The organism is Ruegeria sp. YTSA072 (assembly GCF_059610285.1).
The window spans coordinates 1-57,671 of record NZ_JBXWNI010000011.1 but is presented as its reverse complement, the minus strand read 5'-3'; the positions used below and the strand labels follow the sequence as shown (position 1 = coordinate 57,671).

52 protein-coding genes, 1 tRNA gene, 1 pseudogene and 1 riboswitch (1 of these 55 running past the window's edge) are annotated in these 57,671 nt (G+C 56.2%); of the genes and pseudogenes, 33 read left to right on the top strand and 21 right to left on the bottom strand.

Annotation, left to right across the window (positions count from 1 at the left end):
* From dnaK to radC, 13 genes are all read left to right on the top strand, one after another.
* A protein-coding gene (gene dnaK, locus AC2FIB_RS17040) for a molecular chaperone DnaK (protein WP_058275103.1) crosses the window boundary here: on the top strand, window positions 1-688 show its end. It extends 1,223 nt beyond the left edge of the window; 688 of the gene's 1,911 nt are visible here — the last part of the coding sequence; its start codon lies beyond the left edge, outside the window; the stop codon is at window positions 686-688.
* A 74-nt stretch (window positions 689-762) separates the two neighbouring features.
* On the top strand, window positions 763-1,917 hold the full coding sequence (gene dnaJ / locus AC2FIB_RS17035; protein ID WP_282119766.1) for a molecular chaperone DnaJ: 1,155 nt from the start codon (window positions 763-765) through the stop codon (window positions 1,915-1,917).
* Between the two features lie 129 nt (window positions 1,918-2,046).
* Window positions 2,047-2,152: riboswitch (TPP riboswitch) on the top strand.
* Window positions 2,153-2,197: 45 nt separating this feature from the next.
* A complete protein-coding gene (gene thiD, locus AC2FIB_RS17030) occupies window positions 2,198-3,001 on the top strand; it encodes a bifunctional hydroxymethylpyrimidine kinase/phosphomethylpyrimidine kinase (protein WP_496842468.1) in 804 nt (267 codons plus the stop codon).
* Window positions 2,998-3,975, top strand: coding sequence for an FAD-dependent oxidoreductase (locus AC2FIB_RS17025; RefSeq protein ID WP_496736651.1), 978 nt, complete (start codon window positions 2,998-3,000; stop codon window positions 3,973-3,975). Before thiD ends, AC2FIB_RS17025 begins: the two co-directional genes overlap by 4 nt.
* Window positions 3,959-4,153 (top strand): sulfur carrier protein ThiS, encoded by a 195-nt coding sequence (gene thiS, locus AC2FIB_RS17020; protein WP_496721321.1) that lies wholly within the window; start codon window positions 3,959-3,961, stop codon window positions 4,151-4,153. Before AC2FIB_RS17025 ends, thiS begins: the two co-directional genes overlap by 17 nt.
* 3 nt (window positions 4,154-4,156) lie before the next feature.
* Window positions 4,157-4,921, top strand: a complete 765-nt coding sequence (locus AC2FIB_RS17015; protein WP_496721320.1) for a thiazole synthase — start codon at window positions 4,157-4,159, stop codon at window positions 4,919-4,921.
* Window positions 4,918-5,514, top strand: a complete 597-nt coding sequence (locus AC2FIB_RS17010; protein ID WP_496736652.1) for a thiamine phosphate synthase — start codon at window positions 4,918-4,920, stop codon at window positions 5,512-5,514. Before AC2FIB_RS17015 ends, AC2FIB_RS17010 begins: the two co-directional genes overlap by 4 nt.
* Complete coding sequence (locus AC2FIB_RS17005) at window positions 5,511-6,473, top strand: ThiF family adenylyltransferase (protein WP_496842464.1); 963 nt, start codon at window positions 5,511-5,513, stop codon at window positions 6,471-6,473. Before AC2FIB_RS17010 ends, AC2FIB_RS17005 begins: the two co-directional genes overlap by 4 nt.
* 20 nt (window positions 6,474-6,493) lie before the next feature.
* A complete protein-coding gene (locus AC2FIB_RS17000; protein WP_496736654.1) occupies window positions 6,494-7,429 on the top strand; it encodes an ABC transporter substrate-binding protein in 936 nt (311 codons plus the stop codon).
* Window positions 7,426-8,100 (top strand): TenA family protein, encoded by a 675-nt coding sequence (locus AC2FIB_RS16995; protein WP_496842462.1) that lies wholly within the window; start codon window positions 7,426-7,428, stop codon window positions 8,098-8,100. The genes AC2FIB_RS17000 and AC2FIB_RS16995 overlap by 4 nt, the downstream gene beginning before the upstream one ends.
* Window positions 8,097-8,825 carry an ABC transporter ATP-binding protein gene (locus AC2FIB_RS16990; protein WP_496736657.1) on the top strand — a complete coding sequence of 243 codons (729 nt, stop codon included), beginning with the start codon at window positions 8,097-8,099 and terminating at the stop codon, window positions 8,823-8,825. Before AC2FIB_RS16995 ends, AC2FIB_RS16990 begins: the two co-directional genes overlap by 4 nt.
* Window positions 8,822-9,556 (top strand): ABC transporter permease, encoded by a 735-nt coding sequence (locus AC2FIB_RS16985; protein WP_496736659.1) that lies wholly within the window; start codon window positions 8,822-8,824, stop codon window positions 9,554-9,556. Before AC2FIB_RS16990 ends, AC2FIB_RS16985 begins: the two co-directional genes overlap by 4 nt.
* Before the next feature lie 35 nt (window positions 9,557-9,591).
* Entirely contained in the window at window positions 9,592-10,347 is a 756-nt protein-coding gene (gene radC / locus AC2FIB_RS16980) for a RadC family protein (RefSeq protein WP_496736660.1), read from the top strand.
* Between the two features lie 3 nt (window positions 10,348-10,350).
* On the opposite strand, the gene AC2FIB_RS16975 is transcribed toward radC, so the two are convergent.
* The 3 genes from AC2FIB_RS16975 to secA form a co-directional block, all read right to left on the bottom strand.
* Entirely contained in the window at window positions 10,351-11,907 is a 1,557-nt protein-coding gene (locus tag AC2FIB_RS16975) for a phosphate ABC transporter substrate-binding/OmpA family protein (RefSeq protein ID WP_496842459.1), read from the bottom strand.
* A gap of 24 nt (window positions 11,908-11,931) precedes the next feature.
* Window positions 11,932-12,858, bottom strand: a complete 927-nt coding sequence (locus AC2FIB_RS16970) for a hypothetical protein (protein ID WP_496842458.1) — start codon at window positions 12,856-12,858, stop codon at window positions 11,932-11,934.
* A gap of 100 nt (window positions 12,859-12,958) precedes the next feature.
* Window positions 12,959-15,676 (bottom strand): preprotein translocase subunit SecA, encoded by a 2,718-nt coding sequence (secA, locus tag AC2FIB_RS16965; protein ID WP_496842456.1) that lies wholly within the window; start codon window positions 15,674-15,676, stop codon window positions 12,959-12,961.
* A gap of 176 nt (window positions 15,677-15,852) precedes the next feature.
* On the opposite strand from secA, the gene AC2FIB_RS16960 reads away from it, so the two are divergent.
* The 13 genes from AC2FIB_RS16960 to AC2FIB_RS16900 all read left to right on the top strand — a co-directional run bounded on the left by AC2FIB_RS16960 (window position 15,853) and on the right by AC2FIB_RS16900 (window position 29,903).
* Window positions 15,853-16,701 (top strand): peptidylprolyl isomerase, encoded by an 849-nt coding sequence (locus AC2FIB_RS16960; RefSeq protein ID WP_496842455.1) that lies wholly within the window; start codon window positions 15,853-15,855, stop codon window positions 16,699-16,701.
* A gap of 5 nt (window positions 16,702-16,706) precedes the next feature.
* Window positions 16,707-17,933: a bifunctional glutamate N-acetyltransferase/amino-acid acetyltransferase ArgJ gene (gene argJ, locus AC2FIB_RS16955; protein WP_496842454.1), complete on the top strand. Its 1,227-nt coding sequence runs from the start codon at window positions 16,707-16,709 to the stop codon at window positions 17,931-17,933.
* Window positions 17,930-18,328, top strand: coding sequence for an 8-oxo-dGTP diphosphatase MutT (gene mutT / locus AC2FIB_RS16950; protein ID WP_058279219.1), 399 nt, complete (start codon window positions 17,930-17,932; stop codon window positions 18,326-18,328). Before argJ ends, mutT begins: the two co-directional genes overlap by 4 nt.
* 664 nt (window positions 18,329-18,992) lie before the next feature.
* Window positions 18,993-20,936: an AMP-binding protein gene (locus AC2FIB_RS16945; RefSeq protein ID WP_496842518.1), complete on the top strand. Its 1,944-nt coding sequence runs from the start codon at window positions 18,993-18,995 to the stop codon at window positions 20,934-20,936.
* 78 nt (window positions 20,937-21,014) lie between these two features.
* Window positions 21,015-21,833 (top strand): ABC transporter ATP-binding protein, encoded by an 819-nt coding sequence (locus AC2FIB_RS16940; protein ID WP_058275088.1) that lies wholly within the window; start codon window positions 21,015-21,017, stop codon window positions 21,831-21,833.
* A 29-nt stretch (window positions 21,834-21,862) separates the two neighbouring features.
* Entirely contained in the window at window positions 21,863-22,849 is a 987-nt protein-coding gene (locus tag AC2FIB_RS16935; RefSeq protein ID WP_058279216.1) for a branched-chain amino acid ABC transporter permease, read from the top strand.
* A gap of 3 nt (window positions 22,850-22,852) precedes the next feature.
* Window positions 22,853-23,110, top strand: a complete 258-nt coding sequence (locus AC2FIB_RS16930; protein ID WP_058279215.1) for a hypothetical protein — start codon at window positions 22,853-22,855, stop codon at window positions 23,108-23,110.
* 3 nt (window positions 23,111-23,113) lie between these two features.
* Complete coding sequence (locus AC2FIB_RS16925) at window positions 23,114-24,190, top strand: branched-chain amino acid ABC transporter permease (protein WP_496736667.1); 1,077 nt, start codon at window positions 23,114-23,116, stop codon at window positions 24,188-24,190.
* Between the two features lie 75 nt (window positions 24,191-24,265).
* Window positions 24,266-25,546 carry an ABC transporter substrate-binding protein gene (locus tag AC2FIB_RS16920; RefSeq protein ID WP_058275084.1) on the top strand — a complete coding sequence of 427 codons (1,281 nt, stop codon included), beginning with the start codon at window positions 24,266-24,268 and terminating at the stop codon, window positions 25,544-25,546.
* A 75-nt stretch (window positions 25,547-25,621) separates the two neighbouring features.
* Complete coding sequence (locus tag AC2FIB_RS16915) at window positions 25,622-26,455, top strand: ABC transporter ATP-binding protein (RefSeq protein WP_496726228.1); 834 nt, start codon at window positions 25,622-25,624, stop codon at window positions 26,453-26,455.
* Between the two features lie 19 nt (window positions 26,456-26,474).
* Complete coding sequence (locus tag AC2FIB_RS16910) at window positions 26,475-27,692, top strand: phenylacetate--CoA ligase family protein (RefSeq protein WP_496736669.1); 1,218 nt, start codon at window positions 26,475-26,477, stop codon at window positions 27,690-27,692.
* Window positions 27,693-27,811: 119 nt separating this feature from the next.
* Window positions 27,812-29,476, top strand: a complete 1,665-nt coding sequence (locus AC2FIB_RS16905) for an ABC transporter permease (protein WP_496842453.1) — start codon at window positions 27,812-27,814, stop codon at window positions 29,474-29,476.
* Between the two features lie 76 nt (window positions 29,477-29,552).
* A complete protein-coding gene (locus tag AC2FIB_RS16900; RefSeq protein WP_496765885.1) occupies window positions 29,553-29,903 on the top strand; it encodes a DUF2794 domain-containing protein in 351 nt (116 codons plus the stop codon).
* Here AC2FIB_RS16900 and AC2FIB_RS16895 read toward each other — a convergent pair.
* The 3 genes and pseudogenes from AC2FIB_RS16895 to AC2FIB_RS16885 form a co-directional block, all read right to left on the bottom strand.
* Window positions 29,900-30,637, bottom strand: a complete 738-nt coding sequence (locus tag AC2FIB_RS16895; protein ID WP_496842452.1) for a C40 family peptidase — start codon at window positions 30,635-30,637, stop codon at window positions 29,900-29,902. The genes AC2FIB_RS16900 and AC2FIB_RS16895 overlap by 4 nt on opposite strands.
* Window positions 30,634-32,016 carry a leucyl aminopeptidase family protein gene (locus tag AC2FIB_RS16890; protein ID WP_496842450.1) on the bottom strand — a complete coding sequence of 461 codons (1,383 nt, stop codon included), beginning with the start codon at window positions 32,014-32,016 and terminating at the stop codon, window positions 30,634-30,636. Before AC2FIB_RS16890 ends, AC2FIB_RS16895 begins: the two co-directional genes overlap by 4 nt.
* Window positions 32,017-32,079: 63 nt before the next feature.
* A pseudogene (locus AC2FIB_RS16885) lies at window positions 32,080-32,474 on the bottom strand (hypothetical protein).
* Between the two features lie 138 nt (window positions 32,475-32,612).
* Between AC2FIB_RS16885 and AC2FIB_RS16880 the strand changes: the two are divergent.
* Complete coding sequence (locus tag AC2FIB_RS16880; RefSeq protein WP_109313867.1) at window positions 32,613-33,263, top strand: carbonic anhydrase; 651 nt, start codon at window positions 32,613-32,615, stop codon at window positions 33,261-33,263.
* A gap of 104 nt (window positions 33,264-33,367) precedes the next feature.
* Window positions 33,368-33,904 carry an SRPBCC family protein gene (locus AC2FIB_RS16875; RefSeq protein ID WP_496736681.1) on the top strand — a complete coding sequence of 179 codons (537 nt, stop codon included), beginning with the start codon at window positions 33,368-33,370 and terminating at the stop codon, window positions 33,902-33,904.
* A 36-nt stretch (window positions 33,905-33,940) separates the two neighbouring features.
* Here the strand turns inward: AC2FIB_RS16875 and AC2FIB_RS16870 are convergent, their stop codons facing one another.
* From AC2FIB_RS16870 to AC2FIB_RS16855, 4 genes are all read right to left on the bottom strand, one after another.
* A complete protein-coding gene (locus tag AC2FIB_RS16870) occupies window positions 33,941-36,088 on the bottom strand; it encodes a sterol desaturase family protein (RefSeq protein ID WP_496842448.1) in 2,148 nt (715 codons plus the stop codon).
* A 186-nt stretch (window positions 36,089-36,274) separates the two neighbouring features.
* Window positions 36,275-37,297, bottom strand: coding sequence for an aspartate-semialdehyde dehydrogenase (locus AC2FIB_RS16865; RefSeq protein ID WP_496736685.1), 1,023 nt, complete (start codon window positions 37,295-37,297; stop codon window positions 36,275-36,277).
* A gap of 111 nt (window positions 37,298-37,408) precedes the next feature.
* A complete protein-coding gene (locus AC2FIB_RS16860) occupies window positions 37,409-38,443 on the bottom strand; it encodes a glycosyltransferase family 4 protein (protein ID WP_496842447.1) in 1,035 nt (344 codons plus the stop codon).
* A gap of 23 nt (window positions 38,444-38,466) precedes the next feature.
* A complete protein-coding gene (locus AC2FIB_RS16855) occupies window positions 38,467-39,639 on the bottom strand; it encodes an MFS transporter (RefSeq protein ID WP_496736687.1) in 1,173 nt (390 codons plus the stop codon).
* 139 nt (window positions 39,640-39,778) lie between these two features.
* On the opposite strand from AC2FIB_RS16855, the gene AC2FIB_RS16850 reads away from it, so the two are divergent.
* Window positions 39,779-40,921: a DUF3095 domain-containing protein gene (locus tag AC2FIB_RS16850; RefSeq protein ID WP_496842445.1), complete on the top strand. Its 1,143-nt coding sequence runs from the start codon at window positions 39,779-39,781 to the stop codon at window positions 40,919-40,921.
* Window positions 40,922-40,925: 4 nt separating this feature from the next.
* Here the strand turns inward: AC2FIB_RS16850 and AC2FIB_RS16845 are convergent, their stop codons facing one another.
* Window positions 40,926-41,696 (bottom strand): HpcH/HpaI aldolase family protein, encoded by a 771-nt coding sequence (locus AC2FIB_RS16845; protein ID WP_496842444.1) that lies wholly within the window; start codon window positions 41,694-41,696, stop codon window positions 40,926-40,928.
* 15 nt (window positions 41,697-41,711) lie between these two features.
* Window positions 41,712-43,124, bottom strand: a complete 1,413-nt coding sequence (locus AC2FIB_RS16840; RefSeq protein WP_496842443.1) for a pyridoxal phosphate-dependent decarboxylase family protein — start codon at window positions 43,122-43,124, stop codon at window positions 41,712-41,714.
* 240 nt (window positions 43,125-43,364) lie between these two features.
* On the opposite strand from AC2FIB_RS16840, the gene hpaR reads away from it, so the two are divergent.
* Both hpaR and AC2FIB_RS16830 read left to right on the top strand, forming a co-directional pair.
* Window positions 43,365-43,799 (top strand): homoprotocatechuate degradation operon regulator HpaR, encoded by a 435-nt coding sequence (gene hpaR / locus AC2FIB_RS16835; protein ID WP_058275072.1) that lies wholly within the window; start codon window positions 43,365-43,367, stop codon window positions 43,797-43,799.
* Window positions 43,800-44,287: 488 nt separating this feature from the next.
* On the top strand, window positions 44,288-44,977 hold the full coding sequence (locus tag AC2FIB_RS16830) for a fumarylacetoacetate hydrolase family protein (RefSeq protein ID WP_496736694.1): 690 nt from the start codon (window positions 44,288-44,290) through the stop codon (window positions 44,975-44,977).
* Window positions 44,978-44,985: 8 nt separating this feature from the next.
* Here the strand turns inward: AC2FIB_RS16830 and AC2FIB_RS16825 are convergent, their stop codons facing one another.
* Window positions 44,986-46,200, bottom strand: a complete 1,215-nt coding sequence (locus tag AC2FIB_RS16825; RefSeq protein ID WP_496736695.1) for a winged helix-turn-helix domain-containing protein — start codon at window positions 46,198-46,200, stop codon at window positions 44,986-44,988.
* 4 nt (window positions 46,201-46,204) lie between these two features.
* Complete coding sequence (locus AC2FIB_RS16820; RefSeq protein WP_496842442.1) at window positions 46,205-47,230, bottom strand: LacI family DNA-binding transcriptional regulator; 1,026 nt, start codon at window positions 47,228-47,230, stop codon at window positions 46,205-46,207.
* Between the two features lie 114 nt (window positions 47,231-47,344).
* On the opposite strand from AC2FIB_RS16820, the gene AC2FIB_RS16815 reads away from it, so the two are divergent.
* A tRNA-Arg gene (locus tag AC2FIB_RS16815) sits at window positions 47,345-47,421 on the top strand.
* A gap of 506 nt (window positions 47,422-47,927) precedes the next feature.
* On the opposite strand, the gene AC2FIB_RS16810 is transcribed toward AC2FIB_RS16815, so the two are convergent.
* The 6 genes from AC2FIB_RS16810 to AC2FIB_RS16785 form a co-directional block, all read right to left on the bottom strand.
* Window positions 47,928-48,956 carry a class I SAM-dependent methyltransferase gene (locus AC2FIB_RS16810; RefSeq protein ID WP_496842441.1) on the bottom strand — a complete coding sequence of 343 codons (1,029 nt, stop codon included), beginning with the start codon at window positions 48,954-48,956 and terminating at the stop codon, window positions 47,928-47,930.
* Window positions 48,957-49,170: 214 nt separating this feature from the next.
* Entirely contained in the window at window positions 49,171-49,986 is an 816-nt protein-coding gene (locus AC2FIB_RS16805) for a DUF4422 domain-containing protein (RefSeq protein WP_496842440.1), read from the bottom strand.
* Window positions 49,986-50,708: a hypothetical protein gene (locus AC2FIB_RS16800; protein ID WP_496842439.1), complete on the bottom strand. Its 723-nt coding sequence runs from the start codon at window positions 50,706-50,708 to the stop codon at window positions 49,986-49,988. Before AC2FIB_RS16800 ends, AC2FIB_RS16805 begins: the two co-directional genes overlap by 1 nt.
* Window positions 50,709-50,728: 20 nt before the next feature.
* The gene (locus AC2FIB_RS16795; RefSeq protein WP_496842438.1) at window positions 50,729-53,608 is read right to left on the bottom strand and encodes a glycosyltransferase; all 2,880 of its coding nucleotides are present in this window, start codon (window positions 53,606-53,608) and stop codon (window positions 50,729-50,731) included.
* Complete coding sequence (locus AC2FIB_RS16790) at window positions 53,605-53,787, bottom strand: hypothetical protein (RefSeq protein ID WP_496842436.1); 183 nt, start codon at window positions 53,785-53,787, stop codon at window positions 53,605-53,607. The genes AC2FIB_RS16795 and AC2FIB_RS16790 overlap by 4 nt, the downstream gene beginning before the upstream one ends.
* 322 nt (window positions 53,788-54,109) lie before the next feature.
* Window positions 54,110-55,243, bottom strand: a complete 1,134-nt coding sequence (locus tag AC2FIB_RS16785) for a hypothetical protein (RefSeq protein WP_496842435.1) — start codon at window positions 55,241-55,243, stop codon at window positions 54,110-54,112.
* A 703-nt stretch (window positions 55,244-55,946) separates the two neighbouring features.
* Here AC2FIB_RS16785 and AC2FIB_RS16780 point away from each other — a divergent pair.
* On the top strand, window positions 55,947-56,849 hold the full coding sequence (locus AC2FIB_RS16780; protein WP_496842434.1) for an NAD-dependent epimerase/dehydratase family protein: 903 nt from the start codon (window positions 55,947-55,949) through the stop codon (window positions 56,847-56,849).
* 591 nt (window positions 56,850-57,440) lie between these two features.
* Here AC2FIB_RS16780 and AC2FIB_RS16775 read toward each other — a convergent pair.
* Window positions 57,441-57,671: integrase core domain-containing protein (locus AC2FIB_RS16775; protein ID WP_496842433.1), on the bottom strand; the 231-nt coding region annotated here is incomplete at its 5' end.

Below are 57,671 nucleotides of genomic sequence, written 5' to 3'. Positions count from 1 at the left end.
CCGTAACACCACGATCCCGACGAAAAAATCTCAGGTCTTCTCGACCGCCGAGGACAACCAGAACGCTGTGACCATCCGCTGTTTCCAGGGTGAGCGCGAAATGGCTGCGGATAACAAGATCCTGGGTCAGTTCAACCTTGAAGATATCCCGCCCGCACCGCGCGGCATGCCTCAGATCGAGGTGACTTTTGACATCGACGCCAACGGCATTGTCTCGGTTTCGGCCAAGGACAAAGGCACCGGCAAAGAGCAGAAGATCACCATCCAGGCATCGGGTGGTCTGTCGGACGAAGATATCGACAAGATGGTCAAGGACGCCGAAGAGAACGCCGAGGCGGACAAGGAACGCCGCGAGTTGATTGAGGCGAAGAACCAGGCAGAAAGCCTCATCCACTCGACCGAGAAGTCGATGGAAGAGCATGCCGACAAGGTCGACCCGACCACCATCGAAGCCATCGAGTTGGCGATTGTCGCGCTGAAGGACGAGCTGGAAACCGAGAATGCCGACAAGATCAAGTCAGGCATTCAGAACGTGACCGAAGCCGCCATGAAGCTGGGCGAAGCCATCTACAAGGCGCAGTCTGAAGAGACCGAGGATGAGCCTGCGGCGGCGGATGCTGCTCCGGCTGGTGAAGACGATATCGTCGATGCCGAATTCGAAGATCTTGACGACGAAAAGCGTAAGTAACGGGAAACCGGGCCAATTCGGGCCGGTCCGGTCACCGGGCCGGCCCGATTACGTTGCGGCAGAAGGAAATACTGATGTCAAAACGCGACTACTATGATGTGCTCGGCGTGTCCAAGGGCGCATCAGCGGACGAGATTAAGAAGGGCTTTCGCACGAAAGCCAAGGAATTGCATCCCGACCGCAACAAGGACAACCCGGATTCCGAGGCTCAGTTCAAAGAAGCGAACGAAGCTTACGACGTCTTGCGCGATGCCGAAAAAAAGGCCGCGTATGACCGTTTTGGTCATGCCGCGTTTGAAAACGGTATGGGCGGCGGTGGCCGTCCCGGCGGCGGATTTGGCGGACAGGGCGATTTCTCCAGTGCCTTCTCGGACGTGTTCGATGACCTGTTCGGCGATTTTATGGGTGGTCAGCGCGGTGCTACCGGGGGTGGTCGACGGGCCGCGCGCGGGTCAGACCTGCGTTACAACCTGCGTGTAAGCCTGGAAGAAGCATTCTCTGGCCTGCAAAAGACGATCAACGTGCCTGCTGCCGTGGCCTGCTCGGCCTGTGACGGCTCGGGTGCGGAAGGCGGGGTTGAGCCCACAACCTGCCCGACCTGTTCGGGCATGGGAAAAGTGCGGGCGCAACAGGGCTTTTTCACAGTTGAACGGTCGTGCCCGACATGTTCGGGTCTGGGTCAAATTATCAAGAATCCCTGTAAATCATGCGGCGGCGCCGGGCGCGTCGAAAAAGAACGCGCGCTGTCGGTCAACATTCCGGCTGGTGTCGAAACCGGCACACGCATCCGGCTTGCGGGCGAAGGTGAGGCCGGGATGCGCGGCGGCCCCCCGGGCGACCTGTATATTTTTGTCGAAGTTTCGGACCACAAGCTGTTCGAGCGCGACAGCGTAAACCTGTATTGCCGCGTTCCGGTCAGCATGGCCAAGGCAGCGCTGGGCGGTTCGATCGAAGTGCCCACCATCGACGGTGGCCGTGGTCGCGTGCAAATTCCGGCTGGCAGTCAGTCAGGACGTCAGATGCGCTTACGCAGCAAAGGCATGCCAGCCCTTCGCGGCGGTGGCGTCGGCGATATGTTCATCGAACTGGCCGTGGAAACCCCGGTCAATCTGACAAGCCGTCAAAAAGAGCTTTTGCGTGAGTTTGACGATCTGGGCGAAGATAACCACCCGGAATCAAAAAGCTTTTTCTCGTCCGTCAAGTCGTTTTGGGACGGTATGAAGGGCTGAACCTGAACACCTGAACATCAAACAAAAGCCGGTCCGTTGAGGCCGGCTTTTGCATTTTATAAGTCCAGTTTGACCGTGATCTGCCCCAAAATTGGCCCTTGATTCCCCCGCCATCCCCTGAGAGTGTCGCCCCAACCGTTGGGGTGCCCTGCTTGGGGGCTGAGAGGCGTGAACGCGCTAACCCATCGAACCTGATCCGGGCAATACCGGCGTAGGGAACGGTCTTATAGTGCTTAGACGTTTTCCATGCCCGTTGCCCATTTTGAACCGGAGCAACGACATGGCACCAATTGCCTTAACAATCGCAGGATCTGACAGCGGCGGCGGGGCCGGAATTCAGGCAGACCTCAAGGCCATGTCCGCGCTTGGCGTCTACGGTGCCAGCGTAATTACCGCAGTGACGGCGCAGAATACTCGTGCAGTTACGGCCGTGCATGGCATCCCTCTGGACGTCATTGCAGCCCAGATCGAGGCTGTTCTAACCGACCTGGATGTTGGTGCGATCAAGATCGGAATGCTGGCGACCCCTCAGATCATCCAATGTGTCGCAGACAGTATCGCGGATTTTGACGGGCCGGTGGTTCTGGATCCGGTCATGATCGCGAAATCCGGCGATGCATTGCAGGCAGAAGAGGCGATCCAAACGCTACGCGACGTATTGTTGCCGCGCGCGACCGTGTTGACGCCAAACCTGCCAGAAGCGGCCCGTTTGCTGGGCGCTGAACCAGCGGACAGCTTCGAGCAGATGATTACACAAGGGCGCGAGTTATGCGCATTGGGTGCGGGTGCGGTCCTGATGAAGGGCGGTCATGGGAAAGGCGACATCTGCCACGACGTACTGGTCTCAGATTTTGGCGTGATGGACCAATTTCAAGCGCCGCGCCGACAGACAAGCAACACCCACGGAACGGGATGCACGCTGTCCTCATCCATAGCGGCCGGATTGGCCAAGGATCTTTCGCTGCCCCAGGCCGTGGCGCAAGCACATGACTATCTGCAGGGCGCCATCGCTCAGGCTGATGCTCTAAAAATCGGACAAGGTCACGGGCCTGTTCATCACTTCCATCAGGTTTGGTCCGCGTGACCGTCTGTTCGATCATAGGGGCAGGCGTGGTCGGGTTGGCCGTTGCTTCCGAACTTGTCGCGCGCGGGGCCAAGGTTCAGGTGTTTGATCCCGGTGGTGCACCGGGGCCGCATGGCTGTTCCTGGTGGGCGGGCGGAATGTTGGCACCTTGGTGCGAGTATGAAAACGCCGAGGAACCTGTCCTGCGTCTGGGGCAATTGGCAATCGACTGGTGGGCCAAGCGCACTCAGGTCCACAGGCGCGGCACATTGGTTGTTGCTAACCCACGAGACCTGCCGGATCTGCGTCGTTTCGCCCGCAGAACGGAGGGGTTTTCTGAAGTTGATGACAGAGAAATAATTTTATTAGAGCCTGATCTGCATGGTTTCAAAAAGGGTCTCTACTTTGCTGCGGAAGCCCATTTGGATCCGCGTCAGGCCTTACTGGATCTGTCGCACCAGCTTCAGGATCACGGTGTTGAATTCCATCATGCGCGCGCTCCGACGGGATTGGACAACGCCATTGATTGCAGAGGTCTGCACGCGCGCGAATATCTGCAGGACTTGCGCGGCGTGAAGGGTGAGATGCTGGTGATACGGTGCCCAGACGTGACACTGACCCGGCCTATACGCCTGCTTCATCCACGCGTGCCGCTGTATATCGTTCCACGCGGCGACGGCGTCTACATGCTGGGCGCGACAATGATCGAATCCGAGGATAGCAGCCGAATTACCGCACGCTCGATGCTTGAGTTGCTGAGCGCAGCCTACGCCCTGAACCCCGCCTTTGGTGAGGCTGAAGTGTTGGAAATCGGCGTCGATCTGCGCCCCGCTTTCCCCGACAACCTTCCACGTATTCGACGGCTGGGACCGACAATCTATGCCAACGGCCTCTACCGCCACGGCTACTTGCTGGCCCCTGCACTGGCCAAGGGCGTGGCTGACCTAGCGTTGGACAACAAACATTCGGAGATGGTCGATGAAGATCGTACTTAACGGCGAGATGCGCGACGTGCAGGCCGAAACTCTTTCCGGCCTTTTGCAGGAATGCGGGTTTTCGGGCCGGGTGGCGACGGCTGTGAACGAGGGTTTTGTGCCTTCGAGCCTGCGCAAGGCCCGTAAAATCAAGGATGGCGATCGGATCGAAGTCGTCGCCCCGATGCAGGGGGGGTGAGCGATGAAGACCGTCTACGGCACATCACTGCCGAACCCGCTGATGCTGGGCACCGCGCAATATCCAAGCCCTGCAATCTTGGAACAGGCATTTCGGGACAGCGGGGCCGGGGTGGCCACCGTATCTTTGCGACGCGAAGCAGGCGCAGGACAAACCTTTTGGCAGATGATCCGCGATCTGAGCGTTCTTATCCTGCCCAACACAGCAGGTTGCCATACGGTGAAAGAGGCTGTGACCACCGCCCATATGGCGCGTGAGGTGTTTGACACCAAATGGATCAAGCTGGAACTGATCGGGCATACCGACAGCCTGCAGCCCGACGTGTTCCAATTGGTCGAGGCCGCGCGCATTCTGAGCGAAGACGGGTTCGAGGTTTTTCCGTACACCACGGACGACCTGATCGTGGGTGAGCGCCTTTTGGCGGCAGGGTGTGAAGTTCTGATGCCTTGGGGGGCCCCGATTGGTTCGGGCCGCGGTCTGAACAACGAATACGCCCTGCGCGCAATGCGCGCTGAGTTTCCCGAAATACCACTGGTGATTGACGCTGGTATCGGCCTGCCCAGCCACGCCGCACATGCGATGGAGCTTGGGTATGATGCCGTTCTGCTGAACACCGCGGTGGCACGGGCCGGCGATCCCGCCGCAATGGCCAAAGCGATGAAGCTGGCCATCGAGGCCGGGCGACTGGCCTATCAGGCCGACCCGATCGAAGCGCGCGATATGGCCGAACCCTCGACCCCTGTTATTGGAAAGGCGTTTTTGTCATGAACCTCGACCGGTTTTATCCAATCTTCGACCATTCCGACTGGCTGCACCGGACGCTGCCTCTGGGCGTGAAACTGGTGCAGTTGCGGATCAAGGACCAAGCGGATGCGGTCGTGCGTGAACAGATCGCGGTTTCGCGGGATCTGTGCCGTGCGCATGGGGCTGTTCTGGTGGTGAATGACCATTGGCAGGTTGCCATCGACGCAGGCTGCGACTGGATTCATTTGGGACAAGAGGATCTGGATGACGCAGATCTAAAGGCAATCCGACGCGCAGGGTTGAAACTGGGTGTCTCGACCCATGACGATGACGAGCTTGAGCGTGTTTTGGCCATGAACCCCGACTATGTCGCGCTTGGTCCCGTCTACCCGACGATCCTGAAAAAGATGAAATGGGAACAACAAGGCCTGCCGCGTGTCACTGAATGGAAAGCGCGCGTGGGGGAAGTCCCTTTGGTCGGTATTGGCGGGATGAGTGTCGAGCGCGCGCCGGGGGTGCTGCAGGCAGGGGCGGACATTGTCTCAGTCGTGACAGACATCACCTTGAATGCAGACCCAGAAGCCCGCTTACGTGCGTGGATCGAGGTCACCAGATGAGCCGCTACGCCCGTCAGATGATCCTGCCGGAGGTCGGCGCGCGTGGACAGGCCCGCCTATCCGGCGCGCGGGTTCTTGTGGTGGGGGCCGGGGGGCTGGCAGCGCCGGTTTTGCCTTTGCTGGCTGGTGCTGGGGTCGGATATTTGACCATCGTAGACCCCGATGAAGTCGCCCTGTCGAACCTCCATCGCCAGACCTTGTTTGCCGAAGGGGACTGTGGCCGCCCCAAAGCCGAAGTCGCGGCTGAGCGTTGTCAGGCCTTAAACTCTGAAATTACGATCTCGACGAAAAATCAGGCTCTAACTAAATTAAATTCGCAACGTTTCGTCTCACAAGCCGACGTCATTCTCGATTGCGCAGACAGTTATGCTGCAAGCTATTCATTGTCGGACACGTGTCGCGCGCTTGGCAAACCGCTGATAAGCGCCTCGGTCCTAGGGTTGTCGGGTTATGTCGGCGGTTTCTGCGGCAGCGCTCCATCTTTGCGGGCGGTTTTTCCCGACGCGCCGGGCAGTGGTGCAAGCTGTGCCACGGCTGGTGTGTTGGGTCCGGTCGTCGGAATGATTGGCGCGATGCAAGCGCAAATGGCGCTGAGGGTTATTCTCGGGCTGGACCCTTCGCCACTCGGGCAGATGATTCAGTTCGATGCCCGCACGATGCGAAGCAGCACGTTTCGCTTTGACGATGCGCCCGAGCCCAGCCATCACTTCCCGTTTGTGTCGGCCTGCCAACTGACCACGGATGATCTGATCATCGAGTTGCGCAGCCCGGATGAGGCCCCTGAACTCATTCATCCCAACGCGCTCCGCGGGTCTCCTGAATTGATAAAATCAGAGACTAACAAAGGAAAAACGTTGGCACTTTGCTGCGCCACTGGTCTGCGTGCGTGGCGTGCTGCCGAAAAATTGCAACCGGATTGGCCAGGCGAGATCGTTCTCGTCGCGGCCTCAACCTCGTGAATGAAAAGGACACGCGAGATATGAAAAAGCTGATGACAGCAATTGCCCTGCTGGCCGCCGCGCCAGCCTGGGCCGAAGACAAGATGACCGTTCTGCTGGACTGGTTCGTCAACCCCGACCACGGGCCCATCATTGTGGCGCAAGAGAACGGATACTTTGCCGACGAGGGGCTGGAGATTGAGATTGTACCACCCGCCGACCCATCGGCCCCTCCGCGTCTGGTTGCCGCCGGTCAGGCTGATCTGGCGGTGTCCTACCAGCCGCAACTTCACCTGCAAATCCATGAGGGCTTGCCGTTGAAGCGCGTCGGCACTTTGGTCGCGACGCCGTTGAACTGCCTGCTGGTGCTACAGGACGGTCCGATCAAAACGCTCGCCGATCTGAAGGGCAAAAAGATTGGTTTCTCGGTCGCGGGCGTGGAAGAGGCGGTGCTGGGCGCTATGCTGAACGCCCATGATGTCGCGCTGGACGATATTGAAATGGTCAACGTCAACTTCTCGCTGTCGCCTTCGTTGATGACCGGTCAGGTGGATGCGGTGATCGGAGCCTTCCGGAACTTTGAGTTGAACCAGATGGACATCGAAGGCGTCGCGGGCCGGTGTTTCTACATCGAGGAAGAAGGGGTACCGTCTTATGATGAGCTGATCTATGTCGCCAATCCCGACACGATGGATGCGGACAAGGTCGCCCGTTTCCTTTCGGCGACCGAAAAGGCGACCCAGTTCATCGTCAACAACCCCGGAAAAAGCTGGGAAATCTTCGCCGCCACCTCACCCGAACTGCAGGATGAGCTGAACGCGCGCGCATGGGTGGATACACTGCCCCGTTTCGCGCTGCGCCCGGCGGGGTTTGATGCAGGTCGCTATGCCCGTTTCGAAGCGTTCCTGAAAGACAGCGGCATGATCGACAGCATCAATCCGGTCAGCGACATTTCAGTAGATGTGACCGTGCAATGAGCGACTATGGCAGAGCATTCGCGTTGATGCGCGGGGCCGCAAAGGGGCCGTGGCGGGATTACACCTGCCACGCTTTTGTCGAAGGGATGAAGGACGGCTCGCTGCCGCGCGCGGCGTTTCTGCACTATCTGCGGCAAGACTATGTGTTCCTGATTCATTTCTCTCGCGCCTGGGCGCTGGCGGTTGTGAAGTCGGAAACGCATGAGGAAATGCTGGCAGCCTCGCGCACCGTGAACGGGTTGATCAGCGAAGAGATGAAGCTGCATATCGGGATCTGCGAGGCCGAAGGCATCCCGCAGGACCAACTCTTTGCTACTCCGGAACGTGCCGAGAACCTAGCATATACGCGTTTCGTGCTTGAGGCTGGGTATAGCGGCGATCTGCTGGACCTGCTGGCGGCTTTGGTACCTTGTGTGATGGGCTATGGTGAGATTGGCATAAGACTAGCGGCTGAGGCGACGTCTGACACCTATCGCGATTGGATCGCCACCTATGCCAGCGATGACTACCAAGATGCCTGCGTGGCGGTCGGGGAATTGCTAGATTCGGCTCTAACAAGGCGTATTGGCGAGGATTTCGAAGCATCCCCGCGTTGGACTCGTCTGTGCCACACCTTCCGTACCGCGACCGAGTTAGAGGTCAATTTCTGGCAAATGGGCCTGACCCCATGACCCCAGCCCCCGATCTGACCGTCCGTGGTTCGGCTGCGATTGGCGACGCGTTATTGTTCGCGCCGTTGACCCTGACGCTGGCGGCTGGGCGGTGGACGTGTTTGCTGGGTGGATCGGGGGTCGGCAAAACCACCATTCTGCGCCTGATTGCTGGCTTGGACACCGGCGCAGAGTTCACCGGTCAGATTACTGCAAGTGACGGGCAACCTGTGCCTGAACGGGTTGCATATATGGCGCAAGACGATTTGTTGCTGCCTTGGGCGACTGTGGCGCAGAACGTCCTGTTGGGTGCGCGGTTGCGCGGAGAAAAGCCAGATTTGCGCCGCCGTGATCAGCTGATCGAACGGATGCACCTGCAGGATCATATGACCAAGAAGCCCGGCGAACTCTCTGGTGGCCAACGTCAACGCGTGGCTCTGGCCCGCACGTTGATGGAAGATCGGCCCATCGTTCTTTTGGATGAGCCGTTCTCGGCGCTGGACGCCCGCACCCGCGCGGATATGCAGGACCTTGCGGCCGAAGCGTTACAGGACCGAACCGTTCTGCTGGTCACCCATGATCCGGGCGAGGCTGCCCGGTTAGGTCAATCCATCGTGGTCATGACGCAGAATGGCATAACGCCTTGCCAGCCCCCACATGCACCGGCCCCGCGCAGCGTCGATGATCTGGAGACGCTTGAGGCGCAGGGCGCCTTACTGCGTATGCTTCGTGAGGAAGCGGCATGAAATTGTTGTCAGCTCTTGCTGCGACTGTATTTGCAATGGCGATCTGGCAGGGGATCGTTTCCCTGACCGAACTGCCTAAATTCATTCTTCCCGGCCCGGCTTTGGTGGCCGAGACCTGGTGGCAGAACCGCTGGGTTATGGCGGAACACACTTGGGTTACCGCGGTCGAGGTCGTTATCGGCTTGGCTTGTGGAACGATTCTTGGCGTTTTGACAGCATTGCAATTGGCTAATTCCCGCGCCGCGCGGGTGCTGATGCAGCCGATGCTGGTGTTTACGCAGGCGCTGCCGGTCTTTGCTCTGGCTCCTTTGTTGACCCTTTGGTTGGGTTATGGGCTGTGGTCCAAAGTCGCGATGGCGGTTTTGATCATCTATTTCCCGATCACCTCATCCTTCTTCGACGGGTTGATGCGGACCCCACCGGGATATCTTGATCTGGCACGCACCATGCAGGCCAGCCGGCGCGCCGTGTTGTGGCACATTCGTATCCCCGCAGCTTTGCCCTCATTGGCTTCGGGCATGCGGCTGGCGGCCGTCTATGCCCCGATCGGAGCGGTGATCGGCGAATGGGTCGGGTCGTCGCAAGGATTGGGGTACCTAATGCTGCTAGCCAATGGGCGGGCCAAAACCGATTTGATGTTTGCGGCGATGCTGACTCTGGGGGTGTTTTCGATCCTGCTGCACATGGTTGTCCGACGGGCAACTGCAGGCATTGCAGGTGAGATGCGTTAACCATTCAGAAACCGATTCTGCGGCACGGTGGTCCCATGACTCAGGACGCCTTTGCCGAAGCCCCGATGCTGTTTGAAACCGACGAAGCCCCGGTGCAGCCGCTGCCGACGGGTCGCTTGCCGTCGTATATCAAAGATCACCGCAAACGTTTGCGCGAACGGTTCATGTCGGGCGGATCTGCTGCAATGCCGGATTACGAATTGTTGGAACTGGCCCTGTTCCGCTCGATCCCTCGGCAGGATGTCAAACCCCTGGCCCGTGCGCTGATGGATACGTTCGGCGACTTTAACCGCGTGCTGACCGCACCCGAAGAACGGCTGCGACAAATCAAAGGCGTCGGCGATACGGTGATCACCGACCTGAAAATCCTTGAGGCGTGTGCGCATCGGATGACTCGCGCGCGGGTCATGCAACGGCACGTCGTATCAGGCTGGGACGCATTGCTGGATTATTGCCATACGACGATGGCGCATCGTGAGACTGAGCAGTTCCGCGTGTTCTACCTAGACCGAAAGAACGTTCTGATTGCGGATGAAGAACAGGCCAAAGGCACTGTCGACCACGTTCCCGTCTATCCGCGCGAGGTCGCCAAACGCGCGCTGGAGCTGAATGCCTCGGCGCTAATCTTGGTACACAATCACCCATCGGGCGATCCGACACCGTCGCAATCGGATATCGATATGACCAACCGAATTCAGGATGCCTGCGTCGCGCTGGGCCTGACGCTGCATGACCATCTGATTATTGGCAAATCGAATGAGTTGAGCTTTCGGTCCGAGGGCTATTTGTAAGGGTTACTGAACCCAGACCTCGACCCTGCGATTGACTTTGCGGCCCCAGTCCGTGTCATCACAGGCCATGGGCATTGCCTCGCCAAATGCGTCCACGGCGATCTCGACACTATCCGGAATGGCTGTTTCTACCGCCGATAGCACCGCGTTGCGCACGGTTTTTGCCCGCAGCAAAGCGATCCTGGCATTGGATGAGGCCGCGCCGTCACCATCACTGAAACCGACAAAGGTCAGTTTGCGCGCGTCGATGGCTCCGGTTTCAAGGGCATGGGCCAATTGCCGGATGTTTGAGCGTGACTGCGCATCGGGTCTTGAGGAACCTGCCTCGAACCGGAACGACAGCGACAGGCGCGATTGTGGGCGCAGCGTGTCGATCATGCGCTGTAACTCTTCCAACCCGACCTCGGCACCACCTGAAACCACTGCGTTGGCCAGACGATCCCCTTGCAGCCCGATCCGCATGGTTTCGGGTTCTTGATCCACAAATCCGGCATCGCGGATCGCCATCTGTGCCTCGGCGCTTTGCGAATAAGCCAGGAATTGCCGCGCGATGCGGGGCAGGCGGATTTCCGGCAGATACAGGAACATCGGCGATGTCAGCGGATAGTCTTCGGTCTTGATGGATTGCCGCGTGGCGGTCAGCGCGTGACCGCAACCGCCGGTCAAAGGCAGGCCCCGGGCAGGCCCGACCTCGGCATGGCTGGCGATACCGATGGCAAAGGGGTCGTCAGCAACAGCGCGAACCAGATCGCTGCTACGGGTGTGACGGACGATTCCCTCGGCCAGCGTGGATTGAGCGGGGGCCAGCAACCGATCCTCAACCCCTTGCGCCAAACCGGAACCCGCGTCTGGTAAGTGCAGGGAAACGGGTGCATCAGGTCCTCCTAATTCAGACCAGTTTTGGATCTCGCCGGAAAACACGCGCACCAGTTCTGCTGGCGAAATCTGCCGCGCCGGGTTTTCCCGGGCCACAATTGGGACCAGCGCGTCCAGCGCGATGACCCGGGATCGCCTGGCATCTGCCAGATCACCCAGACCAGCGGTCTGCGCGGCCTCCTGTTCCGATGGGCGAATTTCACGTAGTGCCATGACGATATCGGTCTCATCGGCGATCAGATCCGCAAAGCCGCCACCTGTGTTGTTGGGGGCGAAATAGAACCGTCCCAAAGGGGCATCGCGCCCGGTCTGGTGAAGCTCATAGGTGAATGCACCGGAATCCAAACGCTGCGGCGTCGCCGACATCCCCTCTTGCTGGGCGAATCCGACGATCAGGGCTGGTAGTACCTTTTCGGCCATGACGGATGAGCCTGAGAACCGAACCTCGGCCACGAAATCCGTAAGGCTGGGGCAGGCGGGTCCTTCGCAGGTCACACCCGACCCATCCACGGTCAGCTCACCGAACTGCGTATCCACGCGATAAAACTCGCCATCAAAGCTCAGCAGGTTGCCTGTGACCTCGACCTTGCCGTCTTGCGAGGTCAGCGTGATATCCTGTGCGTGCACATATGACGCCAGAGTCACCGAAATCAGTGTGGCCACTGCCACACGAAAAAATGTCATAAGAAAGTCGAGCCTGCCTGCGGTTTAATTTGCCGCGATTGTCAGGTCTTGGAGCAGATTATTCAACACCAGAAAATCACCGGCCTGCGTGCAATCCGGCATGGGCAGCGTCAAATCGCGAGACCGCAGGCGGCGATCGCCACGCAGCTCGAGTGATTGAACGGCCAAATCCCGGCCGCAATTTACCTCGGTCACTTCGGCCTCGACCGTCAGTTCGATCGAACCGGTCTGGCTGGTTTCGCCTGCAGGGAAGGAATAAATTTCGATATTCTGCGCATCGCCGAACGCCTGTTGGCCCAGATGCACGACCTTACCCGCACCTTTCGCGTCAGGGTTCGACGATACATGTCCGGCGGTTCCATAGCTGGCCCCAAATTCCAGCGCATGGATCTGCAGGTCTGTCTCACCCTGCCATTGCAGGGCGATGCGGTTGTAGTTGGCCAGGTCGGGGATGTGAGTGGTGGCTACGGTTCCGGTCTGATCATCTACCGAGATCAGAAAGATCGCATATTCCGACAGGGCCGGGATCGTCAGATCCAAAGCGCCGTTTTTGTCCGTTCGTTGAGTAACTGTTAGTCCGCTGTGATGGACTTCGATCCGTTCATTGCCGTGGCAGGGTGCTTTGACGGTCAGGCGCGCCGCAGCGCCAGGGACGGACTTTGCGCGGGCACTGAGAGTGCAGCTTTCCTGATCAGAGGGGGTCGATCGGGTGGGCTCCAGGGCGCGCCGCGATGCCTTGATGTCGGTGGTTGCATCAGCGGCCGGAAGCGAGGAGGTCAGAACAATTCCTTCCAGCCCGGCAATCACCGAGGACTGATTGGCGGCAGCCACAGTTACAGGAGCCTGCGCGCCATCCGATTGCGCTGGCGATCCATTTTGCATCAGGTAACCAATGGCTAAGGCACAAGCGACGGTGCCGCCAGTGGTCACGTAATTCTTTATTACAAACAAAACACCCTCCCCAGTTGAAGGAGCGAGTCGCATCCTGAAGTTGAATCACGGCCAATATGTGGCCGTGAAACGGACTCAATGTGTTTTGATCAAGGTGACGTCAGGTCAGTCGGCCGTGGCAATGTTTGAATTTCTTGCCCGATCCACACGGGCAGAGATCGTTGCGCGACGGGTTCCCCCAAGTCGAGGGATCGTCTTCGACAAAGCCCGGGCGTGCATCGCCTGAAGCCTGAGCTTCGGCCAGTGCTTCGGCCTTGTCGGTGGCTTGATCCACTGCCTGTTTTGCCTGTGCTTGCTGTGCCTGCATCTGGGCCAGCATTTCGCGCTGTTCCTCTTCGGTCAGCGGACGGACGCGCGACAATTGCTGAGTCACGGTTTCGCGCAAACTGTCGAGCATGGATTCAAACAACTGGAAGCTCTCATTCTTGTATTCGTTCAGCGGGTCGCGCTGGGCGTAACCGCGGAATCCAACGACCGAGCGCAGATGTTCCAGCGTCAGCAAGTGCTCACGCCATTTACTGTCGATCGTCTGCAGCAGAACCTGCTTTTCGATGTTGCGCATATTTTCGGGACCAAAGGCCGCCGCCTTTTGCGCCATCATCTCATCGGCAGCATTGACCAGACGCTCGCGGACCTGTTCATCATCGACGCCTTCCTCGGCGGCCCAGTCCTGTACGGGCGCATCGATGGTCAGCTTTTCCTTGATCGCCTCGTGCAGGCCGTCGGTGTCCCACTGATCGGCATAGGTTTTTGGCGGCATGTGTTCGTCGATCAGATCGTCGATCACCTGTTCGCGCATGTCCGAGACGATCTCGGACAAGTCATCGGTCGACATGATCTCGCGCCGCTGGCTGAACACCACTTTACGCTGGTCGTTCATCACGTCGTCGAATTTCAGAACGTTTTTGCGCATGTCAAAGTTGCGACCTTCGACCTTGGACTGTGCGCGTTCCAGCGACTTGTTCACCCAAGGATGAACAATTGCCTCGCCTTCTTTCATGCCCAGCGTGGTCAGAACCTTGTCCAGCCGCTCTGATCCGAAGATGCGCATCAGGTCGTCTTCGAGGCTCAGGTAGAACACTGTGCGGCCCGGGTCACCCTGACGGCCCGAACGACCGCGCAGCTGGTTGTCGATCCGACGGCTTTCGTGACGTTCGGATGCCATGACATATAGACCACCGGCCGCCAGAACCTTTTCCTTTTCTTCGGCGTGGCGGGCCTCTTCCTTGGCTCGCAGCTCGGCAGGATCGGCCTCGGGGTTTTCGGCCAGCGCCTGCAGCACATTCATCTCGACATTGCCGCCCAGCTGAATGTCGGTGCCGCGGCCAGCCATGTTGGTGGCAATGGTCACCGCACCATACCGGCCGGCATCGGCTACGATCTGTGCCTCTTGCTCGTGCTGGCGGGCGTTCAGAACGTTATGTTCGATGCCTTCCTTTTGCAGCAGCTGGCTTAGCAGTTCGGATTTCTCGATCGAGGTTGTGCCCAAAAGAACCGGCTGGCCCTTTTCCTGCGCTTCTTTGGTCTCATTGATCATCGCGCCGTATTTCTCATCGGCAGTGCGATAGACCTGATCGTCTTCGTCAAGACGGGCAATCGGCCTGTTGGTCGGAACCTCGACCACACCGAGACCGTAGATTTCGGCGAATTCTTCAGCCTCGGTCAGCGCGGTGCCGGTCATGCCGCCCAGCTTGTCGTACAGGCGGAAGTAGTTCTGGAAGGTCACACTGGCCAGTGTCACGTTTTCAGGTTGAATCTGCACGCCTTCCTTGGCTTCGATGGCTTGATGCAGGCCTTCGGACAGGCGGCGACCTGGCATCATCCGGCCAGTGAATTCGTCGATCAGAATAACGTTGCCGTCACGGACGATATAGTCTTTGTCACGTGTAAACAGCTTGTGTGCGCGCAGACCCTGGTTGACGTGGTGCACGACCGTGGTGCTTTCCGGGTCATACAAAGTATGGCCTTCCGGGATCAGACCGTTGGCGTTCAGCTGTTGTTCCAGGAATTCGTTTCCCTCATCCGTAAAGGTCACGTTCCGGGACTTTTCGTCAACCGAGAAATGGTCGTCCTGTAGCGACGGGATCAGGGCGTCGATGGCGGTGTACAGGTCCGAGCGGTCCTCGGAAGGGCCCGAGATGATCAACGGTGTCCGCGCCTCGTCGATCAGGATCGAGTCGACCTCATCCACAATCGCGAAATTGTGGTATTTTTGGTAAATCTGATCCAGTTCCGCTTTCATATTATCGCGCAGATAATCAAAGCCCAACTCGTTGTTGGTGGCATAGGTGACGTCACAGGCGTAGGCAGCTTTTTTCTCGGCGTCCGGCTGACCCGACCAGATTACACCGGTGGTCATTCCAAGGGCGCCAAACACCTTGCCCATCCATTCGGCGTCACGCTTTGCCAGATATTCGTTTACCGTGACCACGTGCACGCCTTTGCCGGTCAGAGCGTTCAGATAGGCAGGGAAAGTGGCAACCAGCGTCTTGCCCTCACCCGTTTTCATCTCCGAGATATTGCCCTGATGCAGGAACGCGCCGCCCATCAGCTGTACGTCAAAGGCGCGCAGACCCAGCGCGCGTCTGGCACCTTCGCGAACGTTGGCAAAAGCTTCTGGCAGCAAGTCGTCCAGCGCCGCACCATCAAGTGCGCGTTTGCGCAATTCGGCGGTCTTTTCGATCAGGCCCTCATCGGACAGCTTTTCGAACTCAGGTTCCAGCGCATTGATCTTTTCGACCAGCGGGCGGGTCGCCTTGATCTTGCGGTCGTTCGGTGTTCCGAACACCTTTTTGGCGAGCGTTCCGAGTCCCAGCATGTTCACTCCAGCGGATCTGTTCTTGTCTTGGTTGCGACAGGCTTGCCCACCTTGCTTGCAACCCATAGATACGGGGGATGAAAGGCGGCCCTGTCCAAGGCTTCAAAGCGATGTAAGCGGCAGGTCCCAGAGTGTCAACGCCACGCCCCGTCGCGGCAAAGAAATAGGATGATTCCATGCCCAAAGGCCTCACTTTTCTGCCATCGCTGGCTCTGGCTGCCGTGATGGCGATGCCGCTTACCGCCGAAACCAAGCCGGACGCGGATACGGTTGTCGCCAATGTGAACGGGGATGAAATCACACTGGGTCACGTTATCGCATCTGTCGCGGCGCTGCCGCCGAATTACTCCGAGGTCGAAGATGATGTTCTGTACGAATTCGTCATCGAGCAATTGATCCAGCAGCAATTGCTGGCGCAGCAGCAGGACGATCTGAACCGGCTGAACCAGTTGGGACTGGAAAACGAAGGCCGGTCCATGCGGGCGGTGCAGACAGTAAATGCGTTGCTGGGCGATGTCGTGACCGAAGAGTCAATTCAGGCAGCCTATGATGCGGAATTTGGCAACTTCGAAGGCGAAGATGAGTTCGACGCCAGCCATATTCTTGTTGCCACCGAAGAAGAAGCCAAGGAAATCAAAACTCTGCTGGATGACGGCGGCGATTTTGCCGAGACGGCCAAGGAAAAGTCGACCGGCCCATCGGGCCCGAATGGCGGATCATTGGGATGGTTTGGCAAGGGCCAGATGGTTCCGGAATTCGAAAACGCCGTTGTTGCGCTGGAAAAGGGCCAGATCTCGGATCCGGTGCAAACACAGTTCGGCTGGCACCTAATCATTCTCAACGACACACGCAAATCCGAAGCGCCGGGGCTTGATGCCGTACGTGAACAGCTGGCCCAGTCCCTTCAGCAGGACGCGATTCAAGCCAAGATCGACGAGTTGACGCAGCAGTCGCAGATCGAACGCCCTGCTTTGGACGGTGTTGGCCCCGAAGTCATCCGTCAGATCGACCTGATTCAGGAGTAACCCCAGTGGCCGCGATCACCAAGGTTTCGCCGCTCGCGCCAGCGGGTTTTCCCGATTTGCCTGCCATTGACGGTGTGCGTTTCGCCACCGTCGAGGCTGGCGTGCGTTATCAGGGCCGGACCGACGTAATGTTGGCGGTTCTGGATCCGGGCACATCTGTGGCCGGGGTGTTCACCCGATCGGCCACACGCGCAGCCCCCGTGCTGGACTGTCAGGACAAGATCGGCGGGTCCAGCGATGGGCCTGCGGCGATTTTGGTGAACTCGGGCAATGCCAATGCCTTTACCGGTCACTATGGCCAGACCTCGGTGGCTGAGGTCACGCAAGCAGTGTCCAAAGCGACCGGCGTTGCAGTCGAACGTGTCTTCACCTCTTCCACCGGCGTGATTGGTGAGCCGCTGCCCCATGACCGCATCGTGACACAACTTGAGGCGTTGAAGATGGGCCTCAGCCGTCATGCCATCGAGGATGCGGCGCGGGCGATCATGACCACGGATACCTTTCCAAAAGGGTCCAGCGCACAGGTCGAGATTGATGGAAAAACAGTCTCTATTGCAGGGATTGCCAAGGGCTCCGGTATGATCGCGCCAGATATGGCGACCATGCTGGTCTACATCTTTACCGACGCACAGGTCGAACAGACCGCCTTGCAGGCTATGCTGGGCGCGCAGACCGACCGGACGTTCAACTGCATCACCGTCGACAGCGACACCTCGACCTCGGACAGCCTGTTGCTCTGTGCAACCGGGGCCTCAGGCGTGGACGCAACCGACAATGCGGCGTTTGCCGAGGCACTGGAAGGCGTGATGCTTGACTTGGCGCAACAGGTGGTGCGCGATGGTGAGGGCGCCACGAAATTTGTGGAAATTCGTGTAACCGGTGCCGCCTCGGACGCGGACGCAAAGGTGCATGGTCTGGCCATCGCCAACTCACCGCTGGTGAAAACGGCCATTGCTGGCGAAGACCCGAATTGGGGTCGCATCGTCATGGCTATCGGTAAATCCGGTGCCGCCGCCGACCGCGACCTGCTGAGTATTTCCTTCGGGGATATTCTGGTTGCCGAAAAGGGCTGGGTCAGCCCGGATTACCGTGAGGATGACGCCGCCGCCTATATGAAAGGTCAGGACCTTGTGATTGCGGTCGATCTTGGGCTGGGCGAAGGCAATTCCACCGTTTGGACCTGCGATCTGACCCACGGCTATATCGAGATCAACGCGGATTATCGCTCGTGAAGACCTTACTGGTGTCCGCTGTCGCCCTGATCGATATCGAGGGCCGGGTGCTACTGGCCCAACGCCCCGAGGGTAAATCTATGGCCGGTCTCTGGGAATTCCCCGGTGGCAAGATCGAACCCGGCGAAACCCCCGAGGCCGCCCTGATCCGCGAATTGCACGAGGAACTGGGCATCGACACCTGGGCCTCATGCCTCGCCCCGCTGACCTTTGCCAGCCACAGCTATGACGATTTCCATCTGTTGATGCCGCTGTTTGCCTGCCGCAAGTGGGAGGGTATCCCGCAGTCTAAGGAAGGGCAGGCGCTTAAATGGGCGCGCGCGAATGAGTTGCGGAACTATCCGATGCCTGCGGCGGATGTGCCGTTGATCCCGATTTTGCGAGATTGGTTGTAGGCAAAGGCCTTTTGAATCGGTTTTTGGAATTGGAAGGTTAGTTGAAGTGACTACAATAATTTACGCTCTTCTGGCTGCGGTATTGGTCGGGATGTTCGTGACATTTTATTGTTTCATCAAGTTTCTCGCTTCATTCGCTAGCTTGATTTCTGCAACGAACCAAACCGTCACTGAGCAACCTTTGGACCAAGTATTTACGGGTGGATTTCTGTCGATGTTTCGGGTTTTGCGCCACCGAGGTAACAACCATGCGCGAAGCACTCTTTTAAAAAACACTGTGTTTTTCTTTGGGTCGTTCGCGCTGACATTGGGAGCAGCGCTGCTTTTGATCCAGCTGAACTCCAAGCATTGTGCTATTCCTATGACAACAAAATCTTCGAGCGGCGAAGTCACGACAATTTGTGACCCATCGGAATAGAACTTCATGGGGCTGACAGAGATTGCAAACTAACCGAATTCCGCGCATCCAAATCTCTGCTGACCCTGTTACAATTCGTAAGAATTGAGAAAACATCAGGAAAAAGTTGACGCTGATCGTGCAAGCGTCCCTTAATCGGGGCGTTGGCGTCCGGGGTTGATCCTCGGTCCGCCGTTTCCGGTCCACGGGAGGGGTCGGATGGGGAGGAGAAAGAGATTGGCTCAGACGCAGTCGGGCGCTGAAGGGATGCACTCTCTTCCGGCGCTGCTACACCGCAATGCGACCCGGTTCGGGGACGCCCCGGCCTACCGGGAAAAGGAATTCGGAATCTGGCAATGCTGGACTTGGGCCGAAACGGCTAGGGAAATCCGTGCGATTGCCCTGGGCTTTCTGGAACTTGGCGTTGAAAAAGGCGACCACATCGCAGTGATCGGGCGCAATCGTCCGGCGCATTACTGGTCGATGGTTGCGGCTCAGATGGTGGGTGCCGTGCCGGTGCCGCTTTATCAGGACGCAGTCGCCGAAGAGATGGCTTATGTGCTGGATCATTGCGGCGCAAAATACGTTGTGTGCGGTGATCAGGAGCAGGTCGACAAGGTCATCGAGATTCAGGAGAACCTGCATCAGGTCAAACACATCCTCTACACCGATAAGCGGGGGATGCGGAAATACGATCACAGCCAGATGAACGCATTGGACGATCTGATGGCCGAGGGCAGTGCCGGTCACGCGCGTTTTGATGCGGAACTGGACCGCCGGATTGCCGAGATCGAATACGACGGCACCTGCGTCATGTTGTATACGTCGGGCACCACGGGCAAACCCAAAGGCGTGGTGCTGTCGAACCGGAATGTGATCGAAAGCGCCAAGAACTCCGCCGAGTTCGATCATTTGAACCGGAACGAAGACATCCTGTCTTACCTGCCGATGGCTTGGGTAGGCGATTTCATCTTTTCCATCGGTCAGGCCTATTGGTGTGGCTTTTGCGTAAACTGCCCCGAAAGCGCCGACACGATGATGACCGATCTGCGCGAAATCGGGCCGACTTATTTCTTCGCTCCGCCGCGGGTTTTTGAGACTCAGCTGACTAACGTGATGATCCGGATGGAGGACGCGGGTAAACTGAAGCAGCGGATGTTCCATCACTTCATGGCGCACGCCAAGAAAGTGGGTGGCCTGTTGCTGGACGGTAAACCTGTGGGCTTTGGCGACCGCATGAAGTATGCGCTGGGCAATAAGTTGGTCTACGGGCCGCTCAAAGATACGTTGGGTTATGGCCGCTTTCGCGTTGGCTATACGGCGGGTGAGGCGATCGGGCCGGAGATTTTTGATTTCTACCGCTCGCTCGGCATCAACCTGAAACAGCTTTACGGTCAGACCGAAGCGACAGTTTTCATCACGGTTCAGCCGGATGGTGAAGTGCGCGCCGACACCGTTGGTGTGCCTGCCCCGGATGTCGAACTGAAGATCGACGACAAGGGTGAGATCCACTATCGCTCACCCGGTGTGTTCGTTGAGTATTACAACAACCCGGACTCAACCGCCTCGACCAAAGATGCCGAAGGCTGGGTGGCCACTGGGGATGCGGGGTTCATCGAGGAAAGTTCGGGGCATCTGCGGATCATCGACCGCGCAAAGGATGTGGGCAAGATGGCCGACGGGTCGATGTTTGCGCCGAAATACGTCGAGAACAAGCTGAAATTCTATCCCGACATCCTCGAGGTTGTCCTGTTCGGAAACGGCAAAGACCGCTGCGTCGCGTTTATCAATATCGACCTGACGGCTGTTGGGAACTGGGCAGAACGCAACAACGTGGCCTATGCATCCTATCAGGACCTAACAGCGAATCCCCGTGTATTAGAGACGATTCGTAGCCATGTCGAAGAGGTGAACAAATCTGTAGCCGCTGATGAGATGTTGTCGGGCTGTCAGGTGCATCGCTTTGTGGTTCTGCACAAAGAATTGGACGCGGATGACGGTGAGATGACCCGTACGCGGAAGGTGCGACGCGGATTTGTCGAGGACAAGTTCAGTGACATCATCGATGCGCTTTATGACGGGTCCAAGCAGGTCTCGACCACGACCGAAGTGACTTATGAGGACGGGCGAAAGGGTTCGATCAGCGCAACGCTTGAAATTATCGATGCACCGGTCGTGCCGGTTGCTCAGCACAAGGTGGCGGCGGAATGAGGGCCGGTCGTGCGCCGCTCGACCTGCGGTCATCGCCCCGCCCACCGTCCCGTTTTTCCGCAAGTCAGGGAGTGACTGATGCTGGATAACTCCGAAGGATATGTCACCGAAGATGGCCGCAAGATCGGCGGCGTGGTGATGGAGATGAAGAACATCACCCTGCGTTTTGGCGGTGTGGTGGCGATCAAGGATATCTCGTTCGACATTCGTGAAGGCGAGATCCGCGCCATCATCGGCCCGAACGGGGCCGGTAAATCCTCAATGCTGAACGTGATTTCGGGGTTCTACATCCCGCAGGAGGGCGAGGTCTGGTTCCATGGTGCCAAGCGTCCGCAGATGCGCCCTTATGAAGTTGCGCGGCAAGGTATTGCTAGGACGTTCCAGAACATTGCCCTTTTCGAAGGCATGAGCGTGCTGGACAACGTCATGACCGGGCGGCTGAACTATATGAAAACCAACCTCTTTCAGCAGGCCATGTGGAAGGGCAAGGCTGAGGCGGAAGAGGTTGAAAACCGCGAGGCGGTCGAGAAGATCATCGACTTTCTTGAGATTCAGCACATCCGCAAGACGCCGGTTTCCCGTCTGCCTTACGGGTTGAAAAAGCGGGTCGAGTTAGCCCGCGCTTTGGCGGCCGAGCCTAAGCTGTTGCTGCTGGACGAACCTATGGCCGGCATGAACGTTGAAGAGAAAGAGGACATGAGCCGCTTTATCCTCGACGTGAATGACGAGTTTGGCACCACCATTGCGCTGATCGAGCATGACATGGGCGTGGTGATGGACCTGAGCGACCGCGTGGTCGTGATGGATTACGGCAAGAAGATCGGCGACGGCACCCCGGATGAGGTGCGCAGCAATCAGGAAGTCATCGACGCCTATCTGGGGGTGAGCCATGACTGAGCAACTGACAGACATGAGAGGGGGCACACATGCCTGATCAGCTGATTTTCGCGATGGAGGTATTCCTCAACGGTCTTATGGCCGGTGTGCTGTACGCTCTGGTCGCGCTGGGCTTTGTTTTGATCTACAAAGCGTCTGGGATTTTCAACTATGCTCAAGGGGTTATGGCCCTGTTTGCCGCCATGACGCTGGTGGGGATCATGAACGGGCAGGTCCCGTTTGCCCACCTGATCAACGCGACTTTCGGGACGCATATCCACAAGTTCGGATGGAATGTACCTGCGTTTGTGGCGATTATCCTGACGATGGGTGTCATGGTTCTGCTGGCCTGGGCGGTGCAGCGCTTTGTGATGCGGCATCTGGTCGGGCAAGAGCCAATCATCTTGTTCATGGCGACCATCGGTCTGGCTTATTTCCTTGAAGGTGTCGCCGACCTGATGTGGGGATCCGAGATCAAGACGCTGGATGTCGGTTTGCCGCAGGGTATCAACCTGTGGATCGATGAGACCACGTTCAACATTTTTGGCTACGGCTTCTTTATCGACAATCTGGACCTTGTGGCGACGGTGATAGCCGCGCTGCTGGTGACCGCACTGGTCGCGTTCAGCCAATACACCAAGCAGGGCCGGGCGATGCGCGCCGTGGCGGATGACCACCAAGCGGCTCTGTCGGTCGGCATCTCGCTGAACTTCATCTGGATCATGGTGTGGTCGGTTGCGGGTTTTGTCGCGCTGGTTGCGGGCATCATGTGGGGTACCAAGTCGGGCGTGCAGTTCTCATTGTCGCTGATCGCGCTCAAGGCGCTGCCGGTGCTTATGCTGGGTGGGTTCACCTCAATCCCCGGCGCTATTGTCGGTGGTTTGATCATCGGTGTCGGTGAGAAACTGTTCGAGTTCGCCATAGGCCCATTGGTAGGGGGCGCGACCGAAAACTGGTTTGCGTACGTACTGGCGCTGATCTTCCTCGTGTTCCGGCCACAAGGCCTATTCGGCGAGAAGATCATCGAGAGGGTGTAGGGCGTGACCAAGCTGATCGCCATCATCAACGTGATCGCATGGGCCGGGTTCTGGGCTTTTGGCTACATCGCGCTCACTTCGGATGATTTAACCGAAGGTCAGTTGGTGATTGCAGCAATTCTGGCTTTTGCCGGGCTCGCCATGGGCATCCTGGCTTACATGAAACTTGTGCGCGCCTCGGAGGCGAGCGGATATGCAAAAGGCTCCAAGCAGCTGAACGCCGAGGCCCGCAACCGGGCGCAGGAAGAATGGGGAAAGTAAGACATGTTTTATCGTGAGGCCGGGGATTTCAAAACCTCCTACACAGATGACAGCCAGACCTTTCCGATCAAGTTTGACCGGTACCGGTATTATGCAGTGCTGGCGGTGGCCTTCGGGATAATTCCCTTCGTCATCAATGACTACTGGGCCAATGCGCTGTTACTGCCCTTTTTGATTTATGCCATTGCGGCGATCGGGTTGAACATCCTTGTGGGGTACTGCGGGCAGGTATCCTTGGGTACCGGTGGCTTCATGGCTGTGGGTGCCTATGCCTGCTACAAGCTGATGACCTCATTCCCGGATGTCAGCATGTTCATCCATGTCATTCTGGCTGGCGGCATAACGGCCATTGTCGGTGTGCTGTTCGGCCTGCCAAGCCTGCGGATCAAGGGGTTTTATCTGGCGGTGGCCACGCTAGCGGCGCAGTTCTTCCTTGTGTGGCTCTTTAACCGGGTGCCGTGGTTTTACAACTATTCGGCCTCGGGTCAGATCAATGCGCCGGAACGGGATGTGTTTGGCATCATCATCACCGGTCCGAATGCCCCTGCCTGGGCCACCTATCTGTTCTGCCTGATCTTCCTGGCCGTCAGCGCCCTGATCGCACGCAATCTGACGCGCGGCACCACGGGCCGGACATGGATGGCGATCCGCGATATGGACATCGCAGCCGAGATCATCGGGGTGAACCCGCTAAAGGCCAAGATGAGCGCCTTTGCCGTCAGCTCGTTCTTCATCGGCATCGCAGGAGCACTGTTCTTTGCAGTCTATCTAGGCGCGGTCGAGGTCGGCGAAGTATTCGGTATCCAGAAATCGTTCCTGGTCCTGTTCATGATTATTATCGGAGGGTTAGGGTCTATTTTCGGATCGTTCGCCGGTGCAGCTTTCCTTGTTTTGCTGCCGGTGGTCCTGAAGGTTGTCGGCGTTGACGTGTTGGGCTGGCCCACGGATATCGTGGCACATCTGCAGCTGGTGATCGTCGGCGCGCTGATCATCATGTTCCTGATCCTGGAACCGCACGGGCTGGCACAACTGTGGCGCGTGGCGAAAGAGAAACTCAGACTATGGCCGTTCCCGCACTAAGGGGTCGGCCCAATGAAAAAACGGGCGGCACAAGCCTGAATGCAACATCGGACTAACCAAGGGAGGAGACACCCGATGAAATTGAAACTGGCAACCGCGGCGCTAAGCGCCCTGATGGCTGCAGGACCCGCTCTGGCGGATCTTGTGATCCCCGATCTGAGCTATCGTACCGGGCCTTACGCCGCTGGCGGCATTCCGTTCTCGGATGGCTATAACGACTATTTCACCCTGCTGAACGAGCGCGATGGCGGCATCGGCGGTGTTCCGATCCGAATGGTCGAATGCGAAACCGGCTACAACACCGAAAAAGGCGTTGAATGCTATGAAGCCACCAAGGGCGAAGGCGCTTTGGTGTATCAGCCGCTGTCGACAGGCATCACCTATCAGCTGATTCCGAAAGTCACCGCAGACGACATTCCGCTGCACACGATGGGTTATGGCCGGACCTCGGCCAAGAACGGAGACGTGTTCAGCCATACCTTCAACTATCCGGCCAACTATTGGGACGGGGCCTCGGGTGCGGTCAACTATTTGCTCGAGGAGAACGGTGGTGATCTGAGCGGCAAGAAAATCGCGCTGGTCTACCACAACTCGGCCTATGGCAAGGAACCGATCCGCACCCTCGAGGAGCTGTCCAAAAAGCATGGCTTTGAACTGGTTGCCCTGCCGGTCGATCACCCGGGTCAGGAACAGAAGTCGCAGTGGCTGCAAATCCGCCGTGATCGTCCCGACTATGTCCTGATGTGGGGCTGGGGGGTTATGAACCAGGTTGCTGTGCAAGAGGCCGCAAACATCCGGTTCCCGATGGAAAACTTCATCGGCATCTGGTGGTCCGGTTCTGAGAACGATGTGCTGCCAGCGGGCGAAGCCGCCAATGGCTATAAGGCACTGACCTTCCACAACGTTGGCACGGATTTCCCGGTCTTTGACGATCTACAGAAACACGTTGTCGATGCAGGTAAGGCTGCTGGCGCTGGTGATCAGGTCGGCACGGTTCTGTACAACCGTGGTCTCTATGCGGCTGTTCTGGCTGCCGAAGCCATCAAGAAAGCCCAGGAAATCTCCGGCAACGCGGAAATCACCCCGTCAGAGATGCGTGCCGGTATGGAAGCACTGGAGATGACCGAAGAGAAGATGGCCGAATTGGGCCTGGCAAACTTCGGTCCGACCTTCTCGGTCTCCTGCGAAAACCACGGCGGCGACGCCCTTGTGGGTGTGACGCAATGGGATGCAGCAAACAAGACCTGGACGCTGATCTCGGACTTCAAGCAGACCGATGGTGAAGTGATCGGCGCGCTGATCGATGAAGATTCTGCGGCCTATGCAGCAGAAAACAACATTGAAGGGCGTTGCTGATACAGCGCTTTGAACAACCCGGGGCGGCGGCAGACCGCCGTCCCGAACCCCACACTCGCTTAAGGACACGCGCAGATGCTGGATGCGGCACAAACCACTGACACCAAGTCGGAAACCCTGCTTGAGGTCAACAATATCGAGGTTATCTACAATCACGTGATCCTCGTTCTGAAAGGCGTCAGCCTGACTGTGCCCAAGGGCGGTATCACGGCCCTGCTGGGCGGCAACGGCGCGGGCAAGACAACGACACTCAAGGCGGTGTCGAACCTTTTGCATTCCGAGCGCGGTGAGGTCACCAAGGGTACGATCGAATATCGCGGCTCCAGCGTGCATGAAAGCGATCCTGCCGATCTGGTGGAAAAGGGCGTCATCCAGGTGATGGAAGGCCGCCATTGTTTTGAACACCTGACGGTTGAAGAAAACCTGCTGACCGGGGCCTATACCCGCAAGGATGGCAAGGCCGCTATCCAGCAGGACCTTGAACTGGTCTACACATATTTTCCCCGTCTGAAGGAACGCCGCCGGTCGCAGGCAGGCTACACCTCGGGTGGTGAGCAACAGATGGTTGCAATGGGTCGGGCTTTGATGTCGCGGCCCGAGACGATCCTGCTGGACGAACCCTCGATGGGTCTGGCGCCGCAGCTGGTCGAAGAGATTTTCGGTATCGTGAAGGACCTGAACGAGAAAGAAGGTGTTTCTTTCCTGTTGGCCGAACAGAACACCAATGTGGCTCTAAGGTTTGCGCATTACGGCTATATTCTGGAATCCGGACGTGTGGTGATGGACGGCCCCGCCGCCGATCTGCGTGAAAATCCGGACGTTAAAGAATTTTATCTGGGCATGTCCGACGAAGGCCGCAAAAGCTTCCGTGACGTGCGGTCTTACCGCCGCCGCAAGAGGTGGTTGTAAGCGAATGGAGGATCTGGCGATGACCTATTTCGACGCTCTCGAAACCCGATCAGCCGATGAACGCTCCGCTGATCAGGCGCAGGCGCTGCGTACTCAGATTGACCGCGCCTTGTCCGCACCGGGCTTTGCTGCGCATCTGGCGGATGCGGATACCAGCGCGGTGATTTCAGCCGACGATCTGGTGAAACTGCCGGTATTGCGAAAATCCGATCTGGCGCAAGCACAGGCGTCGCGTCCGCCATTCGGCGGATTTACCGTCAAACCGGCCCGGCATTTCCATCATGTGTTCCAGTCTCCTGGTCCAATCTATGAACCTGGCAGCACGGATCATGATTGGTGGCGCATGGGGCGTTTCCTTAACGCCGCCGGAGTTGGGCCCGGCGATATCGTTCAGAACTGTTTCGGCTATCACCTGACGCCAGCGGGTATGATTTTTGAAAGCGGCGCACGCGCAGTAGGGGCAGCTGTGCTGCCAGCCGGTACTGGCCAGACCGAATTGCAGGTGACAGCAGCGCGCGATGTAGGCTGCACGTCCTATGCGGGCACACCGGACTATCTGAAGGTCATTCTGGACAAGGCGGATGAGATGGGCGTGGCCCTGAACTTCTCGAAGGCTGTCGTGGGCGGCGGCGCGCTGTTCCCATCGTTGCGTCAGGACTATGCTGATCGGGGTATTTCCTGCCTGCAATGCTATGCCACGGCCGATCTTGGCAACATCGCCTACGAGAGCGCCGCCATGGAAGGGATGATCATCGACGAACATGTCATTATCGAGGTCGTCACCCCTGGCACCGGAACACCGGTAGAGCCGGGTGAGGTGGGTGAGGTTGTGGTGACCTCTCTGAACCCTGATTACCCGCTGATCCGCTTTGCCACGGGTGATCTGTCTGCGATCATGCCGGGCGTGTCGCCCTGTGGGCGGACCAACCTTCGGATCAAGGGTTGGATGGGTCGCGCGGACCAGACCACCAAGATCAAGGGCATGTTTGTGCGTCCTGAACAGGTGGCCGCGTTGGTCGACAAACACGAAGAAATCGTCAAAGCCCGTGTCATCGCTGCCCGACAGGGTGAGATGGACACGATGACCGTTCAGATCGAAAGCGCAGGCGGAGACGACATGGCCTATGCCAAATCCGTGGTCGAGGTGTTGAAACTGAAAGGCGCAATCGAGGTTGTAACCCCCGGGTCGCTGCCAAAGGACGGGTTGGTGATCGAGGATCAGCGCGTTTACGAATAACCCCGAGCCATGTCTGCGGCAGTATGTGCCGCAGATTTGTTTTTCCTGCACTGGTGTTTCTTAGCTTTTTGGTCGATTAAAGGCTGATCAATAGCCAACGCCAGTCACAATCCGGGTCCATGGCCGAAATCGACTATTCAGAACACGGGAAACGCAATCGCGGCGCGCTGGGCACCCGGTTGGTGGCGACTGTGGCCTATATGGTGGCAGCGGCTTGTCTTCTGCCCATGGTTGCGGTTGTTCTGGCAGCGGTGACGGGCGGTACGGATACGGTCTCGCATCTATTCGAGACGGTTTTACCCGGCTATGCGCTGACAACCGTGATCCTTGTCGTTTTGGTGGCTATCGGCACGTTCTCTATCGGCGTCGGCGCGGCGTGGCTGGTGACGATGACACGCTTTCCCGGTGTGCGCTTTCTGGAAATTGCACTGGTCCTGCCGCTGGCCTTCCCGGCCTATGTCCTGGCTTATGCCTATACGTTCATTCTGGATCATCCCGGTATCGTGCAGACCACGCTGCGCGACGTGACGGGTTGGGGGCCGCGCGATTATTGGTTCCCGGAAATCCGCTCGACCGAGGGCGCGGCGGTGATGCTGATCCTTGTGCTTTATCCTTATGTCTACCTGCTGGCGCGGGCCGCGTTTCTGCAGCAGAGCGCCACCGCCTTTCTGGCCGCCCGTGCGCTGGGCAAAAGTCCGTGGTTGGCGTTCTGGCACGTGTCTTTGCCGATGGCCCGCCCGGCCATTGCCGGTGGTGTCCTGCTGGCCATCATGGAAACCATCGCCGATTTCGGCACCGTCGCCTATTTCGGCGTTCAGACATTTGCCACGGGCATCTACACAAGTTGGTTCTCAATCGGCGACCGGGCGGCTGCGGCGCAGTTGGCCTTGTGCCTGTTGGGCTTTGCGCTGGTCATGGCCGTGGCCGAGCGGACGCAGCGCGGCAAGGCAAAGTACTATCAGGCAGGCAAAAGCCATGCATCCCTGCCTTCGGCGCAGCTTAAGGGCTGGCAATCCGCAGCAGCCATTACCTTGTGCGTTATTCCAGTGGTGCTGGGGTTCTTGTTGCCGGTATTTATCCTGATCCAGATGGGACTGACCTCGGAACAAAACCTGCTGTCGCGGCGATATCTCGGGTTCATTCAAAACTCGCTGACACTTGCAGGAGTGGCCGCCGTGGTTACGGTCTGCGCCGCGATCTGTGTTGGGTTCTTTCAGCGCCTTCGTCCGGGTCGAGGATCATCGACCACAGGCTATCTGGCGCGGTTGGGCTATGCGGTGCCCGGCGGCGTGATCGCTGTTGGCCTGATGGTACCCTTCGCCAGATTCGACAACGCGCTGGATTCGTGGATGCGCCAGACGTTCGACGTCTCGACAGGTCTGCTGGTGACGGGTTCGATCTGGTTGCTGGTGGCAGCTTACATGGTGCGCTTTCTGGCGGCAGCGCTCAGCGCGTATGAGGGTGGGCAGAGCACAGTGCACGCCAATATGGATGCTGCGTCCCGGTCTTTGGGCCAATCGCCGCTGGGCACCTTGCGCCGTGTGCATTTGCCAATCCTGACACCCTCATTGCTGACGGCCTTGTTGATCGTGTTTGTGGACGTGATGAAAGAGCTGCCCGCGACCCTGATCATGCGCCCATTCAACTTTGATACGCTTGCGGTCCAGGCCTATCGTCTGGCCTCGGACGAACGGTTGGAGGGGGCAGCGGTACCCTCGCTTGTGATCCTGGCCGTTGGGCTTTTGCCGGTGATTCTAATCTGTCGACAAGTTGGGCGACGGTAAGGCGAAACGATTCAAAATTACCACACCTGTTGGCACCGGACTTGATTCAAATGCGTTTTCCGGCAAGGCTGAGGGTATGAACATGCAGCCTCCCAGCCGGTTTTCTGCAAACTCGGCCCAGATGCCCGTCGCGTTCGACCGGCGCGAGATGTCACATATCCTGTCCGTCTATGGCAAGATGGTCGCCGCCGGAGAATGGCGCGACTATGGTATTTCCAACCTGCGCGACATGGCGGTTTTTTCCATTTTCAGACGCACGGCAGAGCATCCGATCTACCGGGTTGAAAAACACCCTCGTCTGCGATCCAAACAGGGGATGTATTCAGTGATCGGCATGGACGGGCGGATCCTGAAGCGAGGCCATGACCTGCGCAACGTGCTGCGCGTGTTGGAACGCAAGCTGATCCGGTCTGTCGACCTTGATTAGAGCCTTTTGTGGGAAGTTACTGGCCCGTCGCCCTGCTCCAGAATCCGTGTGATTGCTTGATCCATCGGCTCGAACGTCACATCCATGTGGTAGGCGTTGGCGTGAAGCAGCATGTTCTCACCATAGACCCATGCCACGTGACCTTTCCAGAACAATAGATCCCCGCGCTTTGGTTCAGTTCCGGCAGGCAGCGCCGTACCCAGTTCGCGTTCCTGATCACTGCTATCACCGGGGCAGGGTATGCCGCAGGCCAGTAAACCGGCCTGAACCAACCCAGAACAATCAATACCGAAGCAACTGTTTCCCCCCCAAAGATAGGGCGTGCCCAGAAATAGCTCGGCCACCGCTACGGGGTCGGTCAGGTGCGTTGCTCTGAGTTTGGCGTGAATCGCCGGAATGAACCCCAGTTCAGTTTCCAGAAATCTATTCTGTTCCGACAGCACGCATAATTTGCTGCCAAAACTCAGCGATACGCGGTCCGGGCTTTTCATGTCGGGCCGTTGATAGGCATGTGTCGCGGGCGCGGTGACCCAGTGGGTCTGTTGCGCCTCAGGCCCCAGTTGATCGGACCTGACCCAACCGGGATAGCCATCCTTGACCGAGGTGATCCAGCTCCACCCATCGGTATCGTCAACAACATCTACCGGGTCGCCAAACAACAGCTGCCGATCCCTTGGGCCATTCGGGCTGCGCAACAAATCAACAACCGGCTTTATGACGCGCAGGCGGGTCATAGGTTCAGAATCTCGGGCAGGGCGGTCAGCACGGCACGCGGCCCTTGGCCCAGACCGCCCTTGCTGCGTCCGGGGGCTTTGCTGGGCTGCCAGGAATAGATGTCGAAATGCATATAGCGGCTGTCACCCACAAAGCGGCGCAGGAACAGGGCCGCGGTGATCGAGCCTGCGAACCCACCTAATGGAGCATTGTCCAAATCAGCAATGCCGGGTTCGATCATCGCCTCATAGGGTTCATGGAAAGGCATCCGCCAGACAGGGTCGGCCGATTGCCGACCAGCGTTGGCCAGCGCGTCTGCCGCGCCATCGTCATCGGTGTAAAAGGGCGCCAGATCGGGGCCAACCGCCACGCGCGCGGCACCGGTCAGCGTCGCCATCGAGATGATCAGGTCAGGTTCACCCTCATCCGCCAGCGCCAATGCGTCGGCCAGAACCAGCCGCCCTTCGGCGTCGGTGTTGTTAATCTCCACCGTCAGACCTTTGCGCGACGTCAGAATATCCCCCGGACGGAAGGCATTCCCCGCGACCGAGTTCTCGACCGCCGGGATCAGCACGCGCAGTTGCACAGGCAGCTTTGTTGCCATGATCATCCGCGCCAAACCCAGCACATTGGCCGCACCGCCCATGTCCTTTTTCATCAGGGACATCGAATTCCCTGGTTTCAGATTCAGTCCGCCGGTGTCAAAGCACACACCCTTGCCGACTAGGGTCAGTTTGGGCCCGGTGTTGCCCCATGTCATCTCGATCAAGCGCGGAGCTTGCGCGGCGGCGCGTCCGACCGTGTGAATTAGCGGGAAATTTTGATCCAACAGGTCGTCGTCTTTGATTACCGAACAGGACGCGGCGAATTCCTGCGCCAAATCCTCGGCTACCGCCTGCAGCTGATCCGGTCCCATGTCCGAAGCCGGTGTGTTGACCAAATCGCGGGTCAGCGTCTCGGCACTGGCCAGCGCCTCAATTCGCGCGGCATCGACATCTTCCGGTGCGACGAGTCGCGCCTTGGCGGGTGATTGATTGGCGTAACGGTTAAAGGCATATCCTGTGAGCAACCACCCAAGGCACTCGTTGCTTATCGCATCAGCGGGCAAACCTGATGCGATGTGATAGGTTCCCTTCCGCAAGGTTTCGGCCGCCGCTGCCAACGGGAACCGTTTGCGCGCGCGCTTGTTGCTATTTCCGTAACCCGCCAAGGCCATTTCGGGCGCACCATCTGATTGCGGGATCAGCAGTGCCTGTCCCATGGCCCCGGTGAATCCATTGGCCTCGACCCACGATGCGATGTGGCTTGGCTGGTCTTGCAGCCAATTGTCGAGATCGGGTTGCGAAATGACATGCAGCGGAACAGAGGGTTCTGACGGCGAAGCGAAGGACAGGGTCATGTGTATCTCGGCTGGTTCGAATTGCGCCCAGCCTAGCCGCCCACGATCCGTCCGCAAGCCCCGTCAGAGGGAAAGATCCTGCTGATCCCAGACACGGTCAGCGATTTCTCACCTACACGGATCAGGCGCGACAGGGTGGCCCCCGTCGCGACCGCATCCCCAACATCCACAGATTGCGCCACGTCACCGGCGACTCGGGCCAGCGCGGTCATGCCAATCTGTTCCGCAATGGCCACCAGTGACCGCGCGCATTTGCGCAGCTCGGCCCAGTCGCGTTGACGCCAAAACCGCTCGCAGTTTGACAGGCGCACGGCCAATTCCTCGACCGTACGGCACAAAACATCCAATGCATTCTTGTCGCCCAATTGGTGATACAGCCCGTTCAAGCGATCCGTATCCAGCCGAACGGTTTCCTTTTGTTCAAGCGTGACTATTTTATCCACCACATCTACCCCAATTCTCTACGCCCCCACGGCATAGCTGGACATTGACGGTAGAATCCTTTGCAAAACCTTGCGTCGATGCTGGAAAATGGGTCGAATTTTCTGCGAATTCAGGTTACAGCAGCCGACAGACAAAAGAACGGGGACATGAGAATGGACTTAGCCAAACCTCTGCCGACCTATCTGGTCAAGCGGTACCACGGATGGAAAGCCACCACCTATTCGGAAAACCAGGTCTGGTATCGCCGCCTGGCCACTGAAGGGCAGCGCCCACGTGCGATGGTGATTTCGTGCTGTGACAGCCGGGTTCACGTGACATCGATCTTCGGTGCCGATCAGGGCGAGTTCTTTATTCACCGCAACATCGCAAACCTTGTGCCGCCTTACGCCCCTGATGGCGATCACCACGGCACCAGTGCGGCAATCGAATATGCGGTCACGGCACTGAAAGTCGCGCACCTGATCGTTCTAGGCCACTCGCAATGCGGAGGTGTTCAGGGCTGCATCGACATGTGCAAGGGCAAAGCCCCGCAACTGGAAGCAAAAGAAAGCTTTGTTGGCCGCTGGATGGACATCCTGAAACCGAAATATGAATTGGTTGCCGATGTTGAAGACAGCGTCGATCAGGCACGGCAGTTTGAACGGCAGGCAGTCGTGGCATCGCTGGAGAACCTGATGACCTTTCCCTTCGTTTCATCTGCGGTAGATGACGGCTCGCTGAGCTTACATGGGCTGTGGACCGACATCGGTGAAGGTGGCCTGCAATGTTATGACCCGGCCGAGAAGAAATTCGTGGTTGTCTAAACGGGCTGACATCTGAGAATTTTCGAATGGCGCGGATCAGGCCTCTGATTTCGCGCCATTTTTTGTTATGATCGAAACCATAGTTATTTTATCAGGAGCGTGTCATGCGATTCATTAAACGTATTCTCGTTACTCTGCTTGTTCTCATTCTGATTCTGGTTGGCGTATCTTACCTTTTGCCGGGTAAGGCCGAACTGTCCCGCAGCATAACGATTAACGCGCCCGCCAACGCGATCTTTCCATACGTGAATTCGATGCAGGAAACTGAAAAGTGGTCGCCTTGGCTGACGCGTGATCCGGAAACGCAATTGTCCTATAGCGGGCCCGAAGCGGGCGTCGGCAACACCTTGAACTGGACATCTGAACACCCGCAGGTTGGCACCGGATCACAGGAAATCGTAGAAAGCGTTCCGGACCAGACTGTCAAAACAGCGCTTGATTTCGGCCCGATGGGGACTGCGTCGGCATCCTTCGAGCTGACGCCTGAGGGAGAGCAGACTCAGGTGACCTGGGAGTTTGAATCCGATCTTGGCATGAACCCCATGTCACGCTGGATGGGCCTGATGATGGATAAATGGGTCGGCGGAGACTATGAGCGCGGTCTGACCAACCTCAAGGCACTAGTCGAGGGGCAGGGCTAGACTGTTTGCGAAAATCTACTTTGCAACAAGTTGACATTACCGGTTCTCGGCGGATTGAGGAGACTGTTGTGCGGTCTTGAGCTGAGATAAGGGATTGGATGAAACCCAGCTCCATGCTCTTTTCAAGATTGCCCTGTATTGCTTCAGGGGTCGCTCGAAAAGTGCGGCAAACCCGAAACAGATCATCAGTGTAAGACCAAGTAGCCAGAGATCGTATCCGGGCAGTTCTTCTGGCAAAACGGCATCGAGAAGATGCAGTGTCGGGTAATGCACGAGATAAAGCGAGAAACTGCCCCCAGCGATCCAGCGGACACTGCGGGCGACAAGACTATCGTCGGGCATCGGCAAGTCTTCGGTAAGCACGCGGACTCCGTACAGGTGGACCGCAATACAGAAGGCTATAACTGAGTTCCAAAGTACTTCGTCGGAGTAGACGAGTATTGCGTGATAATTGTGTGGCTGAAACAGTTGAAACGTGAAGTTTGCTAACCACTCGGGTACATTGGTCACCTTCAATGCAACCAACAACAGGATGCCGCCAACGGCCATAGACCAAGCTTTTGAACGCGCATGAATCGAATGGGTGTCCGGAGCCATTTTCCAAACCAAAACCCCTATCAACCAAGCTGGTAACATTGCTAACACCGGTATTCCAACCAGTAAGGCAATCAAAGCAACGATGACAATGCGCAGTGGGCCTTTAAGGAAGATGATGCTGCCAAACAGCAAGTAAAATCCGACTTCGTAACTCAGAGACCATATTGGTCCGTTTGTTCCCAACCTTACCCAATCGGAGATGCCGGTCCAAAGGTTAGTGACAGTCAAACCTCGCCATAAAAACTCGCTCAATGGCAGAGATGAATAGTACAAATCCGGATAGGCGGTCATGTCGACCCGCGTACCGATCGCGTCAAAAACAATTGTCAGGATAAGTGCTGGAATGAGCACTGAATAAATCCTAGTCATGCGATTGAATGCGTATCGTCCAAGAGTCCGATCCCGACCTGCCGCATAGGCGATCACGACGCCAGACAGAACGAAGAACACTGCAACAGCATCGCTGGCAACGTTCCAATCCCGCAAGAAGTAATAGTCCCCACGGGTGAATCGTATGTGAGCCATATGGCCAAACAGGACGGTTAGCGCAGCGCTCGCGCGCAGAAAGTCCAGCCATAGGGAAAAACCTGGCTGTATCGCTTCTGTGTTTGGCGCGACGGTTTGCGTCATGCCAGTGCCTGTACTAATCCGCCCCTTGATCGCATCCCAACTCTCTTTGAAAGGAAGGACGAGTGCCGCAATCAGCGAGGGATAAGGTTGATCGATTGGCTTTCCGGTTCCATCCGATACACCAAATGTGAGCTTTTCCCGTTCTGTTGGGATGTACAGCGTCCCAAACATCCAATCCCAAAGCGCGAAAATAGAGCCATAGTTTTTGTCGTGGTGTTTGATGGCAACAGAATGATGGATTTGATGTTGTGCCGGTGAAATTAGAATATGCTCGATTACGCGGCCGTAGCTTATCCAGATATGACTGTGTCTAAAGTTCGCGCTCAGTGCGTTGAAAACGAAGTACAGCGCATTGGCGCCACCGATCGTCAAAATATTGATTTCTCCAACAAAAACGTAAAGGCACAATCCCTGAACGATGCCCACAACAATTGAAATCAGGAGGATTCGAAATAAGGGCTCAATGGGGTGTACCCGCTGAACTGTAAGCGGAGTAAGAACATCCGCCGAGTGATGTACTGCGTGGAACGGCCACAGAAACTTCATCTCATGGTGAGCGCGATGCGCCCAGTATTTACAGAAATCACTCGAGACAACAATTATGAGGGTAACCAGAACAGTTTGTGCCCAACCAGGCTGAGCTGGCTCAAATTTGGAACCGCCCAGCAAATTGAGCAGGGCATAGGCCATAGTTGTTGGAAAAAACAACGCCCCAAAAACGCCTAGCGCAGCAACCGCCCGGCTGGCAAAAAATAGCTTGATATCAAGCAGGTTGGACCGATGCGAATAGACATGTTTAGGGGCAAGCCACTTTATGAAACTTTCTGAACCGCCACGGCTACGCCAGATGAAGTATGCGATGATCACAGAGCAGCAGATGTAAAAGATAGAATACCGCACGTTCAGGTCGATCGGTGCGCTAAAAACACTCTCAAGAAACGAATTTAATGTGTCCAAAACCAGAACTTTCTTAGCGTTTTTGAGAAAATAGTTTCACAATGCGGCGTTAATTGGGCCTTTCGCAGACAGAACGCAGGCGACATAGCGCGTTGTATCTGGTGTCTAAGTGACTTGAAAAATTTAACAAAAAAACCCCGCCTACAATATGACGGGGTTTTTGAAGATTAATTCTATGAAAAAGTTTTAGCCCTTCTTCAGAACCTCACGGCCCAGCAGTTCGGCAATCTGGACTGCGTTCAGCGCAGCACCTTTGCGCAGGTTGTCGCTGACGCACCACAGGTTGATGCCATTCTCAACTGTCGAGTCCTGACGGATACGGCTGATAAAGGTGGCAAAGTCGCCCGCGCATTCGATCGGCGAGACGTAGCCGCCGGGTTCGCGCTTGTCGATCACCATGATGCCCGGAGCCTCGCGCAGGATGTCACGGGCCTCGTCTTCGTCCAGGAATTCCTCGAACTCGATATTCACGGCCTCAGAGTGGCCAACAAAGACTGGAACGCGGACGCAGGTGGCTGTGACCTTGATCGACGGATCGACGATCTTTTTAGTCTCAACAACCATCTTCCACTCTTCCTTGGTCGAGCCGTCTTCCATGAAGACGTCGATTTGCGGGATGACGTTGAAAGCGATCTGCTTCTGGAACTTGTTCGGCGGCACGTCCGTGGTGGGGTTGTAGACCGCTTTGGTCTGATCCCACAGCTCGTCCATGCCTTCCTTACCGGCGCCAGACACCGACTGATAGGTCGACACGACGACGCGCTTGATGCGCGCGCGGTCATGCAGCGGCTTCAGCGCGACAACCATCTGCGCGGTCGAGCAGTTGGGGTTGGCGATGATGTTCTTGTTTTTGTAGTCGTGGATCGCCTGCGGGTTACATTCCGGCACGATCAGCGGAATGTCCGGGTCATAACGATAGAGCGACGAGTTATCGATCACCACGCAGCCAGCTTTGGCCGCTTTGGGGGCGTACACTTTGGTCGCTTCGGAACCCACGGCAAACAGCGCCATGTCCCAGCCGGTGAAATCGAACGTGTCCAGATCCTTGGTAGTGAGTGTCGTGTCGCCAAAGCTTACTTCGGTGCCCAGCGAACGACGGCTTGCCAGAACAGCAAGTTCATCGACGGGGAACTGGCGTTCAGCCAGAATGTTCAGCATTTCGCGGCCCACGTTACCCGTGGCGCCGACGACTACGACGCGATAGCCCATTTCATGTCTCCAATGTTAAGGACGCGCGTTCATAGCCGCGTTGCAGCAAAGAAAAAAGAGTTTTCGGGGTTTATTTCGCGCAATGACACCGATTTGACGTGGCGCATCGCCTCAGGTGTCGGTCAAAAGGCGTTCATAGAGCGCGACAAGCGTCTTTGCCTCACCACTGATGTCGAAACTCTGCTCGACATGGACGCGGGCGACGGCTCCAGAACGCGCAAGGGATTCGCGGTCGGACAGCATTTCGGCGGCGGCTTCGGCCAGCGCGGGGATATCACCGGGTTCGACCACGCGGCCCAGCGACGGGTCGGTGACGATCTCGGAGAACGCGCCTACATCGGTCGCAACAACCGGCACGCCGCAAGCCATTGCTTCCAGCGGCGTCAGGCCGAACCCTTCCCACCGTTGCGGGGCAATGAACAGGTCCAGCACCTGATACCATTCGGCGATCTGATCGACGGTCACCTCGGGCATGAACAGAATGCGGTCGGACAGGCCCGCCTTGGCGACCTTGTCTTTCAATTCGGTCAGGAAGCTGGTGTGCTTTTCCGTGGCGCGGCCCATGACGATGCCATGGACGTCGTCGAAGCGGCCGCACAGGTCGATCATTGCGTCGACAAAGGCATCGGTGCCCTTCTGGTGACGAATGCGGCCATAGCAGCCCAGCAATAGACCATCTGGCAACCCCAGTCGCGCCCGAACTGCAGCTTTGTCTTCGGGCGGTGTGAAATCCTGCAAGTTGATGCCATGCATGATGACTTGCGCATCTCTCTCCAGATACCCGGCGGTTTTGCGCGAAGTCGCGACGACCGCGTCCATTTTGTCGATCAGCCATTTGGTGTAACCCGAATGCGCGCGTTGCGAGGCACTGGTGAACAGCAGCTTCAACCGCAGCCGCAGCACATTGCGCAGGATCAGGCCCAGCAGCATCTCGGTATTGCGGCGCGCGTGCCAGACGCGCAGTGTTTTGCGCGACAAAAAGGGCAGGCGGCCCAGCGGGATATGTGGGATGTCATCTGGCAGACCCGGCCCGGTGGCCGCAATGTCGATCCATTGCACCTGCAGCGGCACCAACCTGGCAATCGTCGCGGTCACACCCGAAAGTCTGCGTTTGAGGTTGGGGGCAATGACGCGCGGGTCGGACATGGACACTCCTGGCAGTTCCAGCGTCAGTCGACGCTGTCGCGGCTGAACAAGTAGATCACGCAGCCGATGGCCAGCGTGACCGCAAAAAAGCCGAATATCGCTGTGTAGGGCGCGGTCGGGCTGATGTCCACCGTGGCGGCATGGATGCGGCCGGTGACGAATTGCGCCAGTCCTACACCGCCAATGCCAAAGAGGTTCAGGAGGGTCATGCCGCGCCCAACCAGATGCGGCGGCACAAAGGCCCGGCCATGAGCCATGATGACCGGGAAGCTGGCCCCCAGAAACCCGATCGCTGCCATCAGGACAACCGCCAGCCAAACTGCGTTGTCGACCCAAAGGCACATCAGAACCAGCCCCACTGTGCCCAGCGCGTTGCCGCCAAAGATCACCCACTTTCGCGTGCCCAGCATTCGATCGAGCGGCCCATACGCAAAGGTACCTGCAATCATCGCCGCCCCCATGATCAGGGTCGCTGTCCCGATCTGGGTGGTGCTAAGGCCGAAGATATCGCTGAGGTATGGCCCGGCCCAAAGGCCGCGCGTTGCCGCCGACGGGGCATAGGCCACCAGCATCAGCGGCAAGATCGCCCACAGCGCGGGTTCTTTCAGCAGGTCCAGCACCGATCCCCTGTGTTCGGTCTCGACACGTTTGGGATCATGCACGCTGAACCAGATACCCAACGCGATCGCGGCAGAAAAAACGGCCAGCGTCCCCATCGTGGCGCGCCATCCCATCAGCTCGACCGCCAGCGCAGTAGGGTACGAGGCAACCAGATTGCCGACCGATCCGACGCCCAGCATGACAGCCGCCAAAGTGGCGAAGCGGGCAGGTGGGAATTCGCGGGCGAAGATATAGTAAGATGCCATCAACACCGGTGAGCAGCCGACCCCGATCAACCCCATGGCGATGGCGATGTGAAAAGGGGAGCTGGATAGGGCAAACAATGCCGCTCCGCCGGCACCACCGACCAGCAGCAAGACCGCCGCCGTCAGGCGCGGTCCAACTCGGTCCAGTGCCCAGCCTACGGGCAACTGCATGGCGGCAAAGATCAGAAACCAAAGACCGGACGCAAAGGCCAGATCCTCAGGTGTGGCCCCGATATCGCGCCCCAGATCAACACTGAGAACCGCGAGAAAGGCGCGAAAGAACTGGCTGAGCACATAGCCCAGGCACAACACCACCAGACCTGCCTTCATGAAAACCCTCTCCCCCAAACCGGCGAAGAAATGCTTGGCACGTCACGGTGCCACACACAAGCGCGTGTGCTATACTGATTTTGCCGGACAGTGATCACATTCGGGCTATCCTTGTCCTTACCGATTATCCGAGGTGCCAATGAAAGACGCCCAGGCCGCGTTCTATGACGGTCTTCCCCTGTTGCGGGACTTTACCCGTTTGGTGGATCCGGCGCGTTTCTCTGCTGTTCCGGGCGATTGGGCGTTGGGCGTGGCAGATATCGTCGACTCCACGGGTGAGATTGCAAAAGGGCGATACAAGACGGTGAATATGGTCGGCGCGGCGGTGATCTCGGCAATGATAAACGCGCTGCACGGCAAGGAGTTTCCATATGTTTTTGGCGGCGACGGCGCAGGGTTCGCCGTGCCCGCAAGTGAGATCGACACCGCCAAAGCGGTATTGGCGGACCTCAGGCGCTGGGCGGAAGAAGAATTCTCGATCTCGCTGCGCGCGGCGTTGGTGCCGGTTTCCGAAATTCGTAAGGCAGGAAAGGACCTGAGGGTCGCGCGTTATGCGCCGTCTGATGGGGTGGATTACGCCATGTTCTCGGGTGGCGGGTTGGCCTGGGCCGAGGCGCAGATGAAGGCAGGTACCTTTACGGTGCCGCCTGCCAAACCTGGTGCACAGCCCGACCTAACCGGTTTGTCCTGCCGGTGGTCCAACAGCAAGGCACGCAATGGTCAAATCGTCTCGGTCGTCGTTCAGCCCACAGCAAATGCGACCGAGAGTGACTTTGCGGATTTGGCCCGCTCAGTTCTGTCAGCTTCGGAGGGGTTGGAGCGTTCGGGTCATCCAGTACCAGAAGATGGCCCGCCGATCAGCTGGCCACCTCCGGATGTTGGCCTGGATGCCCGCGTATCACGAGCTGGGAACAATTTGTTGCTGCAGCGGATCAAATTGCTGGGCCAGAACTTTTTGATCGCGCTGTTGTTCACATCGGGCAAACGGTTGGGCAATTTCGAACCCGGCCATTACAAGCGCATGGTTAGCCGCAACGCCGACTACCGTAAATTCGATGATGGGCTGAAAATGACGCTGGATTGTGACGCTGCCACGTTGACGCAAATCCGGATGATGCTTGAGCAGGCACGCGGACATGGCAAGATCCGCTATGGGCTGCATGCGCAGGACGAGGCGATGATGACATGTATCGTCCCCTCGGCGACGCGCGACGATCATGTTCACTTTGTGGATGGGGCTTCGGGTGGTTATGCGCAGGCCGCGGCCACCATGTACGCCTGACGCGCTATTTCGCCTTCCATTTCGCCGCCAGCGCCCGGGATGCCTGCGCCAGCAACATCACATCAATGCCGACCGCAAGAAACTGTGCGCCCATTTCATAATAGGCTTGGCTGGCCTCGTCATTGGTGCCCAGAATGCCGGGCGCTTTGCCCGCGGCCCTGATCCTTGTGATGGCGTCCGCAATGACAGCGCGTACTTCCGGCGCTGCGCTGTTTCCTTGATATCCCAGGTCGGTGGACAGATCCGCTGGACCGATAAACACCCCGTCGACGCCTTCGACCTTCAGGATATCATCCAGTGCGGCCATCCCGGTGCGGTTTTCCACTTGAACCAAAAGACAAATTTGATCGTCTGCAGATTGAATGTACTCGGGGATCGAGCCGTACATTGTCGCCCGGGCCGCACCGGCCCCAACGCCACGCACACCCGTCGGGGGATAGCGGCAGTCCCGAACCAATTGTCGCGCCTGATCGGCGGTTTCAACCATCGGTACCAGAACGGTTTGCGCACCGGCATCCAGCACCATCTTGATCAAAGCGGTGTCGCCAACCGGAACCCGCACCACCGGATGCGAGGAGCTGGCAGCCAACGCCATAAGCTGATCACGGATTGATCGGATATCGTTCGGCGCGTGTTCACCATCAATGACCAGCCAGTCGAATCCGGCGGTGCCCATAATTTCGGCAGTGATGGATTCGGCAAAACTCATCCAGCAGCCTATCTGCCGATCACCCTGTATTAGAGCCTGTTTGAAGCTGTTTTTTGGGACTGGCATGGCCGGACCTCCTGTTTATGTCAGTGAGCGGGCGATTTCGGTAATGACGTCATAGGCCATTCGAACATCGTCTTCGGTGGTTTCGAACTGACCGGCCTGGAACCGGATCACCAGATCGCCATCCACGCGGGTTTGCGTCAAATAGATGCGGCCGTCGTCATTGATGGCGTTCACCAAACGCAGGTTCAGGTCGTCCAGATCCGCATGACCTTCCGGCGCATAGCGGAACGTCCACAATGACCACATGGGCTGGGTGACGATCTGAAAATCCGCCTCGCTCGCGAGTCGATCATGCAGCGCTACGGACCAGTTCACGTGATTGCGCAGCCGCGCGCGCAGCCCTTCCAGACCATATGCCCGGATCACGAACCAAAGCTTGAGCGCCCGGAACCGACGGCCAAGTGGCACAGACCATTCCGAATAGTTGATGATACCGTCCTTGCCATGGGTCTTGAGGTATTCAGGGCTGATCGCCAACGTCTGCACCAGATCATCGGGGTCTTTCAGGAAATGCGCACAGCAATCGAACTGAACGCCCAGCCATTTATGCGGGTTGAACACGATGCTGTCGGCCTGATCCACGCCGGGCCAGTACTGGCGGTATTCCGGGCAGATCATCGCCGATCCGGCCCAGGCCGCATCTACGTGGGAGTAAAGCCCGTACTTCTGGGCAATCTTCAAACATTCATCTACGGGATCGGTGGCCCCCGTTCCTGTACCGCCAACGCAAAGGATGACGCCCGCCGGATGCAAACCAGAGTCTAAATCGGCCTGGATCGCTGCCTCCAGTGCTGCGGGATCCATCCCGCGCCAATCTCCCTTGATCGGAATCCGAACCAGATTGTCTTGCCCGATCCCCGCAACCCAAATGGCACGATCGACTGACGTGTGCACTTCGGCCGAGCAATAGACGCGCAGAGGTTTTTGCCCAAAAAGACCCTGTTGATTTCCCTGCCACTTCAACGCCTTTTCGCGCATCGTTAGCACAGCTGCCAATGTCGCTGACGAGGCGGAGTCTTGAATAACGCCAGCGAATCCTTCGGGCAGGTCCAGCGCGTGGCGCAACCAGTCCATCATCCGTGTTTCCATCTCGGTCGCAGCCGGTGACGTTTGCCACAACATACATTGCGGTGCGATGGCGCTGGCCAGAAACTCGGCTAGGACCGATGGGGCAGAGGCGTTCGAATTGAAATAGGCAAAGAACCTTGGATGTTGCCAATGGGTGATCCCCGGCATCACGACCTGTTCGAAATCCTGAAACACGTCCTCTAGCGGCTGTGCCTGCTCGGGTGGCCGCGCGGGCAGGGCGTTGAGGATATCCCCCGGCTCAGTCCGGGCGCGGACGGGTTTGTCACCTACAGTCAGGTGGTAATCCTGCGTCCACTCGGCAATTCGTTTGCCCCAATCCGAAAACTCATCCCACTTCATCGCAACCCTCAGATTTCTGCCAACCCCGGGATCGGACCGGGACTTAGTTTCTTTGTGCGTCCAGTGATCGTCATTCTGAAGAAAACGTCAATATTAATTGCTTTGTTTACTAATTTTGAGATGAGGCTCGAAGCTGCGATATGCCTAAAAGGGTCATATAATACATGGTCAAATACTTGATATAATTAGTGAAATTCTTAGCCAGTTGCGGTTTGATCCAATTTGGGCAAAAATTCTACTATGACCAGAGACCTGCCTAATACGTCCCGCTCATTGCCGATTGCACTGCTGCGGGCGCGCGAAAGGGTCATGGGGCCCATTCGAAATATGCTGGCTGATGCGGGTGTTACGGAACAGCAATGGCGCGTTCTGCGTGTTCTGAAAGAAGAAGGTCCTCAAGAGCCAACGCATATAGCGGATCGATCGTGCCTTTTGCTGCCCAGTCTGACGCGCATTCTGCAAAAACTGGAAGCCAAGGATTTGATCCGGCGCCGGGTCCATCCCGAGGATAAGCGTCGTCAGATCATCGATATCACGGCCAAAGGCGAAAAGATCATCCAAGACAACATGCAGGTGACACTACGTTTGGCTGAAGAGATCAAGACCCAGCTAGGCCCGGATCGGCACGAAGCGCTGCTGGACCTGCTGAACGATCTGCATGATCTGAAGACCTGATCGCACGTTGCGCATGCAAAGGCTTTTGTCCCCGCCAGAGAAGTATGGATATCCTCCGGCGGGGTGGCCAGACTTTGACTGGACTGCGTGTCTGGCCCGCGGCCGGATGGATTTATCCGGCTCACACCTCAGAGAAACAGCCACCTGAAAATAAGCGGACATCCGGACGCAAAGACCGTGTGGGGGTACAGGTCTTTGGCCGTCGCTCTCTGATTCAGTTGCACTCGCCTACAGGCAAATCACCTGATCAGCGACGAGTGGATTTCGGATATCGCCAGGGAATGAGTGTCAGAACGATGGTGGCGTGATCCATGATACAACCAAAGGTAGCGCGCACCCAAGGCTTTCCAAGGCAAAACTTTGAATTGTGAACAGCCGGCCACGGGGCTAGTTCGCGTGATGGTGATGCCTGGCGCGAACCTACATGGCTTGTTCAACTGGTCCCGCCAACTTAGAAACAAGCTGCAAGTTGCAGTTAGGGGGCTTTGATGCCGGACAATCTGTTTTCCTTACCCGAACCGATTTCGATCCCGGTTGAGGGTGAATTGTCGACCTATCCCGTGGGACGCATTTTTTGTGTTGGTCGCAATTATGCCGCCCATGCGGAAGAAATGGGAAATGAGGTCGATCGTGAGGCGCCTTTCTACTTTACAAAATCTGCCCCGAACGCGGTTCTGTCGGGTGAAACCGTGCCTTATCCGCCTGGAACTGAGAATTTTCACCACGAGATGGAACTGGCGGTCGCGATCGGCAAACCCGTTTTCCGTGCGACGCGTGCCGATGCGTTGGATGCGGTTTATGGCTATGGTTGTGCGCTGGACATGACGCGCCGTGACCTGCAAATCCGCGAGCGGAATAAACAGCGCCCGTGGGATTTGGGCAAGGATCTGGAAAACGGCACTGTGTTGGCCGCTTTGACCCGCGCGGCAGATTGGTCCCCGGACGACAAGAAACGCATCTATCTTAACGTGAACGGGGAAACGCGGCAGGACGCGACGCTGGAAGAGCTGATCTGGAAGATAGATGAGGTCATCTGCCATTTGTCCGGATATTATCACCTACGGCCCGGTGATCTGATCCTGACTGGTACACCGGCTGGGGTTGGCCCGGTGTTGGCGGGCGATGTCCTGGAAGGCGGGATAGACGGGTTACAGTCTATCAGCCTGAGTCTGATCTGAAAAAGACCCTATTTAGGATCTTTTAACCAATCACGGGCGAATTCCACGTTGTCCAGCCCGGCAAATCGTCGGACTCGGTCAAGCTCTGACTGCAACCTTTTGGTTCTGGCATCGGACCAGCGCACGGATCGTTCCGGCCATAAGGCGCTGATTTGCAGCGCCCCGCAATCCCGGTTGGCTTTCATGTCAATCCGCCCGATCAATCGGTCGCCCTCAAGCAGCGGGAACACGTAGTAGCCGTAAGTGCGCTTTGGGGCAGGTACAAAAACCTCGATGCGATAGTAAAAGCCGAACAACCGTTCGGCCCGATTGCGGTCGCGCAGCATAGGGTCAAATGGGCTAAGGACCCGAATGCGGCCCGAGGGACGGGGTGCAGCCTCTGCATCCTCGGAAATGGATGGTCGGGCGATCACTTTGCGTAGCCTTCCGTCCGCGCAGGTCACCTCGATCTCTTCCAATTGTCCTTGAATTAGACCCTGTTCACACCAGGATTTTGCTTCGCTTGTCGTGACAGTGTCCCAAAACGCAGCCAATTCGCCCGAGGTTGCAAACCCCAACCGGTCAAGCGCCGCGTTGCACAGCCAATCCACTGTCTCCTCGGCATCACAGGGCATATTGCCCAGGCAAAGATGCGTTTCGATCACCCGCTCAGTCAGATCATACCGCTTTTGAAATCCTTGCCGCCCTATGACCGTCAGTGCGCCCGAGCGCCAAAGAAACTCCAGCGCCGTTTTTGACGGATGCCAGTCCCACCAGCCGCTGGACCCCTTTTTCTCGTCCTTGCCAACATCGGACGAGGAAACTGGCCCGTGATCCCGGATATGTTGCAGAACGGTTTCAAATCGCTGCTCGAACCCGTCGCGGCGCCAGTTTTTCCATCGGGATTTCAGCAGATCTGCATCGCGCTGAAACCGCAAATGCCAGTGCGGATAAAACGCCATCGGAATGACTGCTGCGTCATGGGTCCAGTGTTCAAACAGCGCCCTGTCGCTTTCGTACAAGCGTTTGAGATTGCCTGCGCGATAGGATGGGCGCCGCGAAAACAGGATCATGTCATGGGCGCGCGCAACCGTGTTGATGCTGTCCAATTGCACAAAGCCAAGACGATGGATCAGGTCCAGCAATTCCGCGCCTTTTGCGCCGCCCGATGGCGGCTCGGCCAATGCATGACGATCCATGAACAGCGCGCGGGCTGTTCGGTTGTCCATCCGTTGCAGCGCCACGCGTTCAGCGCCGCTTTAGGGTGTCGCCAAAGCTGATCTTGGGGGTCAGGGTCACACGCGTGTCGACCTCGGCATTGGGATCAGCCAATTGCGCCGCGATGATCTCTGCGGCTGTGCGTCCGATCTCCAACCTGCAGGCGTCCATTGTGGCCAGCTTGCGCGGCAGACCCTGCAAAAGCTCGACGTTATTGAACCCGGCCAGGCCGATCTGTCCCGGCACATCAATACCCTGATCCAGCAGGTACAGCAGCCCACCTGCACCGATCATGTCGTTGGAGTAATAGAGGAAATCCAGATCGGGGGACCGTTCCAGCATGGTCTGAGTCATCTCACGCCCTTTGGCCAGAGCCGATCCGCCAGAGTAGAATTCGCGATCCTCGATCTCAACCCCGTGTTTGCCCAGAACTTCGGTGAAGCCTTCGAATCGTTTGCGCGCCCGGTGATCCAGCGGCATTTTGGTCCCCATGAACCCGATATGCTCATAGCCCGCCTTCAGGATCGCCTGCGCCATTTCGCGCCCGGCACGGCGATGGGAAATCCCAACCATCGCGTCGACCGGTTTGCCGTCGGTATCCATGATCTCGACCACCGGAATACCAGCTGAATCCAACATGGCGCGCGCGGCCTCGGTGTGTTCGAGGCCAGCAATGATTACTCCGGACGGCCGCCACGAGAGCATCTCGTACAGCACTTTTTCTTCTTTTTCCGGCATATAGTCGGTGACGCCCACAACCGGTTGCAGCTCGGTGTCTTCCAGCACCTGGTTAATGCCGGTCAGAACCTCGGGGAAGACCATGTTCGACAGCGAGGGAATGATCACCGCCACCAGATTTACCCGGCTGGATGCCAATGCGCCCGCAATTTTGTTGGGCACATAACCCAGTTCTTTCGCGGCGGCTAAGACGCGGGTGCGCGTGGCGTCCGAAACATCACCCCTGTTGCGCAGAACCCGACTGACCGTCATTTCCGACACTCCGGACGCTTCCGAGACATCACGAAGGGTAAGCGGGCGTTTGGTATCTGTTGTCACTGGGGCACCTGCGATGTTGTTTTGTCCGATGGTAGCGTGAACAGCGCAAGTTTTACAACCACCGCCTAAAGGCGATGACAACCCCGAAAAAGCAAGCTACAGAGAGCCTTGCGCGGCCCCGTGGCTCAACTGGATAGAGCAGCCCCCTCCTAAGGGGCAGGTTGCAGGTTCGAATCCTGCCGGGGTCGCCAAAATTCCAAAGGTTTGTAGGTTCTTCTGTGGTTTGACTTGCAACCCAAGACGGCAACCGCTCTTTCCGTCCGGTTGGATATCTGTAGTTTTGAGACTATCTGCGGTTGCTGAGGCGGCGCAGGTTTTGTCTCGGAGTTTCGTGACTAAAGCCACCATCAAGTCAGCATTGTGATCGGAAGCCCAAAAAAGAATACGTTGCTTGCCATTAACTTGCGCGAAGACCTCATAGAAATAGTAATCCATACTGAAAAGGCGCTCATGTGCCGGGACACCAGAGCGCCGTGCCGCTCAGACCGACAGGCTTGTTGCTCGGCGTGAACTAGTCGGTGACGGTTCCGCCGAGAACTTTCGATAGATCAATCCATTGCAGCGCCCTCTCCGCCTGCTCCGGGTCGTCGCCCTTGATGTCCGCGAGCCATTGCGGCTTGCTCCGCGCACCGCTGACGGCTATCTCGTTCGCTCTGTACGGTGGACCAACTCTTCTGGGAGGCTCTAGTGAGTTCGTTCAAATGGCATCAACCGCGGGATAGTACGCAGTCCAATCGGGAGCCTGCTCCGGCCTAATTGCCTTTTGGGCGGTGCGGTTCCGGTAGGTTACCTCGCCCCGCTGATCCTTGGTGAAGTAGGCTTGAACCAAGACGGGCTTTACGACACCGGTATCCAGCATGATTTCATTTAAGTCGGCGATCATCCTGATCGTCCGAACGTCGTCTTCATCTTGTGGATCGAAGCCGTGGCCAAACCCGCGGTCCACAAAAATGTCGATGAGGCCCCCGGATCCGAGGAACTTATAAGCGTGGAACTTGTTCATAATCAACGGAAGTATATCTTGCGCCCGAATCCCTTCAAAGCCCTCGGTTGAGCAGTCATGGTCCATGAAGACCTCGTTCTGCCGGGCGAGAAGGTGATGGTACTTGTGCTTTTCTTTCAGCGTAGGCCAGATTGCGTCTATCATGGCCTTGGTTTCGGGCCAGCGCATGTGACCATTTCGACCGATCATGTCATTGGTTACAAATATTCCGCGCTCCTTCAGTGAATCATAAACAAGGTCAAATAAAGCCTCAAGCTCAACAATATGGTGTAGAGAATGGTTCGCCATTACCACGTCAAATTCGGCGTCGATCGTGAATTTGTTGAGGTCAACTTCAAGTAGCTTGAAGTGTTCGCCAATACCAATTGCCTCGAGCTGCGTACGCATGTTTTCCAGAAGGATCGGACTCAGCTCAGTGCATGTTAGTGTGAAATTTCTATAGCCGCTATCGATCAGAAATTTTGCAACTTCGATCTCTACGGATCCGTCTCCAGATCCAATGCTCAGGATGTCTCCATGTACGTCATCGCCGCCGACGGCTTCGATGAAAGCTCTCGCAAAGAACTCCGGAATGGTGGCGGATTCAAAAACATCTTGTATTTGTGGGCCTAGATAGTGGTGCGACCAGACATGAAAGATGTCGGGCAGTGCGTGAATGTCCTTGGTCTCGGCATATTGCCTGATTTGGGCTTCGATTCTGTCTTGGTAACTGTTTTCTGACATCGTAACTGCTCGCAGATGATCACATGAATCCTGACCCTAACTCAGCATGGTTTGGCTGGCAATTCCGATTGGCTCAATGGCAGTGCCAATTTTCACAGAAACGCATAACGAAGCTTCATGAACGCTGCAATTGCCGCCTGGGGTCATCTGGCAATGGCATCACGATGGATGTGTGAGCGCGCAGTTCCAGAGAAATTCATTGTGTTGAGCGAGACTATTGAAACCACATCATCGTCTGAGATTTTAGGCTTGGCTGTCTTGATGCGAGATAGGCACCGAATATTCGTTCCGCAATATAGCCGTAGACGCGGAACACATGCGCATATTGCTTGAGTTCTTTGAGAATATAGAACAGAAATTCGTTGTATTCTTTGAAGTGTTCCCACGTGGTCACGAAACAGTTGTTGAAGTACCCGGTGTTTGAGTCGAGTGAGCGTGCAACTACCTCTTTACCCAACTCTCTTTCTAGTGCGACACGCATATCATACCAGATGCTGATGTACTCTGGTTCGTTCTTAAACATGTGGCTGATCGCAAACAGATATTGCTCTTCAACGGTCTCATTCTCGATGCACCAGCGGTTTACTACGAAGTCGTGCCCATCCAGCTCCCGCTTTAGTAGGCGATCTGATTGTTTGGACAAATATCGAAGGTAAACATCGCGTAGCTGCATTGGCGCAATAACAAAGCCAGAGCTTGCTTCGCCAACAGCATTACGAAGTTCAAGCAACGTCGAGTTTTCCTTGTGGGTGCCCACGCCAAGGCCGAATCGCGACCGGGGTTTGTCGAAAAAAAAGGCACGCCTGTATTGCATAACGCAGACATATTGGCTTTTTGTAGCGTAAGCTTTCAAAATGTAGTCAAAAAGACGAATATCAGCATATGCCTCGCAGGTAGAGAGACTACCGGCGACCGTCGTGTCGGGTTCCAATCCGGTCTGACTAGCCAAACCTGCGCCAATGTGAATTGGTCTCAAAAATGAGGATTGTTGCTCAAGAGTTCCGGTGTGATCGGCGACAAAAACAGTCATCAGATGTTGTTTTCTTGCAAATACTGCGAGAGGACGGGCCAAGTCCCGAGATCGACGTAACTGGAAATGGCAAAACCTGATATAGATAAATTCAATGCGTTTAGGTCAACCTTTTCCCGCGCTACGGAACGCATCATAAGATTAAGAACTTCCTTCCCGCAGTGTTTTTGAAACCCGAACGAGGCCCAAAACGCATTGAATTGGCTGGTTTCTTCGGCGACGGGCTTATCGCAGAATTTTGTGATCAACCCGTCACGTAAATGCAGCGCACCAAGCCGTATCAACCGATCTGCAGAGGTCTCTGGCACATACGCGAAGGTAAGGTCGCGCCCGTTGTCAAAGTGCGACGCATACTCTGTGAGCAGTGTTTTTCCGTGGCAAGGTTGCAACCGAGAATCAGGCAGCAGCACGACGTTTCTTGCTCCGAATGAGTGTTCCGCCGAAAGAATGCTGCCAGGCCATTCTGAGTAGTCCTCATTAAAATAGACCTGCTGGACCTGACAATCTAGGTCAGCCAAGCGGTTTGACACGTATTCATAAACGACCTCTTTGCCTGGCGTAACCACAAGCACAACCGTCGAAACCAATTCGCGATTAGCGAGGATGTGATCGAGGCTAAGATCAATCAAGCTTTTGCCCGGCGCTATACCATGGATTTCTTTTGGATAAGGAAGATTTAGGCGGGTCCCTTTGCCAGCCGAAGGAAGAATTACTGTCAGCATCTACAATCCAGTACTTGTTGCTAATGTAATGGGCGCTTTTCAAGCAATGTATGGTCGGCGCGTCGCTCAGCTTCGACGCACAGCGTGCCGACGATAGCACATTCGGGTAGGACATACCGGTCAGATCGTACAGCAAAGCCATAGGCTTCAAGTCTTTCTACCAGGTCTGCAACAAAGGGCACCAATGTTCTGCTGTGCGGTAAACGCGCTGAGCTTGAACTGATCGCAAAGGCTGCATACTCTACATCCCCGATCAAATCAGATGCTTCAATGTTTCGCCAAACGGAGTCAAAATCGTTTTCGGAATCCAACTTTGCCAGGAGAACTTTGCCAGCGGCCGCGTCCCTGCTATTTCTTGATGAAACGAGTGAACCTTCAAGCGCTGCGCTACAATTGTAAAACGATATCTCAGGAAGTGGGGTCACCCACCTGTTGACTGCTGTCGAGTTTTCTCCCATCCGCCCTGACAGTACCTTCAGTAGCACGCGGTCGGATGTGTCGGTGCGGTCAGATCCTGCTGATAAGCTGTCGATCGCTCCGTTAAACATGCGGCGTTCCTCGCTACCTGTTATAGGGCAAGTTCCCGAAAACGGTGAAATGCCGGCACGCGATAGGACGTCTAGTAGTGATTTAGCTGTGACTGAGGGAGAATAATTTTGCTCTACGAATTTTTGACCGTTTACTGAGAGCTTGTTCCAGAGCGCCGTGTCTGTTGCAACCTGCTCAATCGCTTCGGCGATGCCTTCCGGGCTGTCGGAAATAAGAACGTCTTGCTCATTCGTTAGAGACATTCCTTCGGCTGCCATCGAATTACAGACACATGGAACGCCCGCTGCAAGTGAACTCCCAATCTTGCCTTTGATACCCGCGCCATAGGTCAGCGTCGCTACAGTTGCGATCCGGGCATCCAGAAAAGAGTTTAAGTCCTCAACGAAGCCTACAAAGACAACGCCGTCGCCATCCAGATCGCGAACACTTTTGGGCGCATGTGATCCTACGATATAGAAATTTAAGTCCGGCATTCGTTTCCGAACCAAAGGCCAGACTTCACCGACGAACCATTTCACAGCTTCAACGTTAGGAAGATGTTGGTAGCCGCCCACAAAACAGATACCTTCTCGGTTTTCGCGGGGAGGCGGCGAGCCAGCGTTCTCAAGGATGAGCGGCAAGTAATGAAGACGCGCCGCAAGGCCATAACTCTTCAGGATTTCAATCTCAGCTAGAGATAGTACAATCGAGGTGTCGCAGGAGGAAATTAGTTCCAGTTCTCGTTGCCGCAGAAACGCCACCATTTCTCCGTTTTCCGCAAAGCTTGCGCCAGTTTCCTGAGCGCGTTGACCTCGAAGAAAATGAATGTCGACTGTGAAGTATACCTGCGGTGTATTTGGCTGGAGCTTCCGCAGCTTTGCGGAAAAATCACCGCCAGCCGTTGGTCTATACAAAAGAAACCCATCAAAGTCCTTGGCGTTTTCCGTAAGATACGCGTTGATGTCCGTTACATCAGGCCAGCGAATAACCTCCACACCCAAACCAGCCAGCTCGCGTTCGTTTTCCGGGTCGGGGCGCAAATCATGAGCTAAGAATGTGACATCATAGCCAAATTGCGACAGGATTCTCATGACCCAAACAGCCGTTAACGAGCCAGCGTCCTCGTTAGGCTTTGGTATCTTGTGATCAATGATCAGCAAACGTGGTTTGTCGTGACGGCGCATCGCCTGACCCGTCAAATCGCGCGGCGCATGATGCCGCTCAAGTGTAAACGCCCACTTTTCCTTTAGCTTTTCAGAATTTGTAACCTGATAGGCTTTGATTCCACTTCCTGTATCCGTTCCGTTTGAGCGTCCTTCAAAGTGAACGATCTTCGAGTTTGGCTGCACTACCGTTCTGTAACCCATCTGTCTTACTCGGAAGGCAAGATCACTGTCCTCACAATATGCTGGGGCGTACCTCTCATCAAATCCACCGATCCGATTCCAAAGTTGGGTCCTGACCATGATACCCGCGCCCGATACATAATCGACGTCGCGCATCGTGTTGTATAGCGGGGGCACCAACTTCTGAGTACGTCCAAGATTTGCACCCGATCCGTCCCGCCAAATTACCCCTCCCGCCTCCTGCAGCACGCCATCAGGGTAGAAAAGCATCGAACCGGCTAGCCCGGTATCTGAGTCTCGATCCATCACCTCGACAAGTTCAGTCAGCCAGAGGTCAAGTACAGCTGTGTCGTTGTTCAGAAAGTAGATAAATTCACCGCGCGCAGATTTCGCTGCTTTGTTGCAGGACCGGACAAATCCAAGAGTGGGATCGTTCCTGATATAGCGAACGCCAACGAGGTCAGAGAAGAATTCTTGTGTATCATCTTCGGACTTATCGTCGGAGATAATCAGTTCCAATGGCACAGCCTCTTTGGCCATCACTATCGACCAAACACAGCGTAACGTAAAGTGGAACTGGTTGTGCACTGGCACGACAACCGACACTTTGGGTTTAGTTGATCCGTACAATAGAGTGTTTTCAGTTCCAAGAGCTGAACGAACATCGACCAGCGCCTGCTCCCAGTTCGCAAAAGGGTCCTGCCACATAGGCACAAGAAGAGTTGGCATTGCGCCGGGATGATATGAGTGATTATGGGTGTCAGCTCTGTACAGGCGCAAGTACTTGACCAGTGGATTCTTCCCGTTGTCCAAATCTTTGTCACTTACTGCCGCAACTAATTCGTCTGGAAATCCGGGGAACGGTCGTAACCGCCGATCAGTGACATGCTTAATGTAGTGGACTATAGGGTCTTCCTGGGCGGAAAGCCCAAACTGACTTCGATACCAATTCTGATCAAAAACACCCGACTCTCGAATGATCTTTTCATAACGTCTACGACGCCAACTGCGTGCAAGGCGCCTCACTGTACAATCTCCCGCTCGACTCCAAAAGGGCCTGGAAACAAGGCGGACGCATTCACCATTGCTGGTGGGAGAAAATAGAATATTCCGCCTTCAATAATCTTTTTGCGGGTCATGTCGCCGCCCAATGCAAGATGCAATTCCAATCGTCGAACGCGAGCAAAATTTACCATAATCGCCATTGGATTTCCCGTTGAATAATCCCGTTGAGACGTACAACTGCAGAGTGAAGAAGACAAGCAGTCTTAGTCACTTTGGGCGGTTCAAGCGTGTAAACTCACATATGCGCATCTTTTCGATCACGTGCTGCATCGCCGTCGATGGCACTGCCGCCACGCCAGGTCACATCTCCATCCGCTTTGACTTGGCATTGTAATCCGACATCAACCGACTTAAGCCTCGTGAAAAGGGTAAGCCTTTGACCCAAGTGCCAGTAAAATAAGCAAACCTGCTTTAGTGCTCCGGGTTCAATCACATTGCAAGCCAATCTCATATCTCTTTGGGCTAATGGTTACCCGCATCGAAACGGCGTTCTGGATTTCTCTTTGCCATACTACGGCGAAAGCGATCAATTCGTTTCTGTGTAAAGGGGAGCGGTGACTTGATGAAAGCACTCAGTGCATAAAACGCTATCAGGTCAAAAAGCTGCTTCAACGGGCGGAAGCGCAAACTAACAATTTCGGTGTCCCGTTCGCCGATTTCACGCGCGAGATCTCGCTCTTTATTAGTAAACTCGGTGCGCAGTTTTTCGATATCTTCCCTCTTTTCGAGCAGTTGAGCCTGAAGAGCCTCTTTCTCCTTGGCCGCATCCATATACAAATCAAGATAGGATTCCAGTCGGGGTGAATTCGGGCCATAGGCCGCTTCAGTTTCGTCAGTCACTTTACTCTGCGTACCCGAAAGCGACAGGAGGTGATCAGTGACAATCGCTTCTCGTCCACTCACCACCCGAGAGCCAAGGAAAGTGGCATCGGGATCAGATTTTTGTACGACGACAAGAGAATTGAGAAATGCGACCTTTTGGATTGTTTCAAGGTCAGATTGGTTGAACGAAACATCCCAAACATCCGAGAAAAACGAAAGAGCTTGGTGATCGGCTATTTTTGCGCCCCAGTGCTGTCTGTTCACGAGATCTGTTAGGCGTTTGAAAAAGTTGATTGAAGAAAACGGCGCTTCCATACCGCCTTCAAAGACTGTCTGATAGCTGCAGTGCAAGTCTTCGGCGACATAAAGACCGTCCTTGGATAAAGCCGGATAGTACTTTGCAAAACTACGTACGATATCGCTCGACATGTGGGATCCATCATCAATTATGATATCAAACTCCGGTGCTTTCTTCAGAATCTCCGATTTTGTTGCTTCATTATTTGCATCACCTACTACAATGGAAATCCTCGGATCCGAGTAATCTAGTTCCCCGCACTTCTTAGTGATGTCACATCCCACAATTAATTCTGCATTGGGGAAGTACTTAGCCCATATTTCCAATGAGCCGCCATTCTGAACGCCAATCTCCAGAAAGCGTATCGGACGTTCTCGAAATTCGCCGAACAATCGATCGTAAACTCTCAAGTAACTGGCCCATTTGTCCGACAACTTCCCTTCATGGGTTTCATATAGAGAGATCAGGGAGGTCATAGTAACTCCAAAGATGAACAGATACTGAGATTACGCAGCAACTCCACGCGGAGCACTGCTTTTTGGCTTTCGCCGGATAAAGCTAAGTAAGTGGAATGTCCAGTTCATCCGCGGAACTTCGTGGTCGTTTAGCTATTGCCGAACGTGAACAAGAGAGCTGTGTTCAGACCGAAACGGTGAGGAGCTTTTTTCTGTTTCCCTTCATACAGTTGAATGTGGCCTAAACCTTCGATTGGAGCTCAGGCGCAGTTGGCTCGAATGGGCAATGAAATCAATAGCTGACGTAAAAGGCGAACTCCGAAGAAACGACACAGACCCAATTGACCAGCAAGTATCGAACACAACTGGCAAGCGCCGCAGCAGTCATGAAGGCTTCTCTCAAAGAACCGCAAGCAATAGTTTGAGTTGGTAAGTGTTGCAGCTGGGAGCTAAACCTTTACGGATCGCGAAGTGCATTCCTGGAAGAGATTTACACTTTTCCTGCAATGTTGTGCGTTGAAAAAGGAGTCGTTTCGTTTCTTATGCCGAAACTGGACATGAGCGTATCTGGTGACGAGGAGAGCGTTAGAATACCTATTTCAGAAGGTGAAGAATCGGAAATCCTTTGCGAGCCGCAGCGCGTAAAAAAAGCCGTTGAGCGCCTCGGCGTCTCTGTTTGTTTTCCGAGTTGTATCTTGCAACATGGTTCTTTTGGACTTACTGCATGCATATGGTGACAAAGAAAAAAAATGGTGTATGCGCCGTTACTGGTGCCTCTGGTTTTTTGGGGGGGTACCTACGACAGGCATTGGAGAAGCTTGGCTGGCAGGTGATTCCTATGTCTCGGTTAGAAGTGGACTATTCGTCCACAACGTCGTTGAGCGATTTTTTGAGTTACCATCAAGTTACAGATTTAATTCACTTGGCCGCAGAGGCGAACCCTGCAGCAGGGGATCATCGCGCTTTTTATGAAAACAATGCTTTCCTGACAGAGCGCCTGTTGCAGTCTGCGATTGCCAGCCGGCTCTCAGGACGCTTTGTACTTGTGAGCGCTACTAGCGTTTATGGGGAAAGTGGGTCAACGGTGCAGACCGAAAACACCCCAAGGCGTCCAATGAACCACTACGGGGCTTCCAAACTACTTGCTGAGGTATGTTCCGATTGGTACCGCGACAGGCTTGATGTAACAATTGCGCGGCCATCTAACTGTATCGGGGCTGGTCAAAACGAAAGGTACCTTGTCCCGAAGCTCGTGGCGGCTTTTGCGAAACAAGAGCCAGTAATCGCAATGGGAGACACGGAAATCGCTCGCGATTTCGTGGACGTTCGCGATGCAGTCGACATTCTGTGTCGGGTGTTGTGTGCAGATTCGGGGGCAGTACGCGAAGTTAACGTCTCAAGCGGGCGCGCGACATCGATAAGATCCATCCTCGAAACACTGGCAGACCTCAGTGGCTATTCACCGGAGATCCAACGGGACGAACGCTTTATTCGAGCCGGTGACATGCGTTATCAGGCATGTTCCAATGATCTGGCAGTCGCGCTTGGCCACCGCCCGCAGTTCACTCTGAACGATACACTTTCTTGGATGCTATCCAATCGTTTGAACAAAATTGGGCGCGATTGACGCTCTATACTTGCCCCGTGAATATGCCTTGCTTTTGACCACATATCGCGGTGTGGAGGAAACGCATTTGTGCCCTAAGTCCCCAAAACTGTGCCATTATACTGACCGAGAAAGGGTGATTGGTAATGGCGAAGAACCGAACTAAGGCGTAGGTGTTTTGATGCTGCTGCGTAAAACCTGGTTGAAACTGACGGCAGGCGGCGGAGTGATCTTGGCAGTCCGTATCGTGGGCAACAGCGATGCCATGTACTACAACTGAAGAAAGTGCAATGGCGGTATAGGCGAGCATAGTTGTCTGAGCAGAAAAGACTGGAGAAAAAGAACGTCCGGTTAGAGGCGTTCGTCGCAGAACTCAAGCCTATGCGGAACACTTATAGTTGCTCAACAAAGTATCCTGGTGGGCGGATGGAAGCTCGTTGGCTAATGCAGTCCGATTTCGTTGTCCGAAATACGGTCCCATGTCGAATTTGCAATTGAACTCCTGAAAGTATTGTTAAAAAAGAAGAATTGGAGCATCTTCAAAAATTTGCGTTGGTTCGCAGATTGCAGAAATCGAGTGAGCAGCCTCATGTGACTGGTCCAAGTTGATTGTTAGTGCATCATCGGCCTGTGATCCATCGTGATGATGGTTTCGGGCGCTGGCGGGCGATAGCCCAGTGCACTGTGAGGGCGTTTTGTGTTGTAGTGTTTCCTCCATTGTTCGATCAGAATTTGAGCTTCGCGCAGGCTGTAGAAGATTTCACCTTTGAGCAGTTCGTCCCTGAACCGGCCATTGAAGCTTTCACAGTATCCGTTCTCCCACGGGCTGCCAGGTTCGATGTA

Excerpts from the sequence above, each read along its gene's own strand:
- AC2FIB_RS16780 (WP_496842434.1), top strand. The coding sequence starts at position 55,947 with ATGCATATGGTGACAAAGAAAAAAAATGGTGTATGCGCCGTTACTGGT.
- AC2FIB_RS16855 (WP_496736687.1), bottom strand. The coding sequence starts at position 39,639 with ATGAAGGCAGGTCTGGTGGTGTTGTGCCTGGGCTATGTGCTCAGCCAG.
- AC2FIB_RS16880 (WP_109313867.1), top strand. The coding sequence starts at position 32,613 with ATGGACTTAGCCAAACCTCTGCCGACCTATCTGGTCAAGCGGTACCAC.
- AC2FIB_RS16915 (WP_496726228.1), top strand. The coding sequence starts at position 25,622 with ATGCTGGATGCGGCACAAACCACTGACACCAAGTCGGAAACCCTGCTT.
- AC2FIB_RS16940 (WP_058275088.1), top strand. The coding sequence starts at position 21,015 with ATGCTGGATAACTCCGAAGGATATGTCACCGAAGATGGCCGCAAGATC.
- AC2FIB_RS17010 (WP_496736652.1), top strand. The coding sequence starts at position 4,918 with ATGAACCTCGACCGGTTTTATCCAATCTTCGACCATTCCGACTGGCTG.
- AC2FIB_RS16990 (WP_496736657.1), top strand. The coding sequence starts at position 8,097 with ATGACCCCAGCCCCCGATCTGACCGTCCGTGGTTCGGCTGCGATTGGC.
- AC2FIB_RS16800 (WP_496842439.1), bottom strand. The coding sequence starts at position 50,708 with ATGCTGACAGTAATTCTTCCTTCGGCTGGCAAAGGGACCCGCCTAAAT.
- AC2FIB_RS16860 (WP_496842447.1), bottom strand. The coding sequence starts at position 38,443 with ATGTCCGACCCGCGCGTCATTGCCCCCAACCTCAAACGCAGACTTTCG.
- AC2FIB_RS17015 (WP_496721320.1), top strand. The coding sequence starts at position 4,157 with ATGAAGACCGTCTACGGCACATCACTGCCGAACCCGCTGATGCTGGGC.
- AC2FIB_RS16895 (WP_496842452.1), bottom strand. The coding sequence starts at position 30,637 with ATGACCCGCCTGCGCGTCATAAAGCCGGTTGTTGATTTGTTGCGCAGC.
- AC2FIB_RS16840 (WP_496842443.1), bottom strand. The coding sequence starts at position 43,124 with ATGAAGTGGGATGAGTTTTCGGATTGGGGCAAACGAATTGCCGAGTGG.
- AC2FIB_RS16935 (WP_058279216.1), top strand. The coding sequence starts at position 21,863 with ATGCCTGATCAGCTGATTTTCGCGATGGAGGTATTCCTCAACGGTCTT.
- radC (WP_496736660.1), top strand. The coding sequence starts at position 9,592 with ATGACTCAGGACGCCTTTGCCGAAGCCCCGATGCTGTTTGAAACCGAC.
- AC2FIB_RS16975 (WP_496842459.1), bottom strand. The coding sequence starts at position 11,907 with ATGACATTTTTTCGTGTGGCAGTGGCCACACTGATTTCGGTGACTCTG.
- AC2FIB_RS16850 (WP_496842445.1), top strand. The coding sequence starts at position 39,779 with ATGAAAGACGCCCAGGCCGCGTTCTATGACGGTCTTCCCCTGTTGCGG.
- hpaR (WP_058275072.1), top strand. The coding sequence starts at position 43,365 with ATGACCAGAGACCTGCCTAATACGTCCCGCTCATTGCCGATTGCACTG.
- AC2FIB_RS16985 (WP_496736659.1), top strand. The coding sequence starts at position 8,822 with ATGAAATTGTTGTCAGCTCTTGCTGCGACTGTATTTGCAATGGCGATC.
- AC2FIB_RS16945 (WP_496842518.1), top strand. The coding sequence starts at position 18,993 with ATGCACTCTCTTCCGGCGCTGCTACACCGCAATGCGACCCGGTTCGGG.
- AC2FIB_RS16910 (WP_496736669.1), top strand. The coding sequence starts at position 26,475 with ATGACCTATTTCGACGCTCTCGAAACCCGATCAGCCGATGAACGCTCC.
- AC2FIB_RS16785 (WP_496842435.1), bottom strand. The coding sequence starts at position 55,243 with ATGACCTCCCTGATCTCTCTATATGAAACCCATGAAGGGAAGTTGTCG.
- AC2FIB_RS16890 (WP_496842450.1), bottom strand. The coding sequence starts at position 32,016 with ATGACCCTGTCCTTCGCTTCGCCGTCAGAACCCTCTGTTCCGCTGCAT.
- thiS (WP_496721321.1), top strand. The coding sequence starts at position 3,959 with ATGAAGATCGTACTTAACGGCGAGATGCGCGACGTGCAGGCCGAAACT.
- AC2FIB_RS16900 (WP_496765885.1), top strand. The coding sequence starts at position 29,553 with ATGAACATGCAGCCTCCCAGCCGGTTTTCTGCAAACTCGGCCCAGATG.
- AC2FIB_RS16905 (WP_496842453.1), top strand. The coding sequence starts at position 27,812 with ATGGCCGAAATCGACTATTCAGAACACGGGAAACGCAATCGCGGCGCG.
- secA (WP_496842456.1), bottom strand. The coding sequence starts at position 15,676 with ATGCTGGGACTCGGAACGCTCGCCAAAAAGGTGTTCGGAACACCGAAC.
- dnaJ (WP_282119766.1), top strand. The coding sequence starts at position 763 with ATGTCAAAACGCGACTACTATGATGTGCTCGGCGTGTCCAAGGGCGCA.
- thiD (WP_496842468.1), top strand. The coding sequence starts at position 2,198 with ATGGCACCAATTGCCTTAACAATCGCAGGATCTGACAGCGGCGGCGGG.
- AC2FIB_RS16995 (WP_496842462.1), top strand. The coding sequence starts at position 7,426 with ATGAGCGACTATGGCAGAGCATTCGCGTTGATGCGCGGGGCCGCAAAG.
- AC2FIB_RS16845 (WP_496842444.1), bottom strand. The coding sequence starts at position 41,696 with ATGCCAGTCCCAAAAAACAGCTTCAAACAGGCTCTAATACAGGGTGAT.
- AC2FIB_RS17000 (WP_496736654.1), top strand. The coding sequence starts at position 6,494 with ATGAAAAAGCTGATGACAGCAATTGCCCTGCTGGCCGCCGCGCCAGCC.
- AC2FIB_RS16920 (WP_058275084.1), top strand. The coding sequence starts at position 24,266 with ATGAAATTGAAACTGGCAACCGCGGCGCTAAGCGCCCTGATGGCTGCA.
- AC2FIB_RS16960 (WP_496842455.1), top strand. The coding sequence starts at position 15,853 with ATGCCCAAAGGCCTCACTTTTCTGCCATCGCTGGCTCTGGCTGCCGTG.
- AC2FIB_RS16810 (WP_496842441.1), bottom strand. The coding sequence starts at position 48,956 with ATGTCAGAAAACAGTTACCAAGACAGAATCGAAGCCCAAATCAGGCAA.
- AC2FIB_RS16925 (WP_496736667.1), top strand. The coding sequence starts at position 23,114 with ATGTTTTATCGTGAGGCCGGGGATTTCAAAACCTCCTACACAGATGAC.
- AC2FIB_RS16865 (WP_496736685.1), bottom strand. The coding sequence starts at position 37,297 with ATGGGCTATCGCGTCGTAGTCGTCGGCGCCACGGGTAACGTGGGCCGC.
- AC2FIB_RS16805 (WP_496842440.1), bottom strand. The coding sequence starts at position 49,986 with ATGACTGTTTTTGTCGCCGATCACACCGGAACTCTTGAGCAACAATCC.
- AC2FIB_RS16875 (WP_496736681.1), top strand. The coding sequence starts at position 33,368 with ATGCGATTCATTAAACGTATTCTCGTTACTCTGCTTGTTCTCATTCTG.
- AC2FIB_RS16790 (WP_496842436.1), bottom strand. The coding sequence starts at position 53,787 with ATGGCGATTATGGTAAATTTTGCTCGCGTTCGACGATTGGAATTGCAT.
- AC2FIB_RS16830 (WP_496736694.1), top strand. The coding sequence starts at position 44,288 with ATGCCGGACAATCTGTTTTCCTTACCCGAACCGATTTCGATCCCGGTT.
- AC2FIB_RS17005 (WP_496842464.1), top strand. The coding sequence starts at position 5,511 with ATGAGCCGCTACGCCCGTCAGATGATCCTGCCGGAGGTCGGCGCGCGT.